This is a genomic window from Pseudomonas sp. GM30 (assembly GCF_000282275.2).
GTDB lineage: Bacteria > Pseudomonadota > Gammaproteobacteria > Pseudomonadales > Pseudomonadaceae > Aquipseudomonas.
The window spans coordinates 172520-230190 of the sequence record NZ_AKJP02000027.1; the positions used below are offsets into that span (position 1 = coordinate 172520).

The 57671-nt window shown below is 61.1% G+C and carries 47 protein-coding genes and 2 pseudogenes (2 of these 49 running past the window's edge); 18 read left to right on the forward strand and 31 right to left on the reverse strand.

Annotation, left to right across the window (positions count from 1 at the left end; all coding sequences use genetic code 11):
- The 4 genes and pseudogenes from tatC to PMI25_RS29970 all read left to right on the forward strand — a co-directional run.
- Window positions 1-646 carry the 3' portion of a twin-arginine translocase subunit TatC gene (tatC, locus tag PMI25_RS18615; RefSeq protein ID WP_007961773.1) on the forward strand. It extends 146 nt beyond the left edge of the window, so only the last 646 of its 792 coding nucleotides appear in the window; its start codon lies beyond the left edge, outside the window; its stop codon occupies window positions 644-646.
- Window positions 643-1350 carry a 16S rRNA (uracil(1498)-N(3))-methyltransferase gene (locus PMI25_RS18620; protein ID WP_007961771.1) on the forward strand — a complete coding sequence of 236 codons (708 nt, stop codon included), beginning with the start codon at window positions 643-645 and terminating at the stop codon, window positions 1348-1350. The genes tatC and PMI25_RS18620 overlap by 4 nt, the downstream gene beginning before the upstream one ends.
- 342 nt (window positions 1351-1692) lie before the next feature.
- A pseudogene (locus PMI25_RS29965) lies at window positions 1693-2637 on the forward strand (methyl-accepting chemotaxis protein); the annotation flags it as partial.
- 141 nt (window positions 2638-2778) lie between these two features.
- Window positions 2779-3492, forward strand: a complete 714-nt coding sequence (locus tag PMI25_RS29970) for a methyl-accepting chemotaxis protein (protein WP_371262571.1) — start codon at window positions 2779-2781, stop codon at window positions 3490-3492.
- A 159-nt stretch (window positions 3493-3651) separates the two neighbouring features.
- Here the strand turns inward: PMI25_RS29970 and PMI25_RS18630 are convergent, their stop codons facing one another.
- The 18 genes from PMI25_RS18630 to hutC all read right to left on the reverse strand — a co-directional run bounded on the left by PMI25_RS18630 (window position 3652) and on the right by hutC (window position 26321).
- A complete protein-coding gene (locus PMI25_RS18630) occupies window positions 3652-4386 on the reverse strand; it encodes an amino acid ABC transporter ATP-binding protein (protein WP_007961769.1) in 735 nt (244 codons plus the stop codon).
- Window positions 4379-5338, reverse strand: a complete 960-nt coding sequence (locus tag PMI25_RS18635) for an amino acid ABC transporter permease (protein WP_007961768.1) — start codon at window positions 5336-5338, stop codon at window positions 4379-4381. Before PMI25_RS18635 ends, PMI25_RS18630 begins: the two co-directional genes overlap by 8 nt.
- A gap of 154 nt (window positions 5339-5492) precedes the next feature.
- Window positions 5493-6290 (reverse strand): transporter substrate-binding domain-containing protein, encoded by a 798-nt coding sequence (locus tag PMI25_RS18640; protein WP_003220833.1) that lies wholly within the window; start codon window positions 6288-6290, stop codon window positions 5493-5495.
- 358 nt (window positions 6291-6648) lie between these two features.
- The gene (gene mdoH, locus PMI25_RS18645) at window positions 6649-9219 is read right to left on the reverse strand and encodes a glucans biosynthesis glucosyltransferase MdoH (protein WP_007961766.1); all 2571 of its coding nucleotides are present in this window, start codon (window positions 9217-9219) and stop codon (window positions 6649-6651) included.
- Entirely contained in the window at window positions 9212-10996 is a 1785-nt protein-coding gene (locus PMI25_RS18650) for a glucan biosynthesis protein G (RefSeq protein ID WP_167734086.1), read from the reverse strand. The genes mdoH and PMI25_RS18650 overlap by 8 nt, the downstream gene beginning before the upstream one ends.
- 352 nt (window positions 10997-11348) lie before the next feature.
- Entirely contained in the window at window positions 11349-11786 is a 438-nt protein-coding gene (gene dtd / locus PMI25_RS18655; protein ID WP_007961763.1) for a D-aminoacyl-tRNA deacylase, read from the reverse strand.
- Window positions 11783-12754, reverse strand: a complete 972-nt coding sequence (pip, locus tag PMI25_RS18660) for a prolyl aminopeptidase (RefSeq protein ID WP_007961762.1) — start codon at window positions 12752-12754, stop codon at window positions 11783-11785. The genes dtd and pip overlap by 4 nt, the downstream gene beginning before the upstream one ends.
- Window positions 12755-13014: 260 nt before the next feature.
- Window positions 13015-13818: an N-formylglutamate deformylase gene (gene hutG / locus PMI25_RS18665; RefSeq protein ID WP_007961761.1), complete on the reverse strand. Its 804-nt coding sequence runs from the start codon at window positions 13816-13818 to the stop codon at window positions 13015-13017.
- A gap of 10 nt (window positions 13819-13828) precedes the next feature.
- Entirely contained in the window at window positions 13829-15034 is a 1206-nt protein-coding gene (gene hutI / locus PMI25_RS18670; RefSeq protein ID WP_007961760.1) for an imidazolonepropionase, read from the reverse strand.
- 102 nt (window positions 15035-15136) lie between these two features.
- Window positions 15137-16669: a histidine ammonia-lyase gene (gene hutH, locus PMI25_RS18675; protein WP_007961759.1), complete on the reverse strand. Its 1533-nt coding sequence runs from the start codon at window positions 16667-16669 to the stop codon at window positions 15137-15139.
- A 116-nt stretch (window positions 16670-16785) separates the two neighbouring features.
- The gene (hutH, locus tag PMI25_RS18680) at window positions 16786-18309 is read right to left on the reverse strand and encodes a histidine ammonia-lyase (protein WP_007961758.1); all 1524 of its coding nucleotides are present in this window, start codon (window positions 18307-18309) and stop codon (window positions 16786-16788) included.
- A 154-nt stretch (window positions 18310-18463) separates the two neighbouring features.
- Complete coding sequence (locus PMI25_RS18685) at window positions 18464-19294, reverse strand: quaternary amine ABC transporter ATP-binding protein (protein WP_007961757.1); 831 nt, start codon at window positions 19292-19294, stop codon at window positions 18464-18466.
- Window positions 19291-20142 (reverse strand): ABC transporter permease, encoded by an 852-nt coding sequence (locus PMI25_RS18690; protein ID WP_007949591.1) that lies wholly within the window; start codon window positions 20140-20142, stop codon window positions 19291-19293. The genes PMI25_RS18685 and PMI25_RS18690 overlap by 4 nt, the downstream gene beginning before the upstream one ends.
- An 84-nt stretch (window positions 20143-20226) precedes the next feature.
- Window positions 20227-21195, reverse strand: coding sequence for an ABC transporter substrate-binding protein (locus PMI25_RS18695; protein WP_007961756.1), 969 nt, complete (start codon window positions 21193-21195; stop codon window positions 20227-20229).
- Window positions 21196-21264: 69 nt separating this feature from the next.
- Window positions 21265-22737 carry a purine-cytosine permease family protein gene (locus PMI25_RS18700; protein WP_007961755.1) on the reverse strand — a complete coding sequence of 491 codons (1473 nt, stop codon included), beginning with the start codon at window positions 22735-22737 and terminating at the stop codon, window positions 21265-21267.
- Window positions 22738-22900: 163 nt separating this feature from the next.
- On the reverse strand, window positions 22901-24586 hold the full coding sequence (hutU, locus tag PMI25_RS18705; protein ID WP_007961754.1) for a urocanate hydratase: 1686 nt from the start codon (window positions 24584-24586) through the stop codon (window positions 22901-22903).
- A 458-nt stretch (window positions 24587-25044) separates the two neighbouring features.
- Entirely contained in the window at window positions 25045-25614 is a 570-nt protein-coding gene (locus PMI25_RS18710; protein ID WP_007961753.1) for a HutD/Ves family protein, read from the reverse strand.
- The gene (hutC, locus tag PMI25_RS18715) at window positions 25611-26321 is read right to left on the reverse strand and encodes a histidine utilization repressor (protein ID WP_007961751.1); all 711 of its coding nucleotides are present in this window, start codon (window positions 26319-26321) and stop codon (window positions 25611-25613) included. The genes PMI25_RS18710 and hutC overlap by 4 nt, the downstream gene beginning before the upstream one ends.
- Window positions 26322-26466: 145 nt before the next feature.
- Here hutC and PMI25_RS18720 point away from each other — a divergent pair, with 145 nt between their 5' ends.
- Window positions 26467-27831 carry a formimidoylglutamate deiminase gene (locus PMI25_RS18720; protein WP_007961750.1) on the forward strand — a complete coding sequence of 455 codons (1365 nt, stop codon included), beginning with the start codon at window positions 26467-26469 and terminating at the stop codon, window positions 27829-27831.
- 120 nt (window positions 27832-27951) lie between these two features.
- Here the strand turns inward: PMI25_RS18720 and PMI25_RS18725 are convergent, their stop codons facing one another.
- The gene (locus tag PMI25_RS18725; RefSeq protein WP_007961749.1) at window positions 27952-28521 is read right to left on the reverse strand and encodes a lipocalin family protein; all 570 of its coding nucleotides are present in this window, start codon (window positions 28519-28521) and stop codon (window positions 27952-27954) included.
- 31 nt (window positions 28522-28552) lie between these two features.
- The gene (locus PMI25_RS18730) at window positions 28553-28807 is read right to left on the reverse strand and encodes a hypothetical protein (protein WP_007961748.1); all 255 of its coding nucleotides are present in this window, start codon (window positions 28805-28807) and stop codon (window positions 28553-28555) included.
- A 293-nt stretch (window positions 28808-29100) separates the two neighbouring features.
- Here PMI25_RS18730 and PMI25_RS29975 point away from each other — a divergent pair.
- Window positions 29101-30123 (forward strand): annotated as a pseudogene (locus PMI25_RS29975) (cache domain-containing sensor histidine kinase); the annotation flags it as partial.
- A 93-nt stretch (window positions 30124-30216) separates the two neighbouring features.
- Window positions 30217-30981, forward strand: coding sequence for a methyl-accepting chemotaxis protein (locus tag PMI25_RS29980; protein WP_371917810.1), 765 nt, complete (start codon window positions 30217-30219; stop codon window positions 30979-30981).
- A gap of 107 nt (window positions 30982-31088) precedes the next feature.
- Here PMI25_RS29980 and PMI25_RS18740 read toward each other — a convergent pair whose 3' ends face one another.
- The 5 genes from PMI25_RS18740 to PMI25_RS18760 all read right to left on the reverse strand — a co-directional run bounded on the left by PMI25_RS18740 (window position 31089) and on the right by PMI25_RS18760 (window position 40697).
- Window positions 31089-31691, reverse strand: a complete 603-nt coding sequence (locus PMI25_RS18740; RefSeq protein WP_007961746.1) for a DUF924 family protein — start codon at window positions 31689-31691, stop codon at window positions 31089-31091.
- 3 nt (window positions 31692-31694) lie between these two features.
- The gene (locus PMI25_RS18745; protein ID WP_007961744.1) at window positions 31695-32705 is read right to left on the reverse strand and encodes a class 1 fructose-bisphosphatase; all 1011 of its coding nucleotides are present in this window, start codon (window positions 32703-32705) and stop codon (window positions 31695-31697) included.
- A 340-nt stretch (window positions 32706-33045) separates the two neighbouring features.
- Window positions 33046-34410 (reverse strand): DUF3999 domain-containing protein, encoded by a 1365-nt coding sequence (locus PMI25_RS18750; protein WP_007961743.1) that lies wholly within the window; start codon window positions 34408-34410, stop codon window positions 33046-33048.
- The gene (locus PMI25_RS18755; protein ID WP_007961742.1) at window positions 34407-37994 is read right to left on the reverse strand and encodes a DUF2339 domain-containing protein; all 3588 of its coding nucleotides are present in this window, start codon (window positions 37992-37994) and stop codon (window positions 34407-34409) included. Before PMI25_RS18755 ends, PMI25_RS18750 begins: the two co-directional genes overlap by 4 nt.
- A 252-nt stretch (window positions 37995-38246) precedes the next feature.
- A complete protein-coding gene (locus PMI25_RS18760) occupies window positions 38247-40697 on the reverse strand; it encodes a glycogen/starch/alpha-glucan phosphorylase (protein ID WP_007961741.1) in 2451 nt (816 codons plus the stop codon).
- Between the two features lie 259 nt (window positions 40698-40956).
- Between PMI25_RS18760 and PMI25_RS18765 the strand changes: the two genes are divergently transcribed.
- Complete coding sequence (locus PMI25_RS18765; RefSeq protein ID WP_007961740.1) at window positions 40957-41394, forward strand: YkgJ family cysteine cluster protein; 438 nt, start codon at window positions 40957-40959, stop codon at window positions 41392-41394.
- A gap of 213 nt (window positions 41395-41607) precedes the next feature.
- On the opposite strand, the gene typA is transcribed toward PMI25_RS18765, so the two are convergent.
- The gene (typA, locus tag PMI25_RS18770) at window positions 41608-43428 is read right to left on the reverse strand and encodes a translational GTPase TypA (protein ID WP_007961739.1); all 1821 of its coding nucleotides are present in this window, start codon (window positions 43426-43428) and stop codon (window positions 41608-41610) included.
- 139 nt (window positions 43429-43567) lie between these two features.
- Complete coding sequence (gene thiI / locus PMI25_RS18775; protein WP_007961738.1) at window positions 43568-45022, reverse strand: tRNA uracil 4-sulfurtransferase ThiI; 1455 nt, start codon at window positions 45020-45022, stop codon at window positions 43568-43570.
- Between the two features lie 328 nt (window positions 45023-45350).
- Here thiI and glnA point away from each other — a divergent pair, with 328 nt between their 5' ends.
- From glnA to ntrC, 6 genes are all read left to right on the forward strand, one after another.
- Window positions 45351-46757 (forward strand): glutamate--ammonia ligase, encoded by a 1407-nt coding sequence (gene glnA, locus PMI25_RS18780; RefSeq protein ID WP_007961736.1) that lies wholly within the window; start codon window positions 45351-45353, stop codon window positions 46755-46757.
- A gap of 180 nt (window positions 46758-46937) precedes the next feature.
- Complete coding sequence (locus PMI25_RS18785; protein WP_007961734.1) at window positions 46938-47360, forward strand: cupin domain-containing protein; 423 nt, start codon at window positions 46938-46940, stop codon at window positions 47358-47360.
- Window positions 47361-47385: 25 nt separating this feature from the next.
- Window positions 47386-47895 (forward strand): DUF4124 domain-containing protein, encoded by a 510-nt coding sequence (locus PMI25_RS18790; protein ID WP_007961733.1) that lies wholly within the window; start codon window positions 47386-47388, stop codon window positions 47893-47895.
- Entirely contained in the window at window positions 47892-48509 is a 618-nt protein-coding gene (locus PMI25_RS18795; protein WP_007961731.1) for a DUF4124 domain-containing protein, read from the forward strand. The genes PMI25_RS18790 and PMI25_RS18795 overlap by 4 nt, the downstream gene beginning before the upstream one ends.
- Window positions 48510-48740: 231 nt before the next feature.
- On the forward strand, window positions 48741-49826 hold the full coding sequence (gene glnL, locus PMI25_RS18800; protein ID WP_007961730.1) for a nitrogen regulation protein NR(II): 1086 nt from the start codon (window positions 48741-48743) through the stop codon (window positions 49824-49826).
- Window positions 49823-51259: a nitrogen regulation protein NR(I) gene (ntrC, locus tag PMI25_RS18805; RefSeq protein WP_007961729.1), complete on the forward strand. Its 1437-nt coding sequence runs from the start codon at window positions 49823-49825 to the stop codon at window positions 51257-51259. Before glnL ends, ntrC begins: the two co-directional genes overlap by 4 nt.
- A 509-nt stretch (window positions 51260-51768) precedes the next feature.
- Here the strand turns inward: ntrC and PMI25_RS18810 are convergent.
- A complete protein-coding gene (locus PMI25_RS18810; protein WP_045122120.1) occupies window positions 51769-52209 on the reverse strand; it encodes a hypothetical protein in 441 nt (146 codons plus the stop codon).
- Here PMI25_RS18810 and PMI25_RS18815 point away from each other — a divergent pair.
- Window positions 52208-52663 (forward strand): tRNA (cytidine(34)-2'-O)-methyltransferase, encoded by a 456-nt coding sequence (locus PMI25_RS18815; RefSeq protein ID WP_007961727.1) that lies wholly within the window; start codon window positions 52208-52210, stop codon window positions 52661-52663. The two genes, PMI25_RS18810 and PMI25_RS18815, sit on opposite strands and share 2 nt — an antisense overlap.
- Before the next feature lie 104 nt (window positions 52664-52767).
- Here the strand turns inward: PMI25_RS18815 and secB are convergent, their stop codons facing one another.
- From secB to PMI25_RS18830, 3 genes are read right to left on the reverse strand one after another with little or no spacing between them, the layout of a single operon-like run.
- On the reverse strand, window positions 52768-53253 hold the full coding sequence (secB, locus tag PMI25_RS18820; protein WP_007961726.1) for a protein-export chaperone SecB: 486 nt from the start codon (window positions 53251-53253) through the stop codon (window positions 52768-52770).
- A gap of 57 nt (window positions 53254-53310) precedes the next feature.
- A complete protein-coding gene (gene grxC / locus PMI25_RS18825) occupies window positions 53311-53565 on the reverse strand; it encodes a glutaredoxin 3 (protein WP_003220774.1) in 255 nt (84 codons plus the stop codon).
- A 1-nt stretch (window position 53566) separates the two neighbouring features.
- Window positions 53567-53980 carry a rhodanese-like domain-containing protein gene (locus tag PMI25_RS18830; protein ID WP_007961724.1) on the reverse strand — a complete coding sequence of 138 codons (414 nt, stop codon included), beginning with the start codon at window positions 53978-53980 and terminating at the stop codon, window positions 53567-53569.
- A gap of 154 nt (window positions 53981-54134) precedes the next feature.
- Between PMI25_RS18830 and gpmI the strand changes: the two genes are divergently transcribed.
- The 3 genes from gpmI to PMI25_RS18845 all read left to right on the forward strand — a co-directional run.
- Window positions 54135-55661 (forward strand): 2,3-bisphosphoglycerate-independent phosphoglycerate mutase, encoded by a 1527-nt coding sequence (gpmI, locus tag PMI25_RS18835; RefSeq protein ID WP_007961723.1) that lies wholly within the window; start codon window positions 54135-54137, stop codon window positions 55659-55661.
- Window positions 55662-55913: 252 nt separating this feature from the next.
- Window positions 55914-57200 carry a murein hydrolase activator EnvC family protein gene (locus PMI25_RS18840; RefSeq protein WP_045122121.1) on the forward strand — a complete coding sequence of 429 codons (1287 nt, stop codon included), beginning with the start codon at window positions 55914-55916 and terminating at the stop codon, window positions 57198-57200.
- A 31-nt stretch (window positions 57201-57231) separates the two neighbouring features.
- Window positions 57232-57671 carry the start of a S41 family peptidase gene (locus PMI25_RS18845; RefSeq protein WP_007961721.1) on the forward strand. Its footprint extends 880 nt past the window's final position, so 440 of the gene's 1320 nt are visible here — the first part of the coding sequence; it begins with the start codon at window positions 57232-57234; its stop codon lies beyond the right edge, outside the window.

A 57671-nucleotide genomic window follows, 5' to 3' on the forward strand; every position in this document is an offset into this window, starting at 1 on the left:
CTCGACGCCGCTGCGCCAGTACCTGCCGGTCGGTGCGACGATGATCGCCACTGACGTGTCGTCGCCGTTCCTGACGCCGCTGAAGCTGACGATGATGGTCTCGCTGTTCCTCGCGATTCCGGTGATCCTGCATCAGATCTGGGGCTTCATCGCGCCGGGCCTGTACAAGCATGAGAAACGCGTCGCCGTGCCGCTGCTGGTGTCGAGCATCCTGCTGTTCTACACCGGCATGGCGTTCGCCTATTACTTCGTGTTCCCGCTGATCTTCAAGTTCTTCGCCGCCGCCACCCCGGCCGGCGTGGAAATGATGACCGACATCACCAGTTACCTCGACTTCGTCATGACGCTGTTCTTCGCCTTCGGCGTCGCGTTCGAAATTCCGGTGGCCGTGGTGCTGCTGGTGTGGATCGGCGTGGTAGACGTCAAATACCTGAAGAAGATCCGCCCGTACGTGATCATCGGCTGCTTCGTGGTCGGCATGATCCTCACCCCGCCGGACATCTTCTCGCAGACCCTGCTGGCGGTACCGATGTGGATGCTGTTTGAAATCGGCATTCTGTTCGGCGGCCTGATCAGCAAGCGCGAACGCCCGGACGAAACGCCAGCCGACGATCACAACGACCAGCCGCCAGCGACCCAGGCATGAACCTGCTGTTGCTCGAAGAGGCCGACTTCATCGCGGCCGACCGCGTCGTGCTGCGTGACCGGCGCCTGACCCACATGCAGGAAGTGCACCGCTCGGAAGTCGGGGACAGCCTGCGCGTCGGCCGCATCAACGGACTGATGGGTTCGGCTGAACTGCTGCGCCTTGAAGCTGGCGAAGCCGAGTTGCGTGTCACCCTCGATCAACCACCGCCGGCCAAACTGCCGCTGACCCTGGTGCTGGCCCTGCCACGGCCGAAGATGCTGCGGCGAGTGTTCCAGACCGTGGCGACCATGGGCGTGTCGAAGGTGATTCTGCTCAACAGCTACCGGGTCGAGAAGAGTTTCTGGCAGACGCCGTTTCTCGAGCCGGAAGCGATTCGCGAGAACCTGATCCTCGGCCTCGAACAGGCCCGCGATACCGTGCTGCCGGAAGTCATCATCGAGAAGCGCTTCAAACCGTTCGTCGAAGATCGTCTGCCAGCGATCAGCGAAGGCACCCTCGGTCTGGTCGGCCATCCCGGCAACTACCCGCCGTGCCCGCGTGCGTTGAGCGAACCGGTAACGCTGGCGATCGGCCCCGAAGGCGGATGGATCCCCTACGAAATCGACCTGCTGGGCAAGTCCGGCCTGAAACCGGTGCAACTGGGCGAGCGCATCCTGCGCGTCGAAACCGCCGTCACCGCCCTGCTCGCCCGCCTGTTCTAAAGTACTGTGGCGAGGGAGCTTGCTCCCGCTTGGGCGCGAAGCGGCCATTGCTCTTCCCTCAGATGAAAATGTGTTTGTCAGTTTTGCGACGGCTGCGCCGCCGGGCGGGAGCAAGCTCCATCGCCACAATGTCGCTGCGCTTCCGACAAATCGGGTTATAGATTGCCATCACCCAGCCGATACAGTCCCCATAAGTCCAATTAGTGGTCCGAGGGGAGTCGTCGCATGTACCGTTGGTTAGCCGAGAATCTTGGGAACGTCAGCGTCAAACGCAAGCTGGGCATCGGTTTCGGCCTGGTGCTGTTGCTCACCCTGCTGATTACCTTTACCGGCTGGACCGGCATGAGCGGCATCATCAGCCGTGGCGACAAGCTCGGCTTCATCTCCAGCCTCAATGAACTGACCAAGGACCTGCGCCTGGCGCGCCTGGACTATGAAGCGCGTCGTGGCGAACAAGGCCCGGGCGCGGTTAACGAGTTACTGGCCAAACTCGCCAGCGGCTTGCAAACCGCGCGCGACCTGATCGAGCAGCCCGCAGATGCGGCCATGGTCGATCAGCAACTGGCCGCTGTCGCCGAGTACAAACGCGCCTTCGCCGACATGACACAGGCCACCGTGCAGCGTGAGGACGCGCGCAGCAAGCTCGGCGCCAGCGCCGACAATGCCGTGGCCAAAGTCTCGGAAGTCGAGAAATCCATGCTGCAGGGTGACAGCGTCGCGCAGTTCAACAGCGTGATCGAACTGAGCAAACTGTTGCAGCAAGCGCGCTATCAGGTGCGCGGCTACACCTACAGCGGCAAGGCCGAGGCGGAGCAGCCCGCGCTGGACGCCATCGACAATGCGCTGAAAAACCTCGACAGCCTGCCGGCGAAACTGCCCGAACAGCACATCGCCAACCTGCAACAGGCCACCGACTCGATCAAGGCTTATCGCGCGGCGGTCGCTCAGTTCCGCGACTCGCAGGTCAACAATGCCAAGGCCGGGGCAACCATGACCGCTCAGGGCGACATCCTGCTCGACGTCAGCAAAAAGCTCACCGAATCACAAACCGTGGTGCGCGATACCGATGCCGCGCACGCCAAGAACATGCTGATCATCGCCACCCTGCTGGCCGTGGCCTTCGGTTTGCTGGCCGCGTGGGCGATCACCCGGCAGATCATCATTCCACTGAACCAGACCCTGAAGGTCGCCGAGCGCGTGGCCGCTGGCGACCTGACCCACAATCTGGTCTCGCAACGCCGCGACGAACTCGGCCAACTGCAGCGCTCGATGCAGAGCATGACCCAAGGCCTGCGCGAGCTGATCGGTGGCATCAGCGACGGCGTCACGCAGATCGCCAGCGCTGCCGAGGAACTGTCGGCGGTCACCGAGCAGACCAGTGCCGGGGTCAACAATCAGAAAGTCGAGACCGACCAGGTCGCCACCGCCATGAACGAAATGGCCGCCACCGTGCAGGAAGTCGCGCGCAACGCCGAGGAGGCTTCCGAAGCCGCCGTGGCGGCCGACCAGCAAGCCCGCGAAGGCGACAAGGTGGTCGGTGAAGCCATCGCGCAGATCGAGCGGTTGGCAGTTGAAGTCGGCCACTCCACCGAGGCCATGGGCGAGCTCAAGCGCGAGAGCGACAAGATCGGCAGCGTGCTCGACGTGATCAAGTCCGTCGCCCAGCAAACCAACCTGCTGGCGCTCAACGCGGCCATCGAAGCGGCCCGCGCCGGTGAGGCCGGACGTGGTTTTGCGGTGGTCGCCGATGAAGTGCGCAGCCTCGCCCAGCGCACGCAGAAGTCCACCGAAGAGATCGAAGAGCTCATCGTCGGCCTGCAGAACGGCACCCAGCAAGTGGCGACGATCATGGACAACAGCCGCAGCCTGACCGACAGCAGCGTCGAACTGACCCGCCGTGCCGGTGGCTCACTGGAAAGCATCACCCGTACCGTATCGGCGATTCAGGCGATGAACCAGCAGATCGCCGCAGCGGCCGAGCAGCAGAGCGCTGTGGCTGAGGAGATCAACCGTAGCGTGCTGAATGTGCGGGATGTGTCGGACCAGACGTCGGCGGCGAGTGAAGAAACGGCGGCGTCGAGTGTTGAGCTGGCGCGGCTGGGGACGCATCTGCAGATGCTGGTGGGGCGGTTCAAGGTTTGAGGTGATGCATCGACCTCGGTTCACTGTGGACCGAGGGAAAGCCATCGCGAGCAGGCTCACTCCTACAGGTTTTGCGGTGTTCACACCTTTTGTGCAACAACACAAAACCACTGTAGGAGTGAGCCTGCTCGCGATTAGCGGCCTCCAAGGCCGCTGCTTTTAAAGGACCTGACGCAGGAAGGCCTGGGCGCGCGGATCCTTCGGTGCATCGAAGAACTCCGCCGGCGAAGCATCTTCCAGCAGTTTGCCGTGATCGAAGAATAGCACCCGATCCGCCACTTCCCGGGCGAAACCCATTTCGTGGGTCACGCAGACCATGGTCATGCCTTCCACGGCCAGGTTCTTCATCACATCCAGCACTTCGCCGACCATTTCCGGGTCGAGGGCCGACGTCGGTTCGTCGAACAGCATCACTTTCGGGTCCATCGCCAGCGCCCGGGCAATTGCCACGCGCTGTTGCTGACCGCCGGACAGGCGTGACGGGTATTCCCGCGCCTTCTGCGCAATACCGACCTTTTCCAGCAACGCCAGGGCCTTGGCCTCACTTTCCTTCTGCCCACGCTTGCGCACGACTTTCTGCGCCAGGCAAAGGTTTTCCAGCACGGTCATGTGCGGGAACAGGTTGAAGTGCTGAAAAACCATGCCGACTTCGCGACGGTAGGCGTTGACGTCGGTTTTCGGGTCGGCCAGTTGCAGGCCGTCGATGCTCACCGAGCCCGAGTCGAATTCTTCCAGGCCATTGAGGCAACGCAGGAAGGTCGACTTGCCCGAGCCGGACGGCCCGATCACCACCAGCACTTCGCCCTTGGCGACAGACGTGGTGACGTTATCCACCGCCCGGACTACCTGGCCACGGGTGTCGAAGACTTTTACCAGATCGCGGACTTCAATCACTTTGCGCGAGCCTCCGCTCAAGACGGCTGGCGATTTTCGACAGCGGCAGGTTGATCAACAGGTACAGGCCGGCAACGCAGAACAGGATCTCGAACGGCGAGAACGAGGTGGTGATGACTTCACGGCCGCTTTTCAGCAGTTCGGTAATCGCGATCACCGACACCAGCGAGGTGTCCTTGACCAGACTGATGAATTGCCCGGCCAACGGTGGCAGCACGCGTTTGAACGCTTGCGGCAGCACCACATGGCGCATCGACTGGCCAGCACTCAGACCCAGCGAACGCGCCGCTTCGTTCTGCCCGCGGGCAATCGACTGCACGCCGGAACGGATGATCTCGGCCACGTAGGCGCCGGTAAACAGCGACAGCGCGGCGATCCCGGCGAACTCGCGGGACAGGTTCATCACCGTGCCGATGAAGAAGTAGAAGATAAAGATCTGCACCAGCAACGGCGTGCCGCGCACCAGCTCAACGTAGATGCTCGACAGGTCGCGCAGGGTCGGGTTGTTCGACAGGCGGCACAGCCCGGTGATCAGTCCGATCAACAGCCCGAGTACACCGGACACTACCGAAAGCCACAGCGTCGTCCAAAGGCCCCACAGTAGCGGACCTGCCGCCCAATGCCGGGTCACGCCCACGACGTCACCTTCCGCCACATCGTCGCCCTGAGCGAATTGCAGGCTGTTTTCGTCGACGGTCAGGTGCTGCTCGTCACCGGCGTCGTTGCGCAGAGTGACTTGCGCGCTGCCACCCTTGCGCACCAGCTCGGTGACGGTGGAGATATCGGTGGCACGCTGGGTTTCTTCGGCCTGATAGGCGAAGTACTGCGGCACACGGTTCCAGCGCCATTCGTAGGACATCAGCGACGTGGCGTAATACAACGCGCCCGCCAGGCCGACCAGCACCAGCACGGTCAGGACGTGCCAGGGCCATTGGGCTTTTTTCTGTTTCATTGCAGGTTCCGGAATTTGTGTTGCCTGGGAGGCACTCTTCGCGAGCAAGCTCGCTCCCACAAGCTCAGTGCCGGACACAAAATTTGTGTTCACCTAAAACACTGTGGGAGCGAGCTTGCTCGCGAAGGAGACGACGCGGTCTGGCTGACCGGCGTTATTCCATGTCCTTGAGCCACTCGGTGCTCTTGAACCACTTGTCATGGATGCGATCGTAGGTGCCGTCTTCGTGGATCTGGTGCAGGAAGTTGTTGATGAAGTTGATGCTGTCGTAGTCACCTTTCTTCAGACCGAAGGCCAGTGGCTCGTAGGTGAACGGCTTGTCGAGGAACACCAGTTTGCCGGCGCCGACCTTGTTCACCGCGACCACGTTGTACGGCGCGTCGTAGATGAACGCGTCGGCCTTGCCATTGACCACGTCGAGCACGGCTTCCTGCTCGTTGTCGTAGCCGTGGTACTTGGCTTTGGCGATCAGCTTCTTGGCAACCATTTCACCGGTGGTGCCGAGTTTGGAGGTGATGCGGTAGTCGGCGGTGTTCAGATCTTTGTAGGACTTGATGGTGCCTTCCAGCTCCTTACGGATCAGCAGGGTCTGGCCGACCACTATGAACGGTTCGCTGAAGTTCAGGCGCAGGTTGCGTTCCTGAGTCAGGGTCATGCCGCTGCCGATCATGTCGAACTTGTCGGTCATCAGGGCCGGGATGATCCCGTCGTAACCGGTGGAGACCAGCTCGAGCTTGACGCCCATGGCCTTGGACATGGCTTTGAGGATGTCGACTTCGAAGCCGATGATCTCGCCACGCTTGTTGGTCATTTCGAACGGCATGTAGGTCGGATCCATACCGACTTTCAACGTGCCGCGCTTGACCGCGTCATCGATTGCACCGGCGTGCGCCGCATTGACTGCAACCAGTGCCGTGACGCCGACCAGCAGCATCGACAGATACTTCTTCATCTTCAAGTCCCCAAAACCATTGCATGTGCGGCGCGAAAACCGACAAAAATGGACAAGATTGTCCGGGTGCGCCAATTCGGGGACGGATGCTAACGCACTCGATTTTTTGCACAAGGTTTAATGGACGATTTGTTTAACATTCAAAGGCCACCCCTCACCCCAGCCCTCTCCCCAGAGGGGAGAGGGGGAAAGGGAGCCGATCGGGGAAATATTCGAAAGCTAAGTTCGACTCGATTTCTCAGGTCGATGCAACTCGAATATCCAATCCGGTCAGTCCCCTCTCCCTCCGGGAGAGGGTTAGGGTGAGGGGGCTTTTCAGCGCCATAAAAAAACCCCGCTAGTTAGCGGGGTTTCTTCATCAGGCCGGTTGCGCCTGCAAGCTCACAGGCTTGAGTGGCAGCAGCGGCGCATGCGGATCGGCTTTCACCGAAGCACGCCAGGCATCCAGCCATTCCTTGTGATCTTCGGACCAGACCAACTCGTGCAGACGCGCCAGCGCTACTGGATCGCTCAGCAGTTGCAAGCGATCATGGTTGCTCAGGGCTGCCGGCCCCGCCTTCAGGGCGTGACGCACACGCTCCTGACGCAGCCACTCGATCGGCTCGGCCTGACCGTGACGGGCCGTCGCCAGCGAGCACGCCAGGGCGTTCTGCTGCGGATCGACCACGGCGCGGATGAAGCCGTCGTTCAGTGCATGCCAGCGGTTCTCGTGGGTGTACTGATCGGTCGCCAGCAGCGCCTGTGGCGGATTGTATTCCTCTGGGATGAGGAACAGGCTCTCGTCACGGGACTTCAGGCCCAGACCGACACGGCTGGAAATCACCGACACCGGGATCGACAGCATCAGCGAACCGACGATCGGCACCAGCCACCACAGGAAGCTCGGGTTCAGCCAGATCACCAGCAGCGCCCAGCAGAAGCCCAACAGGGTCTGCGGACCGTGGCGCTTGACCGCCTCGCTCCAAGGCGTGGAGTCGTCGTCACGCTGCGGCGAGTTCCAGGTCGCGGCCCAGCCGAGGAACGCGGCGAGGACGAAACGGGTGTGGAAAATCATCCGTACCGGCGCCAGCAGCATGGAGAACAGCATCTCCAGCAGCATCGACAGGGTCACCTTGAACTTGCCACCGAACTCTTTCGCGCCCTTGGCCCAGATCAGGATGATGCTCAGCAGTTTCGGCAGGAACAGCAGCACGATGGTGGTCGAGAACAGCGCGATCGCTTTGTCCGGGTGCCATTGCGGCCACAGCGGATAGAGCTGACGCGGTTCAAGGAAGTATTGCGGCTCCATCAGCGTGTTCACCGCCAGCAGCGCGGTGGACAGCACGAGGAAGAAGAACCACAACGGCGCCGACAGGTAGGACATCACGCCCGTCAGGAACACCGCGCGGTGCACCGGGTGCATGCCTTTGACCAGGAACAGGCGGAAGTTCATCAGGTTGCCGTGGCACCAGCGACGGTCACGCTTGAGCTCGTCGAGCAGGTTCGGCGGCAACTCTTCGTAACTGCCCGGCAGGTCGTAGGCAATCCACACGCCCCAACCGGCACGGCGCATCAGCGCGGCTTCAACGAAGTCGTGAGACAGGATTGCCCCGGAGAACGCACCTTTGCCCGGCAACGGCGCCAGGGCGCAGTGGTCGATGAACGGCTTCATCCGAATGATTGCGTTGTGACCCCAATAGTGGGATTCACCCAACTGCCAGAAGTGCAGACCGGCGGTGAACAGCGGGCCGTACACGCGGGTGGCGAACTGCTGCATGCGTGCATACAGGGTGTCCATGCCCGACGCACGCGGCGCGGTCTGGATGATCCCGGCGTCCGGCGTGGCTTCCATCAGGCGCACCAGACTGGTCAGGCACTCGCCGCTCATCACCGAGTCGGCGTCGAGCACGACCATGTATTTGTAGTCACCACCCCAGCGACGGCAGAAGTCGTCGAGGTTGCCGCTCTTGCGTTTGACGCGACGACGGCGGCGGCGATAGAAGATCTTGCCGAAGCCTTTGGCTTCGCGGCAGACATCCAGCCAGGCCTGTTGCTCGGCGACGCAGATATCGGTGTCGTTACTGTCGCTGAGGACGAAGAAGTCGAAGCGATCCAGATCACCGGTAGCGGCGACCGACTCGAAGGTGGCGCGCAGACCGGCGAATACCCGAGGCACGTCTTCGTTGCAGATCGGCATTACCAGCGCAGTACGGGCGTCTTTCGGAATCGGCTCGTTGCCCGCACTTTTGCCGGAGATACGGTATTTATCGTGACCGGTGAGCAACTCGAGGAAGCCCATCAGTGCCGTCCAGAAACCGGCCGAGACCCAGCAGAACAGAATCCCGAAGAGGATCAGGATGCTAGTCTGCAGCGCATACGGCAGCACTTGCGTGGCGGTTTGCAGCAGCGGCTGGTGCAGCACTTCGTCCAGATCGACGAACGACCAGCCCTGGTACGGCATGATGCCTTTCATGTACCAGCCGGCAACGATGGTCTGGCCGAGCATCAGCAGCAACAGAATGTAGCGACGGATCGAACCGACGGTACGCCAGCGCGCCGCCGGCAACACGTTTTCGTCCTTCGGCGGCTGTGGCGGATTGGTGCGCCCGGTCAGGCGGCGCCAGCCACGCACCAGAATATTGGTGCGCCATGGCTCCGGCACGACTTTGGTCCGACGGATCGGCGGTGTCGCCTTCATACTGACCCGACCGCTGGCGTCGAGCACCAGCATTTCCGCCTCTTCCAGCTCCTCGGCGGTGCTCAGGGTCAGGCGCTTGCCCACCGAAGCCTGGGCGGCTTCGGCAGGCGCGTCGAACGTTGACGACGACAGGCGCTGGTGCAATTCGCTGAAGGACTGGCAGCCCGCGAGTTCCGCGCGCTGCTCGTCGGTCATCGGCAGATGCGCCAGATACTCGGACAGAGTCTCTGGCTGTACTTGAGAGTTACTCATCGGCAGGCAACTGATAGCTCCAGGTCTCGGTCAGGACTTCTTCAGTCGGTGCCGATTCCGGTGTGGCTGGGGCCGCATTCGCAGCCGCTGGCTGCTTGGCGTCTTTGTTGGCCTTGTCCTTGGCATCTGCGGCTGGCTTGGCGTCGGCCTGTTTGGCCTCGGCTGCCTTGGCTTCCTTCTCGTCCTTCTCTTGTTGCTTGGCCGCAACCTTGTCCGCCTTGGCCACCGACGAATTCGACGCCGGTACCGAAGACTTGGCCAGATCAGCGGTGACCACTGGCTGTACCAGCGCGGCACGCATCTCGGTGGACTTGCTCGCGTCCTTGATTTTCATCCGCAGGGTCAGGCGCCAGCCCTTGGTTTCCGGGTTGTAACGCACGCTGTTCTCGACCAGCTCGGCGTTGTCGCCAACGCTGACCTGACTGCGTACGTCGGCATCCGGGGCCAGAGCCGCCAGCGATGGACCTTCGAAGTCGACCAGGTAGGCAACGCTGCCATCCGGTTGACGGATCAGGTTCGACTGCTTGACGTCACCGGTCGAACGCAGGGTCTGCTTGACCCAGGCGCTGTCCGGGGCGTGAATCGCCGCTTCGTCCATGGTCCAGTGCAGACGGTAGGCGAAGTCCAGCGGCTTGCCTGGCTCCGGCATGGTTTCCGGGCTCCAGAACGCAACGATGTTGTCGTTGGTTTCGTCGGCAGTCGGAATCTCTACCAGATCAACAGTGCCCTTGCCCCACTCGCCCTTCGGCTCGATCCAGGCGCTTGGACGCTTGTCGTAACGGTCGTCGAGGTCTTCGTAGTGGCTGAAGTCGCGACCACGCTGCAGCAGACCGAAACCACGCGGGTTCTCGACGCTGAAGTTGCTCACGGCCAGGTGTTTCGGGTTGTTCAGCGGACGCCAGATCCACTCGCCGTTGCCGGCATGGATCGACAGACCGCTGGAGTCGTGCAGTTCACGACGGTAGTTGAGGACTTTCGACGGCTGGTTGGCGCCGAACAGGAACATGCTGGTCAACGGTGCGATGCCCAGTTTGCCGACCTTGTCACGCAGGAACATCTGCGCCTTGACGTCGACAATGGTGTCGCTGCCCGGACGCAGGATCAGGCGGTAGGCACCGGTGGCGCGCGGCGAATCCAGCAGAGCGAAAATCACCAGATGCTTGTCGCCCGGCTTCGGCTGTTGAATCCAGAACTCGCGGAAACGCGGAAACTCTTCGCCCGACGGCAGCGCGGTATCGATGGCCAGACCACGGGCCGACAGACCGTAGGTGTGACCCTTGCCAACGACGCGGAAGTAGCTCGCGCCAAGCATGGTCATGATTTCGTCTTGCTTGTCGGCCTTGTTGATCGGGTACAGCACACGGAAACCGGCGTAGCCCAGTTGCTCAGTGGCTTTCGGATCGAACTTGAGGTCGCCGAAATCGAAGCGGGTCGGATCGTACTTGATCTCTTCGACGGTGTTCGCCGTGATTTCGTTGATTTTCACCGGCGTATCGAAGTGCATGCCCTGGTGATAGAAGGACAGCTTGAACGGGGTCTTCTGATCGGCCCACTCAGCCTTTTCGGTGAGGAAGCGGATTTTCTGATAGTCCGCGAACTTCATGTCGCGGAATTCGTTCGGCAGGTTGCTGCGCGGGGCTTCGAATTTCTGCCCGGCGAGCTCTTTAGCCTTGGCTGATACATCGTCAAGATTGAACGCCCAAAGCTGGCCGGCGCTGAGCAGGCACAGGAGCGCCGAACCCGCTACCAGGGCACTTCGCATGCGTTTGGCAGACATTTTTGCTGCATTACAGGGACTAACAATCACGAGCAACCCTCGCCGAAAACAGATCAAAAAACCAACGGCCAGATTAAGTGCCTGTGGGGTTTTCGACTTTGAAAAGCCGACCTCCCAGCGCACCCTTGCCAAGTTGGCGAGCATTGTTCCGACTCCGCTGGGGCAAAATGATTCCCCAATCGGATCCAGACAAGCCTCTACCTAAGTCAAAAATGGAACAGCGAACGCTGATCCCCATAGCGCGCGATTATCTAGTAGCCCGCGTGACAACGCATCAGGGGTAACAAAGTATTTATCGCGAAAAACGCCTGTTTTCAGTCGAAAAGCCCTTGAAAAGATGTTTCAAGCGCTTTCATGTCTGTAACAGGAAGGTTACCGGGCCATCGTTGACCAGGTGCACCTGCATATCCGCGCCGAATCTACCTGATGCCACAGTGCCATGCATCTGTTTCGCTTTGCCCAATAGATAGTCGAACAATTCCTCGCCCAATGCCGGAGGGGCCGCGGTCGAGAAACTCGGACGCAACCCACTCTTGGTGTCGGCAGCCAGGGTGAACTGAGAGACCAGCAGCAACCCGCCGCCCACATCCGCCAGGGACAGATTCATCTTGCCCTCGGCGTCACTGAATACCCGATAGTTAAGCAGCTTATGCAGAAGTTTGTCGGCGCTGGTACGGGTATCGTCGGGTTCGACCGCCACCAGTACCAGCAATCCTTGATCCACCGCGCCGACGATCTCGCCCGCCACTTCGACCCGTGCACCGCACACGCGCTGTAACAGGCCCTTCATGCTTCTTCGGGCGGCAGGTCAAGCAGGCGGCGAGCCATTTTGCTCGCGGCGCGTACCAGCGCATCGGTGATGCCCGGCTCGGAGGCGGCGTGACCGGCGTCGCGAATCACCTGCAGCTCGCTGTTCGGCCAGGCCTGATGCAGTTCCCAGGCGTTGTCCAGCGGGCAGATCACGTCGTAGCGACCGTGAATGATCACCCCCGGCAGGTGGGCGATCTTGCCCATGTCGCGAATCAGCTGATTCGGCTCAAGGAACGCGTTGTTGGTGAAGTAGTGGCACTCGATCCGCGCGATCGACAGGGCGCGCTGCGGCTCGGAGAAACGGTCGACCACCAGCGGGTTCGGGCGCAGGGTCGCAGTGCGCCCTTCCCAGGTCGACCAGGCCTTGGCCGCGTGCATCTGGGCAATCTGGTCGTTGCCGACGAGGCGCTTGTGGAAAGCGCTGAGCAGATCGCCGCGCTCTTCCAGCGGGATCGGCGCGATGTAATCCTGCCAGTAATCGGGGAACAGACGGCTGGCACCGGCCTGATAGAACCACTCGATTTCCTGCGGACGGCAGAGAAAGATCCCACGCAGGATCAGACCGTGTACGCGCTCCGGGTGGGTTTGCGCGTAGGCCAGCGCCAGGGTCGAACCCCAGGAACCGCCGAACAGCACCCATTTGTCGATGCCCAGGTGCTTGCGGATACGCTCAAGGTCGGCGACCAGATCCCAGGTGGTGTTGTTTTCCAGGCTGGCGTGCGGGGTGGAGCGTCCGCAGCCGCGCTGGTCGAAGGTGACAATGCGATACAGGTTCGGATCGAAATAGCGACGGCTCTGCGCGTCGCAACCGGCACCCGGGCCGCCGTGGATGAACACCACCGGCAAGCCTTCCGGCGAACCGCTTTCGTCGACGTACAGCGTATGGGTGTCATCGACAGCCAGATCGTGCCGGGCGTGGGGTTTGATCTGCGGAAACAATGTCTGCATTGCGCGCTCCGTAAGGGGTCGAGGTCATCCCTGGGGGGACTTCTATTATTCTGCCGTTCGGCATCATAAACCCGATTTACGTCAATGAGCATGCCTGAGGACATGAATCAAAATCTGTGGCGAGGGAGCTTGCTCCCGCTGGGCTGCGGAGCAGCCCCAAAACAGTCAGCCGAGTGTTCCGGTTGAATCCGGATTGCCGGTTTACGACGGCTGCGCCGTCGAGCGGGAGCAAGCTCCCTCGCCACAATTTTCTCTGCGAGTCAGGTGGTATGGCGGGATTTGCCCCAGTTCAAGAAGCCCTGCAGCAACTCCTTGAGCACCACCCGCGTCGGCTCGGCCAGATCGGCGCGGTAGCGGAACGGTTCGAATTCTTCCATGTAGGTGCACTGGCCCAATTCCAGTTGCACGGCGTGGATGTTCTCGGCCGGGTTGCCGTAGTGGCGGGTAATGTGGCCGCCCTTGAAGCGTCCGTTGAGCACGTGACTGTAATTGCCATGCCGCGCGCAGATTGCTTCGAGCTGCGTCGCCAGCTGTGGATCGCAACTGGCGCCGTTGAAGGTGCCGAGGTTGAAGTCCGGCAGTTTGCCGTCGAACAGGTGCGGGATGATCGAACGGATCGAATGCGCGTCGAACAGCAGCGCGTAACCGAATTCAGCCTTCAGCCGTGCCAGCTCTTGCTGCAGGGTGCGGTGATACGGTGCCCAGATATGTTCCAGATAAGTTGCGCGTTCTGCTTTGGTGGGCTCCAGCCCTTCGCGGAACAACGGAATGCCATCGAACAGCGTCGCCGGGTACAGCCCGGTGGTGGCGCCGGCATACAACGGCTTGTCATCGGACGGACGGTTGAGGTCGATGACAAACCGCGAGTACTCGGCCGCCAGGGTGCTGGCACCCAGCTCTTCGGCAAAATCGTAGAGCTGCGGAATGTGCCAGTCGGTGTCCGGCAGGCTTTTCGCATCCGCTATCAGCCCGGCCTCGACCGCAGGCGTCAGGCGCACACCGGCATGCGGCATGCTGATCAGCAGGGGCACGCGACCTTGTTTGAAACTCAGAACCTTATCCACAACCGCTCTCCTACAGACTTGATTCGACGCCGTGACGCACGACGCGTTTGTCCAGATCACCACCGAGCCAATAGGCCAGGTCCGCCGGACGATCGATTTGCCAGGCGACGAAATCCGCGACCTTGCCGACCTCCAGTGAGCCATGGGTGTCAGCCATACCCAGCGCTTGTGCGGCATGGATAGTCGCACCGGCCAGGGCTTCTTCCGGGGTCATGCGGAAACAGGTGCAGGCCATGTTCAACATCAAGCGCAACGACAGCGCCGGTGAGGTGCCGGGGTTGAGGTCGCTGGCGATGGCGATCTTGACCTTGTGCTTGCGCAACGCGTCCATCGGCGGCAGTTGGGTTTCGCGCAGGAAGTAGAACGCTCCCGGCAACAACACCGCGACGGTGTCGGCTTTGGCCATGGCGATGGCGTCGTCTTCATCCATGAATTCCAGATGATCGGCGGACAACGCGTGATACCGCGCCGCCAGACTGGAACCATGCAGCGACGACAGTTGTTCGGCGTGCAGCTTTACCGGCAGACCAAGTTTTTGTGCGGTGATGAACACCCGCTCGACTTGCTCCGGCGAGAACGCCAGGTACTCGCAGAACGCATCCACCGCATCGACCAGCCCTTCGGCGGCAAGCGCCGGAAGCATCTCGGCGCAGATGTGCTCGATGTAGTCGTCAGCGCGATCCTTGTACTCCGGCGGCAGCGCGTGGGCGGCCAGACAGGTGCTGCGCACGCTGATCGGCAGCTCTTTTTCCAGGCGACGAATGACCCGCAGAATCTTGCGTTCGCTGGCCAGATCGAGACCGTAGCCAGACTTCATCTCGACCGTGGTCACGCCGTCGCGCATCAGGCTTTTCAGGCGCTTGGCGGCGCTGGCGAACAGCTCGTCTTCAGTCGCTTCACGGGTGGCGCGCACGGTGCTGGCGATGCCGCCGCCCTGCGCCGCGATCTCGGCATAGCTGACACCTTGCAGACGCTTTTCGAATTCGCCGCTGCGGTTGCCGCCGAACACCGTGTGGGTGTGGCAGTCGATCAGGCCCGGGGTCACCCACGCGCCTTGCAGATCATTGACCGCCGGGTATTCGCCGGACGGCAGCAGATTGCGCGGACCGATCCACTCGATGTGCGCACCGGACGTCACGATGGCCGCATCCTCGATGATCGAGTAGACGCCCTGCGCCATGGTTGCGACGTGGCAGTGTTGCCAGAGGGTTTTCATCCCTTAGTCTCCACAGTATTCAGAATCGATTTCGCGAGCAGGCTCGCTCCCACAGTTGAAATGCATTCCCCTGTGGGAGCGAGCCTGCTCGCGAAGAGGCCATTACAGGCTAGGCAGCAATTTCGCCGGAACCAATTCGCTCAAGCACCGCGACGCCAACAGTTCAGTCGCCGCATTGATGTCCGGCGCAAAGAAGCGGTCCTTCTCATAGAACGGCACTTCGCGCCGCAGAATCGCCCGCGCCTGTTCCAGCTTGGCCGAGGTCTTCAGACCGTTGCGAAGATCCAGCCCCTGCACCGCCGCCAGCCATTCCACCGCAAGAATCCCGCGAGTGTTTTCAGCCATTTCCCACAGACGCTTGCCGGCGGCCGGAGCCATCGACACGTGGTCTTCCTGGTTGGCCGAAGTCGGCAGACTGTCGACCGAATGCGGATGCGCCAGCGCCTTGTTCTCGCTGGCCAATGCAGCGGCGGTCACCTGAGCGATCATGAAACCGGAGTTCACACCGCCATTGGCCACCAGGAACGGCGGCAGTTGCGACATGTGCTTGTCCATCATCAGCGAGATACGGCGTTCGCTCAGCGAGCCGATTTCAGCGATGGCCAGGGCCATGTTGTCGGCGGCCATGGCCACCGGTTCGGCGTGGAAGTTACCGCCGGAAATCACATCGCCTTCAGCGGCGAATACCAACGGGTTGTCGGAGACGGCGTTGGCTTCGACCACCAACACTTCAGCGGCCTGGCGGAACTGGGTCAGGCAGGCGCCCATGACTTGTGGCTGGCAGCGCAAGGAGTACGGGTCCTGAACCTTTTCGCAGTTCTGGTGCGAATCGGACACTTCGCTGCGCTCGCCGAGCAGATCGCGATATGCGGCTGCAGCATCGATCTGACCTTTCTGGCCTCGAGCGGCGTGAATACGTGCATCGAACGGCGAGCGCGAACCGAGCACCGCTTCCACCGTCAGCCCGCCAACGGTCAGCGCACCGGCAAACAGGTCTTCACCTTCGAACAGACCGCGCAGGGCAAATGCGGTGGATACCTGAGTGCCGTTGAGCAGCGCCAAACCTTCTTTCGCCGCCAGGGTCAGCGGGGTCAGACCGGCGACTTTCAGCGCCTCGGTGGCTTCCATCCACTCGCCCTTGTAACGCGCCTTGCCTTCACCCAGCAGCACCAGCGACATGTGCGCCAGCGGTGCCAGATCGCCAGAAGCGCCCACCGAACCTTTGAGCGGAATGTGCGGATACACCTCGGCGTTGATCAGCGCGATCAGCGCGTCGATCACCACGCGGCGGATGCCGGAGAAACCACGGCTGAGGCTGTTGACCTTGAGCACCATGATCAGGCGCACCAGCTCATCGCTGATCGGCTGGCCGACGCCGGCGGCGTGGGACAGCACCAGCGAACGCTGGAGGTTTTCCAGGTCTTCGCTGGCAATGCGGGTCGAAGCCAGCAGGCCGAACCCGGTGTTGATGCCGTAGGCGGTGCGATTCTCGGCGAGGATCTGCTCGACGCAGGCGACGCTGGCCTCGATCTGCGCCGCAGCGCTGTGGTCGAGGGTCAGCTTGACCGGTTGCTGATAAACGTCACGCAGTTGGGCCAGGCTCAGTTGGCCCGGAATCAGGTTCAGCGCAGTCATTAAAATGCTCCTTTTGAACATTGTTATTAACTACCAGTCGCTCCGGAGCATTCCGTTATCCGTCGTTTCTCGTCTTGTGGACGATCCGCGCCTTGGCACGCTGGTATGGGTAGTTGTCAGTGCAGATTCGTTAATACGTTGTGCAGCGCATTCGGGTTTTTCAGCACGCTGGCGGCGGCGGCGATATCCGGCGCCAGCCAGCGATCCTGATCGTAGGCCGGGACGGTTTCACGCAGCAGGCGCCACGCCCGGTCAGTGCCCGCGCCAAAGCGCTGCTCCTTGAGGAATTCAAAGGCCTGTGCCGCCAGCAGGTACTCGATGGCGAGAATCTGCGTGCAGTTTTCCAGGGCGCGGTGCAGCTTCAGCGCGGCGCTGGTGCCCATGCTCAGGTGGTCTTCCTGCAGGCCCGAGGTGACGTAGTTGTCGAGCACTGCCGGTTGCGCCAATTGGCGGTTCTCGGCACACAGCGAAGCGGCGACGTATTGCACGATCATCATCCCGGAGTTCACCCCCGGGTTGGCCACCAGAAACGCCGGCAGACCGCTGACGTGCGGGTTGACCAGACGATCGAGGCGGCGCTCGGCAATCGAGCCTATTTCAGCCATGGCAATCGCCAGCAGATCCGCCGCCATCGCCACCGACTGGCCGTGCGGGTTGGCTTGCGACATCACCCGGAAATTCTCCGGCGTGCCCAACAGCAACGGGTTATCGGTGCAGCCGTTGAGCTCGGCTTCCACCTGTTTAATCGCGTGGTCCAGTTGATCGCGCGCCGCGCCGTGCACCTGCGGGATCGAACGGATACTCAGCGCATCCTGAGTGCGAATGCCTTTGCTCGCCGCGATCACTTCACTGCCATCGAGCAAGGCCCGCAGATTGCTCCCGACCTGCTGCATGCCCGGGTGCGGCTTGAGCGCGATGATCTCGGCGTCGAACGCGGCAATCTGCCCGCGCTGCGCTTCGAAGCTCATGGCGCCGATCACATCGGCCCACTGCACCAGGCGTGTCGCGTCGGCAATCGCCAGGCAACTGAGGCCGGTCATGCACGGCGTGCCGTTGACCAGGCACAAGCCGTCTTTCGCACCGAGCTGCACCGGTTGCAGGCCTTCTTCGGCCAGCGCCTGTTGCGCCGAGGTGATCTGCCCGCGATAGCTGACATTACCGACGCCCAGCAGGGCGATGCCGATGTGTGCCATGTGCGTCAGGTAACCGACCGAACCTTGCGATGGAACCTGTGGGGTGATGCCGCGATTGAGCAGCGCCAGCAGCCCTTCGACCACGCGGCGATGAATGCCGGATTTGCCGTGGCTATAGTTGTGAATCGCCGCGCAGATGATCGCGCGGGTCTGCTCATCGGGCAGCACCGGGCCGACGCCACAGGCGTGGCTGAGCAAGGTGTTGCGCGACAGCTGGCTGAGTTGCTCGTCCTTCAGCGAGACGTTGGACAGACCGCCCAGACCGGTGTTGACGCCATAGGCACGCTCGCCGCTTTCGACGATACGCTGAACGATGCCCTGAGCGTTTTCGATGCGCGCCCAGGTCTCGCTCGACAGCTCCAGTTGTGCGCCGTGACGGGCGACGGCGACCACGTCCTGCCAACGCAGGGGGTTGCCGGTGATGATGATTTTTTCAGCCTGGGACATCTAAAACCTCATGCCAATTCTGTTGATACACCAACCTGTGGCGAGGGAGCTTGCTCCCGCTGGACTGCGAAGCAGGCCCAAAATTTTTGCGACCGCTGCGCGCTCGAGCGGGAGCAAGCTCCCTCGCCACAAAAGCAGTCTCGCCCTTAGTCCACTAAACCACCGCCGCACGCCGCTGCACGAACCGGTCAACATACTCATCCGCCGGCGAATGCAGGATCTCTCTCGGGGTGCCGACCTGAATCAGCTTGCCGTCCTTGAGGATCGCAATGCGATTGCCGATGCGCACGGCCTCGTCGAGGTCGTGGGTGATGAAGACGATGGTCTTGTGCAGGGTCTTTTGCAGCTCCAGCAACTGGTCCTGCATCTCGGCGCGGATCAGCGGGTCGAGCGCACTGAACGCTTCGTCCATCAGGATGATGTCAGTATCCGCCGCCAGCGCACGGGCCAGGCCCACGCGCTGACGCATGCCGCCGGAGAGCTGGTGCGGGTATTTGTTTTCGTAACCTTTGAGGCCGACGGTGTTGATCCAGTGCAACGCGCGTTCGGCGCACAGTTGCTTGCTCTCGCCGCGCACTTTCAAGCCGTAGGCGACGTTCTCGATCACGGTCTTGTGCGGCAGCAGGCCGAAGCTCTGGAACACCATGCTGATCTTGTGCCGGCGAAATTCGCGCAGCGCTTCCATGTCGTATTGCAGGATGTCCACGCCGTCGACCAGGATCGCGCCGCTGGTGGGGTCGATCAAACGATTGAAGTGGCGCACCAGGGTCGATTTGCCGGATCCGGACAAGCCCATGATCACGAAGATCTCACCGGTGCCGATGCTCAGCGACAGGTCGTTGACCCCGACCACGCAACCGGTTTCGTTCAGCACCTGATCCTTGGTCTTGCCCTGGCCGACCATCGCCAGTGCGTCCTTGGCGCGGTTGCCGAAAATCTTGAAGACGTTTTTGACTTCGATCTTGCTCACGGTTGCGTTGTTCATTTGCTCACCTCATGCCGTGGCCGACCGTACGCCTGAGTAATGCGGTCGATGACCACTGCGAGAATCACGATCGCCAGACCGGCTTCGAGGCCACGTCCGACGTTGAGGGTCTGAATCCCCACCAGCACGTCTTCACCCAGGCCACGGGCGCCGATCATCGAGGCGATCACCACCATCGACAGGGCCATCATGGTGGTCTGGTTGATCCCGGCCATGATGCTTGGCAGGGCCAGCGGCAGTTGCACACCGAACAGTTGCTGCCAGCGATTGGCACCGAAGGCGTTGATGGCTTCCATCACTTCGCCGTCAACCTGGCGAATGCCCAGATCAGTCAGGCGGATCAGCGGCGGCGCGGCGTAGATCACCGTGGCGAAAATCGCCGGGACCTTGCCCAGACCGAACAGCATCAGTACCGGGATCAGGTACACGAAACTTGGCATCGTTTGCATGATGTCGAGCAACGGCATCAGCACCGAACGCAGGCGATTGCTGCGCGCCGAGAGGATCCCCAGCGGAATGCCGATCAGCACCGAAATGATCGTCGCGACCATCATCAGCGCCAGGGTCTGCATGAGTTTGTCCCACAGGCCGACAGCGCCCACGAGGAACAGCAGACCGACGATGACCGCAGTGGTCACCACTTTACGCGTGGCGTGCCAAGCGACGACGCCGACGATCGCCAGCATCAGCCACCACGGCGCCGCACGCAGCAGACCTTCGAGGTTGACGATGGCCCACAGCAGGGTGTCCGAGATGTGGCGGAACACATCACCGTAGTTGGTGACCAGCGAATCGACCCAACCGTTGACCCAGTCGGCGATGGAAAAGGTAAAGCTTTCGGGAAACATAAGCGGCTCTCAATCAGAAATCTCAATCAAGCGATTTACGGCATATCTCCCGGCCAGCCTCACGGTTGACCGGGAGGTATCGACCTACAGCGCCGCGTCGATTTTCTTGGCTGCGTCGTCACTGACCCACGCGTGCCAGACCTCAGGATGTTCCTTGAGGAAGATTTTCGCCAGTTTTGGCGACTCGATACGTTCCTTAGCCATGCGTCCCAGGTTCTGGTTCAGCAGGTCGATCGGCAGGTTGACCTTTTCCAGCACGGCCACCAGTTCCGGCGCCTGCTCATGGAAGGTTTTCGACAAGCCGACCTTGATGCTCACGCTCTTGTCGACGCCCGGTTTTTCTTCAAGCTTGACCGCGTCGATCTGGCCCATCAGCGGGGTTGGCGACCAGTAATAGAACAGGATCGGCTCGCCACGCTTGTAGCTCGACAGCACCGCCGCATCCAGGGCCGGGCCGGTGCCCGGGCGGAAGTTGGTGTAGGTGTTTTCCAGGCCGTAGCTCTTGAGCATTTCGCTGTTGTCCAGCTCGCAGGTCCAGCCCGCCGGGCAATTGTAGAAACGGCCCTTGGACGGCTCTTCGGCGTCTTTGAAAACAGCCGCGTATTTGCCCAGATCGGCGATGTTTTTCAGGTCCGGGGCTTTTGCCTCGATCTTGCGTTTGGCGTCGCCTTCGATCACATAGCGCGGCACGTACCAGCCTTCGATTGCGCCGACGATCGGGGCGCCGACACCGACGACTTTGCCGGCCTTCTCGGCCTTGTTCCAGACCTCGCTGCGGCCGACCCATTCTTCGGCGAACACTTGAATGTCGTTGCTGCTCAGGGCGTTTTCCATGGTGATGGAGTTGCCCGGCAGGCTGTCGGTCTTGCAGTCGTAACCTTTCTCCAGCACCACTTGCAGCACGTCGGTCAGCAGCATGCCGCTTTCCCAGTTCAGGCCGGCGAATTTCACCGGTTTACCGGACTCGCACCAACCGGCTGCCTGAGTGGCACCGGCACTGGCCAGCAGGCCCATGGACAACAGTGTGGTGAGCAGGGTCTTGTTCGATTTCATTGTTGCGACGCTCCTAATCATGAATTGGCTTACGGCAGTCAAGAGGCATCCAGCCCTGTCCACGTCCAATCAGGCCTGCGCCGCAGCGCGCCCGGCCCCACTTTTTTCAGGTGGTACAACGCTGTTCTGCTCGACCGGCAGAATCAGTTGATCAGGCACCGAGCCGTGCCATTTTTTTGCGCACACGTAATAGAGGGCAGCAGGCAGCACCAGACCGATGATCCAGGAGATATCCACATCACCGAGGGCAGCCACCAGCGGGCCGGTGTAGAACTTGGTGGAGATGAACGGCAGTTGCACCAGCACGCCGAACACATAGACGCTGATCCCGAGCAGGTTCCAGCGCCCGTAGCGACCGTTCGGATCAGCCAGCGCCGGCACGTCGTAGCGCTCGCGGGTGATGCAGTAGTAATCGACCAGGTTGATCGCGCTCCAGGGCGTGAAGAACGCCAGCAGGAACAGGATGAACGACTTGAATGCACCGAGGAACGAGTGCTGACCGAGCAGCGCGATCAGGGTGGCCGCGCCGACGATCACCAGCACGAACACCAGACGCTGCAGGCGCGAGACCGTCAGATGCCCACGGAAGCCACTGATGATGGTGGCAATGCACATGAAGCTGCCGTAGGAGTTCAGCGTCGAGATGGTGACCTTGCCGAAGGCGATGCTGAAGTACAGCAGCGCGGCGGTGGCGCCGGTGCCGCCCAGTCCGACGATGTAGGCCACTTCATGGCCGGCGAACTGGCCGTTGGCCGAAGCTGCTGCGAACACGCCCAGCACCATTGCCACCTGCGCGCCGATGACCGAACCTGCGCCAGCGGCAAAGAAGGTTTTCACCGAGGAAACCTTGCTCGGCAGGTAACGCGAATAATCCGCCACATAAGGGCCGAAAGCGATCTGCCAGGACGCCGCGAGTGACACCGCCAGCAGGAAGCTGCTCCAGCTGAAGTGGCGGAGCTGCAACAGCGCGCCCACATCCACCTGGCTCAGCAGACGGCTGAACAGGTAAACGAAGGCAATCACGCCGATGACACTGGCGACCCGGCCGATCCAGTGGATCACCCGATAACCGAGCACGGTGACCACCACGATGACACTGGCGAACAGCAGGATGCCGACGGTGTCGCTGACGCCAAACAACTGGCCCAGCGCCTGGCCGGACAGCACCGTACCGGTGGCGGTGAAGCCCAGGTACATCAGGCACACCAGCACGATCGGGATCGCCGCGCCGTAGACGCCGAATTGCACGCGGCTGGAAATCATCTGCGGCAAGCCAAGTTTCGGCCCTTGCGCCGCGTGCAACGCCATCACCCCGCCGCCCAGCAGTTGACCGATCAACAGACCGATCAACGACCAGAACACATCCCCGCCCAGCACCACGGCCAGAGCCCCGGTGACAATCGCGGTGATTTGCAGATTCGCACCCATCCACAGGGTGAACTGGCTCAACAGACGACCGTGTCTTTCCGCTTCCGGGATGTAGTCGATCGAACGCCTTTCAATCAACGGTTTGTTGCCTGCACGATCGGGGGTTACAGCCATGATTCAACCTCTGTGGATTGTTTTAATTGTTCACTGAGCTTCGGTAGGGCTGCTTTTCTGTGGGAGCGAGCTTGCTCGCGAATTGGCCAGCACATTCAACATCTGTGCTGGCTGACAGATTGCTTTCGCGAGCAAGCTCGCTCCCACATAAAGCCAAAGCGTGTTACTTGCCGCCGGTAATCATCGGCAGGTTCAGACCCTGCTCCTTCGCACAATCGATAGCGATCTGGTAACCGGCATCGGCGTGGCGCATGACACCGGTCGCCGGGTCGTTGTGCAGCACGCGCGCAATACGCTCGGCCGCTTCGTCAGTACCGTCGCAGACAATCACCATGCCCGAGTGCTGCGAGAAGCCCATGCCCACGCCACCGCCGTGGTGCAGCGAGACCCAGGTCGCACCGCTCGCGGTGTTCAGCAGAGCGTTGAGCAGTGGCCAGTCGGACACGGCGTCGGAACCGTCCTGCATCGATTCGGTTTCGCGGTTCGGGCTGGCGACCGAACCGGAGTCGAGGTGGTCGCGACCGATCACGATCGGTGCCGACAGCTCGCCGCTGCGCACCATTTCGTTGAACGCCAGACCGAGCTTGGCGCGCAGGCCCAGGCCGACCCAGCAGATACGTGCCGGCAGACCCTGGAAGCTGATGCGCTCGCGGGCCATGTCCAGCCAGTTGTGCAGGTGCGCGTCGTCGGGGATCAGCTCTTTGACTTTGGCGTCGGTCTTGTAGATGTCCTGCGGGTCACCGGACAGCGCCGCCCAGCGGAACGGGCCGATGCCACGGCAGAACAGTGGGCGGATGTAGGCTGGTACGAAGCCTGGGAAGTCGAACGCGTTTTCCACGCCTTCTTCTTGCGCCATCTGACGGATGTTGTTGCCGTAGTCGAAGGTCGGAATGCCTTGTTTCTGGAACGCCAGCATCGCTTTGACGTGGACGGCCATCGACTGCTTGGCGGCCTTGATCACGGCAGCCGGCTCGGTCTTGGCGCGGGCGCGGTACTCGTCCCAGGTCCAGCCCGCCGGCAGGTAGCCGTTGAGTGGGTCATGGGCGCTGGTCTGGTCGGTGACCATATCCGGGCGCACGCCGCGCTTGACCAGCTCCGGCAGGATTTCTGCCGCGTTGCCCAGCAGGGCGATGGAGATCGCTTTGCCTTCGGCGGTGTATTTGGCGATGCGCGCCAGGGCGTCGTCGAGGTCTTTGGCCTGCTCGTCGACATAACGGCTTTTCAGGCGGAAATCGATGCTCACCTGCTGGCATTCGATGTTCAACGAGCAGGCACCGGCCAGGGTAGCGGCCAGTGGCTGAGCACCGCCCATGCCACCCAGACCTGCGGTGAGCACCCATTTGCCTTTGAGGTTGTCGTTGTAGTGCTGGCGACCGGCTTCGACGAAAGTTTCGTAGGTGCCCTGAACGATGCCCTGGCTGCCGATGTAGATCCAGCTGCCGGCGGTCATCTGGCCGTACATGGCCAGGCCCTTGGCGTCGAGTTCGTTGAAGTGTTCCCAGCTCGCCCAGTGCGGCACCAGGTTGGAGTTGGCGATCAGGACGCGCGGGGCGTTGCTGTGAGTCTTGAACACGCCGACCGGTTTGCCGGACTGCACCAGCAGGGTCTCGTCGTCGTTCAGTTTGGTCAGGCTCTCGACGATCTTGTCGTAGCAATCCCAGTTACGCGCAGCGCGACCGATACCACCGTAGACCACCAGCTCTTTCGGGTTCTCGGCCACTTCCGGATCGAGGTTGTTCATCAGCATGCGCAGCGGCGCTTCGGTCAGCCAGCTCTTGGCGGTCAGCTTGTTGCCGCGTGCAGCGCGGATCTCGACGTCACGGTATTTAGTAGGTTTTGTGTCAGTCACGAAAAAGACTCCTCAGCGATCAATTCAAACCAACCCTGGCAGTGGGCAAGCAGCCTGTGCGCCTCAATGCGCGACAAGCGAATCAGTGGACGCTGCGGACTTATACGCATACGTCTTTACTTGTACATACAAGCATATGCAATCAAGCGGCCAACTTGTTGGAGGCGCGTTCAGGAAAAATGGCGGACAGGGCTGCAGAGCGCCTGAGACAAGGGTTGCGGCGTGGATGAAAATTTTTGCGGGGAGGAATTGAGGATTCGGCGGATCGCTACGAACCCGTGGTTTTGCGCCACGCTGGGGCGTTCGGTAACAAGTTGGTGCGCCGAGGGAAACAGGAACTGGAATGCAATTGTGGTGAGGGGATTTATCCCCGATGGAGCGCGTAGCGGTCCCAAAAGGTCTGCTGCGCCGCCATCGGGGATAAATCCCCTCACCACAGGAGTGTTACCAGAGTTGGATCAGCGCGCGGTCAGCTCGATCACGCAGCACGCTGCATTCACCGCCACTTCAACCAGCCCGGTGTTACCGTCCAGTTGCAGGCAATCATGGCGGCCGAGCTGCGCAGAACTGTCAGCAACCTGTACTTGCAGCAGCTCACTGACACTGAACACCAGCACCGTCGATGCCGAGCTGAAAAACCGCTGCTCGCCATCCAGCCACTGCAACCGCGCGCTGTAACGCTGTGGCGCGTAGATCAGGTTGAAGTCGCGGATCGCGCCGCCGAGCAAGGTGCAGGACACCTGGCTTTCGCCGCTGAAGGCAAACGGGTCCAGCGGTAACAGCGGCCGGGTGTCGTCGCCGTCGACGCACAGGGTCATGCCGTCACCCTGCAATACCGTGATCACTCGCTGGTAACCGGCAAAGGTCGAAAAGCCACCGGACTCGGCAATGTCGGCAATCGACAGGCGCCAGCCGAAACCATCCAGACCTGCACCGGAATCACGGGTGATTTCTTCGGTGCTGCCGCCTCCGTTTTTCCACGGCATGCGCGGGTAGCCTTCAGCGCGTAAAACCTTTACCTGACTCATTTATGAAAGCGTCCTTCCAGACGATGACGGGAACCTGGGTGAATCAAACGTGCGGCGGTCACCGGCTGACGCCCCGACCAGGTGCGGCGACGGATCAGCAGGCACGGCTCGCCTTTTTCGATCTGCAGCAACTTGCACTCGGACGATTCGGCGAGGATCGCCTCGACCACGTGTTCGCCTTCGGTCAGCGGCGCGACCTGGTTGAGATAGGCGTAAGGCGTTTGCAGGGTGAAGTCCTGCTTGAGGTATTCCGGGGCGACCAGCGCGTTGACGAAACGGTCTTCGATTTGCACCGGAATATCGTTTTCGTAATGCACGATCAGCGAGTGGAACACCTTCTGCCCTTCGCGCATGTCCAGCGCCAGCGCGCGCTCGGAGCCGGCGGCCTCTTCTTCGAGGGTGATCACCTGGCAGGTGTGGCGATGGCCACGGGAGGCGATCTCGTCGGCGATGTTGTGCACTTCGAACAACGCGGACTGGCTCTTCGGTTCGGCGACGAACGTGCCGACGCCTTGCATGCGCACCAGCAAGCCGTCGGCAGTCATCTCGCGCAGGGCACGGTTGATGGTCATGCGGCTGAAACCGAGCTGGCTGACCAGTTCGCTTTCCGACGGCACGCGGTAGTGCGGCGGCCAGTTACCGCTGTCGATCTGCTGGGTGATCATCTGCTTGACGCGGGCGTACAAGGGCGCCGGACTGTCGCCCATGTTCGCGGCCAACGGGGAGACTGGAGGCGGAGTCGGCACGGTTGATCCCTGTTCATTGATGAAGGTTGCTAGCTTGCCGGAGTTTACCGGGCAGGCAAACGTCTGTATATGTATATACAAATAACACACGATGGGGTGCTGAACCATGTCCGCTTTCTTTGCCGAACGCGCGCTGCTGCCTAACGGATGGGCCAACAATGTACGTCTTGAGGTCAGCGCCGATGGCGTGCTGACCCGGATTCAGGCCGATTCCACTGCAGACGGCGCCGAACGGCTGAGCGGTCCGCTGCTGCCGGGCATGCCCAATCTGCACTCCCACGCCTTCCAGCGTGCGATGGCCGGGCTGGCCGAAGTGGCCGGCAATCCGAATGACAGTTTCTGGACCTGGCGCGACCTGATGTATCGGCTCGTCGGAAAAATCAGCCCCGAGCAACTCGGCGTTATCGCCCGCCAGCTGTACATCGAGATGCTCAAGGCCGGTTACACCTCGGTCGCTGAATTCCACTATGTGCACCACGACAGCAGCGGCCAGCCTTATGCCGATCCGGCCGAGCTGGCGCTGCGCATCAGTCAGGCCGCCAGCGAAAGCGGCATCGGTCTGACCCTGCTGCCGGTGCTCTACAGCCACTCGGGTTTCGGCGGCCAGACGCCGAACGACGGTCAGCGCCGCTTCATCAACAGCACCGAAAATTACCTGAACCTGCAATCGCGCTTGCAGCCATTATTGGCTCAGCAAAAAGCGCAATCGCTGGGTCTGTGCTTCCACTCGTTGCGCGCGGTCACTCCACAGCAAATCAGCGAAGTACTGGCCGCCAGCGACAAGCAATGCCCGGTGCATATCCACATCGCCGAACAGCAGAAGGAAGTCGATGACTGCCTGAGCTGGAGCGGTCGCCGTCCGCTGCAATGGCTCTACGAAAATACCGAAGTCGATCAGCGCTGGTGCCTGGTTCACGCGACCCACGCCAATCCCGAAGAAGTCACGCTGATGGCCAAGAGTCGCGCCATCGCCGGTCTGTGCCTGACCACTGAAGCGAATTTGGGCGACGGGATTTTCCCGGCAGTGGATTTCCTCGCCCAGGGTGGGCGCATGGGCATCGGTTCCGACAGCCATGTGTCGCTCAGCGTGGTCGAGGAATTGCGTTGGCTGGAATACGGCCAGCGTCTGCGCGATCAGCGGCGTAACCGTTTGTATGGCGCGGATCAGCCGATGGTCGGGCGCACGCTGTATGACGCGGCGCTGGAGGGCGGCGCCCAGGCTTTGGGACAGCCGATTGGTGCGCTGGAAGTCGGCAAGCGGGCGGACTGGATTGTGCTCGATGGCAATGACCCGTATCTGGCCACCGCCAGTGGCGACGGGATTCTGAATCGCTGGTTGTTCGCCGGTGGCGATCGTCAGGTGCGCGATGTGCTGGTCAACGGCCAGTGGGTGGTGCGCGATGGCCGGCATGCGGGCGAAGAGCAAAGCGCTCGGGCGTTCACCCAGGTTCTGCGTGACCTTTTAGGCTGACACAAAACAAAAATGTGGGAGCGAGCTTGCTCGCGAAAGCGGTGTATCAGTCAATATTTCAATCAACTGACACGCCCTCTTCGCGAGCAAGCTCGCTCCCACATTTGATTTGTGATGGCTTTAGTTCGAAGTCTTCGCCATCTGCCGATCCGACGCCCGCCAGATCAGTCGCGTAGTGTCGTAACCCTGCTGACGCGCCTTGCTCAGCAACTCTTCACGCACCACACCGTTGACGGTCGGCGTGCGCGACAGCAACCACATGTACTTGCGGCTCGGGTCGCCGACGATGGCGGTCTTGTAGTCGTCGCTGACGTACAACACCCAGTATTCGCCTTTCGCCACACCCGGAATCAAGCGCGAGAACCAGGTATCGAATTCGACCCACAACTTGTCGGTCTTGCCCGGCACCTGTGGATAAGCCGTGCCCTTGACCTCCTCCCATTGCCAGTCCGCAGTCAGGCAGCGATTGAGCACATCGACGTTACCATCGGGCTTGAGCGAGTAATGCGCTTCGGATTGCGCGCAGTCGCGCTGGAAGTACATCGGCAGGCGCGCCAGTTCATACCAGGTGCCCTGATACCGCTTGAGGTTGACGCTGTGAACTGTCTTGGGCGCCAGCGGATCTTCACCATGCGTGGCGCAGCCGGCCAGTACCAGGCCGGCAAAAAGAACAAACAATAACCGCTTCATTATTTTTCTCCCGTGGGCGCTTGGCCCCGGTTTACTTCAGGCCTTGGCCGGAAAACATCAACACTTTGTCACCGGCGTACTGCACGCTGATAAAGCTTTTCTGGTCGCCCCAGGTGCAACTGGACATGCCGAGCGCGCCCGAGCAGTCGGTGGGTTTGCCGAGCAGCGTCTCCACTTCGGCCTTGGCCATGCCGGCCGAAAGCTTGGAATAGTTTTCCTGATTGACCTTGCTGCACGCGGCCAGCAGCACGCAAAAAGTCAGAAGGGCGATAGATCGCAGCGACATGAAGTAACTCCTGGAACGAGGGGGGATGGCATGGTGCCAACCAGAAGCTTAGAAGAGAAAACCCTCATCTGGTTCCGTGCAACGAGGGCTATTTATTTGCCCGCTCGTCTGGCTTTTACCTTTAAATCAGACACTTTGTAGGGCCATTGAGCATTTCGTCGCATTTCCCTAAAGACGCCTAATCTTTGGCGCACGGCGGTCGAAATAAGAGCAGCGCAAAGCCCCCGAGTGTGGCAAATTGCCGCCCTTTCTCGACCAGCCCCTTCGCGGTAGTTCATTCGATGACCAGAAACATGAAATTCAGCCACAAGATCTTGTTGGCTGCCGCCCTCGTGGTGGCCGTTGCGTTCGCCTGTTTCATTTTGTTCAACGACTATCGACAGCGCGAAGCCCTGAGCAGCAGCACCGAAGCGTCGATGCAGGAGCTGGGCAGCCTGACCACCAGCAACATCCAGACCTGGCTGGAAAGCCGTATCCAGTTGCTGCAATCGTTGTCGCAACAGGTCGCCGCCGACGGCAGCGCCCCGGCCAGCCTGAAACGCATCATTGACCTGCCCGCCTACACCGGTAATTTCCAGCTCAGCTACTTCGGAGGCGCTGACGGTGTGATGTTCTCGGTGCCCGCCGGCAACCGTGCGCCGGACTACGACCCGCGCGCCCGTGGCTGGTACAAGGCCGCCAACAGCGCCCAGCAGACCATCGTCACCGAACCCTACATCGCCGCGTCGTCGGGCAAACTGGTGATCACCGTCGCCACCCCGGTACAGCGTCAGGGCCAGATGATCGGTGTGGCCGGTGCCGACATCGATCTGACCAGCGTCAGCGCGATCATCAACTCGCTCAACTTTGGCGGCCACGGCCATGCGTTCATTGTCAGCGCCGACGGCAAGATCCTGATTCACCCGGACAGCAAACTGGTGCTCAAAACCCTCGCCGAGGCCTACCCGAACGGCGCGCCGAAAGTCAGCCCGGGCCTGAAAGAAGTCGAATTCGACGGCAAGACCCAACTGATCTCGTTCACTCGCGTCAACGGCGTGCCATCGGCCGACTGGTACGTGGCGCTGGTGCTGGACAAGGACACCGCGTTCTCGATGCTCAGCGAATTCCGCACCTCGGCGCTGATCGCCATGGTGATTGCCGTGGTGATCATCATCGCCCTGCTCGGTATGCTCATCCGTGTCCTGATGCAACCGTTGCTGACCATGGGCCGCGCCATGCATGACATCGCTGAAGGTGAAGGCGACCTGACCAAACGCCTGGTGATCCACGGCCACGATGAGTTCGGCGCACTGGGCCTGTCGTTCAACCGCTTCGTCGAGCGTATTCACACCTCGATCCGTGAAGTGTCCTCGGCCACCGGCCAGGTCAACGAAGTCGCCCTGCGCGTGGTCGCGGCGTCGAACTCGTCGATGTACAACTCCGACCAGCAAGCGACCCGCACCAACAGCGTGGCCGCGGCGATCAACCAGCTCGGCGCCGCCGCCCAGGAAATCGCCCAGAACGCCGCCCTCGCCTCGCAGCACTCCAGCGATGCGCGCAGCCTGGCGGTCGACGGTCAGCAGGTTGTGGATAAAACCATCCACGCCATGCAGCAGCTGTCGGCAAAAATCAGCGACTCCTGCGGCAACATCGAAACCCTCAACAGCAACACGGTGAACATCGGGCAGATTCTGGAAGTGATCACCAGCATCTCGCAGCAGACCAACCTGCTGGCACTCAACGCTGCGATCGAAGCGGCCCGCGCCGGTGAGGCTGGCCGTGGTTTCGCCGTGGTCGCTGACGAAGTGCGCAACCTCGCCCACCGCACCCAGGACTCGGCGCAGCAAGTGCAGAAGATGATCGAAGAACTGCAAGTCGGCGCACGTCAGGCCGTGAGCATCATGACCGAGAGCCAGCGCGAGAGCGAAAGCAGCGTCGGCATCGCCAACCAGGCCGGCGAACGTCTAGGCAGCGTGACCCAGCGCATCGGCGAGATCGACGGGATGAACCAGTCAGTGGCTACCGCGACCGAGGAGCAGACGGCGGTGGTCGAGTCGATCAACGTCGACATCAACGAAATCAACACGCTGAACCAGGAAGGTGTGGAGAACCTGCAGGCGACCTTGCGCGCTTGTTCGGATCTGGAGCAGCAGGCGGCGCGGTTGAAGCAGTTGGTCGGCAGCTTCCGCATTTAAAGCGATGCCACTGGTCCCTTCGCGAGCAGGCTCGCTCCCACATTGGAATGCATTTCAACTGTGGGAGCGAGCCCGCTCGCGAAGAGGGATTCAGCCGCAGTGAAGATTTAGAACCTGGAACCTGGCTCAGAAAGAAACGCCAGCTCCTCAGCCGTCGACTCCCGCCCCAACACCGCATTGCGATGCGGAAACCTTCCAAACCGTGCAATGACGTTCCGATGCCGCTCGGCATAGTCCAGATTGTCGGCAAACACCGCCCGCTCGGCTTCCGGCTGTTCAGCCAGCAGTTCGATAAAGCGCGAAACGGCTTCGTTCTGCACCGCGAGGTTTTCGCAGTGTTCGAACACCAGATAAATGAATACCCGCTGAATCGGCTTCAGTTGCCGATCGAAGTCCGCGGCAATGCCCTGCGCGACAAGTTTCTGCGCACGAAGATCGCCAGAGAATGCTTTGGGTGTATCGCGAAAGATCATGCGCGGCAATTGATCGAGCAGCAGCACCACCGCCAGCCAACCTTCGGGACGTTGCGTCCACTCGGTCAATTCGCCAGCGAGGGCCTGATCGACAAAGACCCCGAAACGCTCACGCGCTTCGAGGTCCTGGCTGTCTTTCTTGCCGAACCACAACTTGCCCTTGTCAGCCGATATCTCGTGCGGTGATTCGGCGTGTCCGAACCACCAATCGAGCAACGGCTGCCAGGGCGCAGTCATGGTTTATTCCTTGTGGTAAGCCGTGGCGCGGGCGACTTCTTCTTTCGAACCGAGGAACACCGCTACGCGCTGGTGCAGGCCTTCCGGCTGAATGTCGAGGATGCGCTGGTGACCGTCGGTGGACGCGCCGCCGGCCTGTTCCACCAGGAACGACATCGGGTTGGCTTCGTACATCAGACGCAGTTTGCCCGGCTTGGATGGCTCGCGGCTGTCGCGTGGGTACATGAACAGGCCGCCACGGGTCAGGATGCGGTGCACGTCGGCCACCATCGCCGCGACCCAGCGCATGTTGTAGTTCTTCTTCAGCGGGCCTTCTTCGCCGGCCAGCAGTTCGCTGACGTAGCGTTGTACCGGGGCTTCCCAGTGGCGCTGGTTGGACATGTTGATCGCGAATTCCTGGGTGGTTTCAGGAATGGTGATGTCTTCGTGGGTCAGCACGAAGCTGCCCATTTCGCGGTCCAGAGTGAAGCCTTTGACGCCGTCGCCCAGGGTCAGTACCAGCATGGTCTGCGGGCCGTAGATGGCGTAACCGGCAGCCACCTGCTGGGTGCCTGGCTGCAGGAAGGCTTTTTCGTTCAGCGGCTCGTTCTGGCTCAGGTATTCGTTCGGGCAACGCAGTACCGAGAAGATGGTGCCAACCGGAGCGTTGATGTCGATGTTCGACGAGCCGTCCAGTGGGTCGAACACCAACAGATAGGCGCCTTTCGGGTATTTACCCGGGATCTGGTAGGCATTGTCCATTTCTTCGGACGCCATGCCGGCCAGGTGACCGCCCCATTCGTTGGCTTCGAGAAGGATCTCGTTGGACAGCACGTCGAGTTTCTTCTGCACTTCGCCTTGGACGTTTTCAGTGCCCATGCTGCCCAGAACACCGCCCAGGGCGCCTTTGGACACGGCGTGGCTGATCTCTTTGCAGGCACGCGCCACCACTTCGATCAGGAAGCGCAGATCGGCAGGAGTGTTATTGCTGCGGGTCTGCTCAATCAAATAGCGACTCAGGGTAACGCGGGACATGGACGGCTCCGGTGGAATGGGGGGCTAAAAACCCGCGCAGTTTACAGGGAGTCTGAAAACGTAGCGAGCGATGACGCCCGGTAACGTGCGTTGGGGCGCAATTGCCTCTATCAGACGTGATCGGGTCGAGAGAGTTCAGGCACCGCAATCAGCGTAGTCCGGTTCGGGACGGGTGGTGGTTGAGTTGATAGCGGCAGTTTGCGGATTTTTGTTGATTGATCGACCGACATCGCTGGCAAGCCAGCTCCCACAAGGACTTCGGTCGCTCACCTGTTTTGTGTACACCAAATAACCTGTGGGAGCTGGCTTGCCAGCGATTGGCGCGCAGCGCCAGCCATTCTCAGGAATTGGCTGGCGGTTTGCGCAGCAGACTCGCGGCCATCGCCCCGAGGAACACCACACTCACCAGCAACACCGCCCACAGACCGATCTTCTTCCAGTTGGTCTCGGCCACTGCCGCCGTAGTCGTCGGCGCAGCCTGCGTGGCAACCACTTCACCCTGCACCGAGGCCTTGCCCAGCGCCGCGAGTTTTTCCGCTTTGAAATCCGGAATCAGCGTGCTCAGCGGCAGGTTCGCGGTTTTCACCGTCGGATTGCCCAGCGCCAGACTGTACGGCCCGTCACCACGCGCCAGGAAAATCACCTGCGTCGCCCGCACCGCGTATTTCAGACTCGGTGCCTGCTCGCCCAGACCGCCGCCACGCTCATCCACGCTCAGTTTCAGCTGCTGCACAGTCTGCTCGTACAACTGCAATTCGTTCTGCACCACGTCCTGACCGTTCTGGGTCAGGCGATACAGCAAACCGTTGCTCAGGGTCTGCCACGGCAGGCTGCTTTCTCGGCGACCGGCGAGAGTGACCGGCGCCAGACTGTTCGGTTGTTTCAGTTCGACCTGCACCCGCTCGACATTCAGCCCCATCGGCAATTGCCAGGTGTACTCGCCGGACTTGGTGCTGCTGCCGGCCAGCGCTTGCGACCAGACCAACGGCAGCGGCACGTTGCGTGGATCGCTGCTTTTCAGTTGCGCCGACGTGAGGATTGGCGCCGAGGTTGGCGCATCCCACAGCAGGCGCAGATAACGCGCCGATTGCCCCGGCAGCGTCACCTCATGCTGCTCGATGCGCTCGTCGGAAAAGGTAAGCCGCGCCACCTGCCCCTCGCCCCACGTCTGCCAATGCTGCAAGTCATCACTGGCCTCGATGCTGAAGCGCTGGAAGCCGTCGCGTTCGCTGGTCCAGTCGAGGATCAGTTGCTGCAGCGGCGCCTTGATCGCACTGGCATCGAGCAGCCAGCCACGCAGCACCTCTTCACCAGCCTCCAGTTGAGTCGACGGCTGCACTTCCACCAACGTGCCGGTGGTGGTCGATTGCACGCGCACGTTCGGCGCGCGCTCGCTGGCGTCGGCGGCGTTGTACAGCGGGAACCACTTCACTTCATGCAACTGACCGTCGTCGCGGGTCTGCGCCGATTCCCGGGCCAGGGCGTAAGCCTGCGGCTCGCCGGCAGCGTTGAACACGCGCAGGTCACTGAGATCGGTCTGGCGTGCCTGCAATTGCGCGCTCAGCGGCAGGTCGAGGCGATACCACGGGCCATTGCCGCTCACCGTCAGCGGCACCTGCGTGGCGAAGTCCGCCGGTTTTTCCTGGGCGCCGGCAGCCATCACCACGCCCAGCAGCAACCACCCCAGATTCAGCATGCGACTCAAGATGAAACTCCTTCGGTATCCGGCACGGGTTTGTCCGCCACCGGTTCGGCTTCGACGCGTTTCGGTGGCAGCGGCGCAAAGTAGCCCACCACCAGCAGCAACACGCCGACCCCGATAAACGAGACGATCCGGGCGAGACCGCCACGGTTGCTCAATTCGACAAAAACCAGTTTGGCCACCACCAGCGCAATCAGCGCCGCACCGATCAGCCACACTTCGCGACGGTGACGCAGATGGCCGCCGATCATCAGCCCCAACGCCATCAGGGTCCAGACGATGGACAACCCGGCCTGCACCAGCATCGATTCGAGCAGCAGCTCCAGCTCGAACGGAATCCCCGCCCAATGGTGTGCGGCGCGGGTCACCAAAGCGGTGCAGAAAGCGAACAGCGAAACCCCGGCGACCAGTTGCGTGGCGTACTCGGCGTAATCCTTGCGCAGGGCGAACTGCGTCACCGCATGACGCGACCACACGTACACCCCGAACAGGGCGAACAGCAGGCCCAATTCCAGCGGGTTGATCAGCGGCACGTACGGCAGCGGTTCGGCATTGCCGTCGCTGAAGCCGTTGGCCAGCCAGAACCACGCCAGCATCAGCACTGCCAGCGGCGCAGCGGCATACAAACGATATTCGCGGGGGAACGCTGCCACCGGCCATGGCCAGTTGCGCGGAGCCGCGGCCAGCAACAGATACAGGCTCGGCAGGATTGCCCAGCCCAGCCAGCGCCAGGCGTTGTATTGCTCGGACAACAGCAGCAGGCCGTAGCGCAACTCCAGCGCCAGCACGCCGATCAACAGCCAGCAACCCAGCACGTGCGCCGTGCTCAAGGCGCGTGCCGGCAGCATCGGTGCCAGACGCCGCAGGCTGAAGAAGTGCACGACGAACACCAGTGGCCACACCAGCCAGCCAACATTCGACGCCGGGTGATAACGCGCCTGCCACGCCGCCAGCAGCACCAGCCCCGCCGCCGGAATCAGCAACGTGCAGAGCAGGCCCAGCGCCGGCCATTTCAGACGCAGCGACAGCAATGTCCACAGCGCTACACTCAGCGCAGCGACCAGCAGCAACAGCGTCGCCTGCAGATTCAACGGCGCAAAACGCAGCACTTCGCTGACCCACGCCAACGCCCACCAACCGGCGCCCCACACCAGCAGCACTTCAGACAGACGCTGCAAACTCAGCGCATCGAAGGCCGAGGCGTGATTGCCCAGTTGCAGGCGCCAGGCACCGATCATCGCGGCCAGCCCCAATACCAGCGGCGTCCAGAAGCCGCCGTGGGCCAACGGTCGCAGACCTTCGCTGGACAGCGGCCCGAGCAACTCGGGGCCGGCGAGCAAAAACGCTGCGCCGCCGATCAACTGCAACAACAGCCCGAAGACAAAACTCACGCGCTGCTTGAGGTACAGGCTCAACCAGATGATCAGCAATCCGCTGGCCGCCCACACCGCACTCGCGGTTTGCCACGGCAGCACGAACAGCACCGCCAGATTGATCAGCACCAACCCCGCCAGCAACACCACCGACAAGCCGCGCAGCAGCCGCACATCGCCGCGCACCATCTCGTCGCGCGCCGCCAGCAACATGCCGGCGATCAACGCCAGACCGATCAGCGATGCGCTGAGCAAACCGCTCCAGCCGGCGCTGAACACCGCCGCCGAATCCTCGCCTGCACCTTGCAGGCGCAACAGGAACAACGCACCACCGAGCAACTGCACGGCGAACGCGGTGAACAGGAACGTGCGCGATTGCAGGCGCAGGCCGACAAACAAGGTCACCAGTCCGGCCAGGGCCCAACTGATCGCTGTTGCCTGAACCAGGAAAAACAGCGGCGCCAACAGGTACAGGAAGGTCAGACCCAGTGCCGCCAGCACCGGCAAACCCTGGCGCTCCCACGGCGAAGCCTGTTCCGCCGAGGCTTTGCGCAATTGATAGAAACTGAACAGCAGCGCGATGCCGAGCATCAACGCCCCCAGCGGTGCGCCGTCGAGCAGGCTGCTTTCGCCAACCCGCAACTGACTGAGGAACGCCAGCGCCGACCCCAGTTGCAGCAGCAAGGCAAACGCTCGGGCGAACGGTCGTTGCTGACGCAGGCCGAGCCAGAAAATCCCCGCGCCCTCCACTGCCCACGCCGCCGACGTCCAGCGTGCATCGAGGCCCAGCGGGATCGCCAGACTGGCGAAAATCACCCCCAGCGCCAGACAGGTTTCGCCCAGCAACAAAGCGCGACCGCCCATCAACACCCGGGCCAGGCCCATGTAGATCACGCCCAGTGCGAGTGCGCTGAACGCAGCGGCGAACTCCAGGTGCTGCACCAACGCAAACTGCAGACCGAAGCCGACGATCGGCGGGCCGAACAGCATCGTACCGTCGACGTAGTCGCCCTTGCGCGCCGACCAGTGCAGCAGCGCCTCGCGGTCACCGTCCGCTGGCGCATCGGGCATGTCGAGCAACTTGCGCCGGGCAAACAACAGGCCAATGCCCAGGTACATCAGGAAGAACAGAATCAGAAACGGCTCGGTGCTCCACAGCAGCTCAGGCGCATAGGAACGCAAGCCCCAGGCGAAACCGATGCCGAACGTGCCAACGAAACCGATCAGATTGAGCAGGCGCCAGGCCTTGAACCAGGCAATGGCGAGAATGCCGGCATTGAGCAGCGCGAAATAGCTGAACAGCGCGACATGATTGCCGGCGCCGGTCGAGGTCAGGATTGGCGCGGCGAAGCCGCCGAGCGCAGCGGCGGCCGCCAGCCCCAGCGCATCCTGAGTGATGGCGAGAATCGCCGAAAACACCGTCACTGCGACCAGCAAACCCAGCGCGGCAGACGGATCGAGCAACGGATGCAGACGCATCGCCGCAAACACCGTCAGGTACAGCACCGCGATCCCGGTGCCCTGCAGGATCAGCGCATAACTGCTGTTGCGCGTACGCAGCCACCAGCCCAGCGCCAGCAGGGCCAAGGCCGCCGCCGCGACGCCGGCGTAACGCAATTCGATCGGCACCACCATGCCTTCGGTGGCATAGCGCAACAGGAACGCCAGCCCGAAGAACAACAGCACCACGCCGACCCGCAGCACCGTGTTGCCACCGAACAGCCAGTTGCGCGCAGCGCTGATGCCGCGCTCGATCAGATTCGGGCCACGGGGCTCGGCGGGTGGTGCAGGTTTTGCTGGCTCGTCTGTAACGGCGTCCAGATGCCAGACATCGGCCGGCAGCGGCTGGCTGGTTTCGCTCGCAGCGACGGTGACCGGTTCGAGTTCGGGTGGCAGTTCCCAGACCAGATCCGGTGTGACGGCGGGTGCCGGTTCGGCGACGATGACGGGTTCGACGACCGGTTCCGCGCCTGCTGCTGGCACCGCGTGAGAGGGGGAGCCTTCCAGCAGATACAGGCGCTGAGCGACGCCTTGCAAAGCCGCTTTTGTCTGTTCAAGTTGGCGCTGTTGCTCTGCAGCCTGCGAGCCAAGCCGGGCGATGCGCAGCGTCTGCCCAATCACAAGCCCGAGCAGTGCACCCAGCAACGCGGCGCTGAACGACTCGTCGAGCAGCCAGCCGAGCAGCAGCCCGATCAACATGAACATCCATTGCATGGTCGATATCCCTAAGCAGCCCGAGGCGGGGCGAGTCCGGCGATTGCTTCAGTCTAGGCACAAACCCTGTGGGAGCGAGCCTGCTCGCGAAAGCGGTTTGTCAGCCAACATTTCTGTTTAACATGACAATCGCTTCGCGAGCAGGCTCGCTCCCACATTGATTGGTGGTGACTGGCGCTGCCGGTAACCGGCGCTCAGTATATCGATCCGGCCCAACAAACGTTGGGCTTTGCGCACATTTGTTGCCGAAAGTTACTCCAGTGCCTTCCAGATATCCGTGGCGTACTCACGAATCGTCCGGTCTGACGAGAACCAGCCCATCCGCGCCGTGTTGAGCACTGCCGAACGCCACCAGTTGTTGGCATCGTGCCAGTGCGCATCGACGCGTTTTTGCGCTTCCCAGTAGGAATCGAAGTCAGCGCAGACCAGGAAGCGGTCGTAGTCCACCAGCGAATCGATCAGCCCGGTGTAGCGCGACGTGTCATCCGGCGAGAACACACCACTGCGAATCGCTTGCAGCACGTCGCTCAAACGATGCGACGCGGCAATGTCCGGTGCAGCGCTGAACTCGTGGTTCTGCTTGCGGGCTTCAACCTGCTGCGCGCTGAGGCCGAAGATGAACATGTGCTCGGCGCCAATACGCTCGCACATCTCCACGTTGGCACCATCGAGGGTGCCGATGGTCAGCGCACCGTTGAGGCCGAACTTCATGTTGCTGGTGCCCGAAGCTTCGAAACCGGCCGTGGAAATCTGCTCGGACAAGTCCGCCGCCGGAATGATGCTTTCCGCCAGGCTGACGTTGTAGTTGGGCAAAAACACCACCTTCAGCAACCCCCGCACGGTCGGGTCGTTGTTCACCACCCGGGCGATGTCGTTGGTCAGTTTGATGATCAGTTTGGCCTGGTGATAACTGGCCGCCGCTTTACCGGCGAAGATTTTCACCCGAGGTACCCAGTCGACTTCAGGCTCGGCGCGAATCGCCTGATACAGCGCCACGGTGTGCATCAGGTTGAGCAACTGGCGCTTGTATTCGTGGATCCGTTTGACCTGAACGTCGAACATCGCCGCCGGATTGACCGCGATCCCCAGCCGCTCATGAATCAAGTAGGCCAAGGCCTTTTTGCTGTGCAGTCGCTGTTCGGCGAAGGCTTTGCGAAACGCAGGCTTCTCCGCGAACGGTTCCAGATCGAGCAGGCGCTCTTCCGGGTTATCCAGCACGTCCGGGCCGAGGGAATCGACCAGCATCGAGGTCAATTCGGAGTTGGCCTGGAAGAGCCAGCGGCGGAAGGTGATGCCGTTGGTTTTGTTGTTGATCCGCTCCGGGTAGAGCTTGTGCAGTTCGGCGAACACGGTCTTGCGCATCAACTGCGTGTGCAGCCCGGACACGCCGTTGACACTGTGCGAACCGAGGAACGCGAGGTTGCCCATGCGCACCCGGCGCCCGTTGTCCTCTTCGATCAGCGACACCGCGCGCAGCACGTCGAAATCGTGGATGCCCTTGGCGCGCAGCGAGTCGATGTGCTGCGCGTTGATCAGATAAATGATCTGCATGTGCCGCGGCAGCATGCGTTCCATCAGACCGACCGGCCAGGTTTCCAGCGCCTCGGGCAGCAGCGTGTGGTTGGTGTACGACAAGGTATCGACGGTGACTTGCCACGCCGCATCCCAGGCCACGTCGTAGACGTCGACCAGTTGCCGCATCAGTTCGGCAACGGCGATCGAAGGGTGGGTGTCGTTGAGCTGGATCGCCGCGTGATCGCCCAGGGTCAGCACCGAGGTGTGCATGTTGCGATGACGGCGCAACAAATCCTGCAGGGAGGCCGCCACGAAAAAGTATTCCTGACGCAGGCGCAGCTCCTGCCCGGCTTCGGTGCTGTCGGCCGGATAGAGAACCCGGGAAATGCTTTCGGCGCGGGCCACTTCAGCCACGGCGCCCAGGTGGTCACCGGCGTTGAAGCGCTCAAGGTGCAAGTCTTCCATGGCGCGCGCGCGCCACAGGCGCAGGGTGTTGACGCTCGCCCCGCGCCAGCCGACCACTGGCGTGTCATAGGCAATCGCCCGGACAGTTTCCGCTGGCGACCAGACCTGCTTGGATTTGCCGCTGGCATCGGTGACAGTTTCGACGCTGCCACCGAAGCCGATGGTGTACACCACTTCCGGACGCTCGAATTCCCACGGGTTGCCGAAATCCAGCCAGTGCTCGGTCTGTTCCTGCTGCCAGCCATCGACGATGGCCTGACGGAACAGACCATGTTCGTAGCGAATGCCGTAGCCGTGCCCGGCGATGCCGAGGGTCGACATGCTCTCCATGAAGCACGCCGCCAGACGTCCGAGGCCGCCATTTCCGAGTGCCGCGTCGGGTTCCAGCAGGCGAATGCGTTCCAGATCGACACCCAGTTCGGTCAGCGCCTCACGGGCGACGTCGAGCAGGCCGAGATTGCTCAGGCTGTCGTAGAGCAAACGACCGATGAGAAATTCCAGCGAGAGGTAATACACCCGCTTCTGGCCTTTGCGGTAGATCTGCCGGGTGTGGTCCATCCAGTGTTCGACCATGTGGTCGCGCGCCGCCAGGGCAATGGCTTCGAACCAGTCATGGTCGAAGGCGTGATCCGGGTCTTTACCCACTGCATAGGTGAGCTTGGTCAGGACGGCGTCGCGAAATGCGGCCACCTCTGCTTCGCGAACTAGTGGTTCTTGAGTCATCGATAGGACCTCGAGCGAGCGGGGAATTGTCTGAGCCTAGACGGTCTGACCGACGGTAGAGGCGCAGGTTCGGCAGTTTTTCCGAAGACGATGAGATAGCCCGGCATTAGCTTGGCGAGTGGGCTAATGAATGCAGGGGCCGTGCCGGACTGAATGGCACAAGCGCTGCATTTGCAAAAATCTGGCGAAAGGTTGTTCAAAAATCCACCAGTCCCGGTATGATCGCGCGCCCTGATGCACACACGCCTGGTAACCCCCGATGATGAAGCCCAACCTGATTGCCGCCGCCGAGATCGACCGTCTCGATACGTGGGCCAAATATTCGGCCCCGATGTGCGGTTCTTGTGTCTCCAGCTGCTGCACCCTGCCGGTCGAGGTCAAGATCAAGGACCTGGTGCGCATCGGCGTGGTCGACGAGTTCGAGCTGGGCGATCCGCCGAAAAACATCGCCAAGCGTCTGCAAAAGGAAGGGCTGGTCGAGCGCTTCAACCAGAAGTCGGGGATCTTCACCCTGCAGCGCATGAGCAACAACGATTGCTACTACCTCGATCGTAAGAGCCGCCTGTGCACCATTTATGACAAGCGCCCGGACACCTGCCGCAACCACCCGAAAATCGGCCCGCGGCCGGGGTATTGCGCGTACAAGCCGAAAGAAGTCGAGCGGGTGCAGAATTCGCGGTCGATCGAGAAGTTCTGACCTTTCCTGAAATGTTCGGCGCCTGTCAGGCCGCCTTCGCTGGCAAGCCAGCTCCCACATTGATTGATGTCGTACACAAGATTCATGTGCGACGCAAAACCCTGTGGGAGCTGGCTTGCCAGCGATGAGGCCAGCACAAACAACGCGTAAACCCCAGACAAACAAAAACGCCCCGGTCTCGCGACCGGGGCGTTTTTTCAAGCTCGGGCTAAATTACGCCTTGGCTTTCTTGGCAGCGCGGGTACGCTCGCTTTCGTCCAGGATCTTCTTGCGAAGACGGATGGACTTAGGAGTGACTTCGCACAGCTCGTCTTCCTGGATGTATTCCAGAGCCTGTTCCAGAGTGAAGCGAACAGGTGGCACCAGAGCGATGGTTTCGTCTTTACCCGAAGCACGCATGTTGTCGAGCTTCTTGCCTTTGGTAGGGTTCACACCCAGGTCGTTGTCGCGGCTGTTCTGACCAACGATCTGACCGTTGTAGATCTCCTGGCCGTGTTCTACGAACAGCTTGCCACGAGCCTGCAGGGTTTCCAGCGAGTAGGTCAGTGCCTTGCCGGTTTCAACCGAAACCAGAACGCCGTTCTGACGGCCGGACATGTGGCCCGACTTCACTGGAGCGTAACGGTCGAAGATCGAGGTCAGGATGCCAGCACCGTTGGTCAGGGTCAGGAACTGGTTACGGAAACCGATCAGACCGCGAGCAGGGATGTTGTATTCCAGACGAACACGGCCCTTGCCATCCGGCACCATGTTGCTCAGGTCGCCCTTACGCAGACCCATCTCTTCCATGACCTTGCCCTGCGATTCTTCAGGGATGTCGATGGTGACGTTTTCGAACGGTTCCTGCTTCACGCCGTCAACTTCACGGATGATCACTTCAGGACGGCCCAGGGCCAGCTCGAAGCCTTCGCGACGCATGGTTTCGATCAGTACCGAGAGGTGCAGCTCACCACGGCCGGAAACCTTGAACTTGTCAGCCGAGTCGCCTTCTTCAACGCGCAGTGCAACGTTGTACAGCAGCTCTTTGTCCAGACGATCCTTGATGTTACGGGAGGTCACGAACTTGCCTTCTTTACCGCAGAATGGCGAGTCGTTTACCTGGAAGGTCATGGAAACGGTTGGCTCGTCAACGGTCAGCGGCTTCATCGCCTCGACGGTGTTGATATCGCACAGGGTGTCGGAGATGAACAGCTCGTCGAAGCCGCTGATGCAGACGATGTCGCCGGCAGCTGCTTCTTCAACGTCGATGCGGTGCAGACCGTGGTGACCCATCAGCTTCAGGATACGACCGTTGCGGCGCTTGCCGTCGGCGCTGATCGCGACAACCGGGGTGTTCGGCTTGACGCGACCACGAGCGATACGGCCAACACCGATAACACCCAGGAAGCTGTTGTAGTCCAGAGCGGAGATCTGCATCTGGAACGGACCGTCACGGTCAACGGCCGGAGGCGGAACGTGGTCGACCACTGCCTGGTACAGCGCAGTCATGTCTTCGCCCATGGCGGTGTGATCCAGACCGGCGATGCCGTTCAGGGCCGAAGCGTAAACAACCTGGAAGTCCAGTTGTTCTTCGGTAGCACCGAGGTTGTCGAACAGGTCGAAGATCTGGTCCAGAACCCAGTCCGGACGCGCGCCTGGACGGTCAACCTTGTTGATGACCACGATTGGACGCAGGCCGGCTTCGAACGCCTTCTTGGTCACGAAACGGGTTTGCGGCATAGGGCCGTCTTGAGCGTCAACCAGCAGCAGAACGGAGTCAACCATCGACATTACGCGTTCTACTTCGCCGCCGAAGTCGGCGTGGCCCGGGGTGTCCACGATGTTGATGTGGTAGCCGTTCCAGTTGATGGCGGTGTTTTTCGCCAGAATGGTAATACCGCGCTCTTTTTCCTGGTCGTTGGAGTCCATCACGCGCTCGTCGTTGAGCTCGTTGCGCTCCAGGGTGCCGGATTGACGCAGGAGTTTGTCTACCAGGGTGGTCTTACCATGGTCAACGTGGGCAATGATGGCGATGTTACGTAGATTTTCGATCACTTGTGTATCTCGATCAGAGGATTCGGTTTGCTGACAAGTCTTGGCAGCGATTAACAGTAGTGTCCGGCATGGCCGTTACAGCTTGACGGCGGTGTCGGGGGGCCGGTGACGCAGGCCACAGGCAAACAGCCCCGGGCACTTAGCTCGGTCGATAAACGCGCACATTGGCATGCCCCTCACTGAGCAAATGGTGAGCATGCAGGCGACTCATCACGCCTTTGTCGCAATACAGCAGGTACTGGCGAGTCGGATCCAGCTCCTTGAAACGAGCGTTCACTGCGTAGAACGGCATCGTCTGTACTTCTATGCCGGCGAGTTCCAGCGGGTCATCCTCGGCCGCATCCGGGTGACGGATGTCGATGACGATCTGACCGGCCAGCGCTTCGCCGACTTCTTCGATCTGCAAGTCCTGGCCCAATTCGTCGATCACTCGATCGATCGGCACCAGTTTGGCGTTTTCGAGCGCACGCTCGAGGACCGCCATGTCGAATTCTTTCTCTTCGTGCTCAACACGGTGGCGCTTGGCGGCGGTCTTCGGATTGACCGAGATGACCCCGCAGTACTCCGGCATGTGCCGGGCGAAATCGGCGGTGCCGATCTCGTTGGCCGTGTCGATGATGTCCTGCTTGTGTGCCACGATCAGTGGGCGCAGGACCAGTTTGTCGGTCACGCAGTCGATCACCGACAGGTTCGGCAGCGTCTGGCTCGATACCTGGGAGATCGCTTCGCCGGTGACCAGCGCGTCGATGTGCAGGCGGTCGGCGATGGCCGAGGATGCGCGCAACATCATACGCTTCAATACGACGCCCATATGACTGTTATCGACTTTGCCGAGAATTTCGCCCAAAACCTCTTCGAAGGGAACACTGACAAATAGCACGCGTTGCGAGCTGCCGTACTTCTTCCAGATGAAATGCGCGACTTCCATCACGCCCAATTCGTGGGCACGCCCACCCAGATTGAAGAAGCAGAAATGTGCCATCAGGCCGCGGCGCATGATCTGATACGCGGCAACCGTCGAGTCAAAGCCGCCGGACATCAATACCAGCGTCTGCTCCAGAGCGCCGAGCGGGTAGCCGCCGATGCCATTGTGCTGGCTGTGGATCACAAACAACCGTTGGTCGCGAACTTCGATGCGAACTTCGATTTGCGGGTCTTTGAGGTCGATTCCGGCCGCACCGCACTCACGACGCAGCTTGCTGCCGACGTATTTTTCGACGTCCATCGAGCTGAACGGATGCTTGCCGGCACGCTTGCAGCGCACCGAGAAAATCTTCCCGGCCAGCTCATTGCCGTAGTGCTGCTTGCACTTCTCGGTGATGTCGTCGAAGTCGCCCAGCGGGTACTCGTCGATCTGCAGAAAGTGCGCGACACCGGGGGTGCAGACCAGGCGCTCGCCCATCTCTTTCAAGGCTTTGGGGTCGGTAACGCGGGTTTCCAGCTCGAGATTGTCCCACACACCGTTCACCACCACGGCCGGGTCCAGATCGCGGAGCACGGCGCGGATGTTCTTGGCCAGCTGGCGGATGAAACGCATCCGGACAGGGCGGCTTTTGATGGTGATCTCGGGGAAGACTTTTACGATTAGTTTCATGAAAACAGCGCGCGCAGGGCCAGCCGAAAAAGGGGGGCGCGGATTATAGCGGAAATTGCTCAAGGTTTAACCAGTTAATATGCAGAAGGTTTCACTTGCACCAAAACGGGTCATTTTTGATTTGAGGCGCTACATTAAGGGGCGAGATTTTCGCCTTTATGACGCTTTGCAGTGCTGCAAGCGTGAATTTGGGGCAAAAAACCCATGCTGGGGCACTGGCATGCAATTTGCTCCCTTGTGAGGCAGGTTGCCTTGGCAGAGTATCTGCGCCGGCATCACCCCTATTAAGGGCATCCACTACCAAGCCCTAAGCCACCCGGAGGACACTATGTCGAAGTCGGTTCAACTCATCAAAGATCATGACGTCAAGTGGATTGATCTGCGCTTCACGGACACCAAAGGCACTCAGCACCACGTGACCATGCCGGCTCGCGATGCGCTGGAAGACGACTTCTTCGAAGTCGGCAAGATGTTCGACGGTTCCTCCATCGCTGGCTGGAAAGGCATCGAAGCCTCCGACATGATCCTGCTGCCGGACGACGATACTGCCGTTCTCGACCCGTTCACCGAAGACGCGACCCTGATCCTGGTCTGCGACATCATCGAACCTTCGACCATGCAAGGTTACGATCGCGACCCGCGTGCCATCGCGCACCGCGCCGAGGAATACCTGAAGACCACCGGTATCGGTGACACCGTCTTCGCCGGTCCAGAGCCAGAATTTTTCATCTTCGACGAAGTGAAGTTCAAGTCCGACATCTCCGGCTCGATGTTCAAGATCTACTCCGAACAAGGCTCGTGGATGTCCGACCAGGACATCGAAGGCGGCAACAAAGGCCACCGTCCAGGCGTCAAAGGTGGCTACTTCCCGGTTCCGCCGTTCGACCACGACCACGAAATCCGTACTGCCATGTGCAACGCACTGGAAGAGATGGGCCAGACCGTTGAAGTTCACCACCACGAAGTGGCGACTGCCGGTCAGAACGAAATCGGTGTCAAGTTCAACACCCTGGTGAAGAAAGCTGACGAAGTTCAGACTCTGAAATACGTTGTCCACAACGTTGCCGACGCTTACGGCCGAACCGCGACCTTCATGCCGAAGCCACTGTACGGCGACAACGGCTCGGGCATGCACGTGCACATGTCCATCGCCAAAGACGGCAAGAACACCTTCGCTGGTGAAGGCTATGCCGGCCTGTCCGAAACTGCTCTGTACTTCATCGGCGGTATCATCAAGCACGGTAAGGCCCTGAACGGCTTCACCAACCCGGCCACCAACTCCTACAAGCGTCTGGTGCCAGGTTTCGAAGCTCCGGTGATGCTGGCCTACTCGGCGCGCAACCGTTCCGCATCGATCCGTATTCCTTACGTCAACAGCCCGCGCGGCCGTCGTATCGAAGCACGCTTCCCGGATCCGGCTGCCAACCCGTACCTGGCTTTCGCAGCACTGCTGATGGCCGGTCTGGACGGTATCCAGAACAAGATCCACCCAGGCGATGCTGCTGACAAAAACCTGTACGACCTGCCGCCTGAAGAGGCGAAAGAGATCCCACAAGTTTGCGGCAGCCTGAAAGAAGCCCTGGAAGAGCTGGACAAGGGCCGTGCGTTCCTGACCAAGGGCGGCGTGTTCTCCGACGACTTCATCGACGCTTACATCGCGCTGAAATCCGAAGAAGAAATCAAGGTCCGCACCTTCGTACACCCACTGGAATATGAGCTGTACTACAGCTGCTGATCCGGTAGCGCCGCGCTACGCGGCGTGACAGAAAGAGGCCTCCTTCGGGAGGCCTTTTTTTGAGGAAAATTCCGACAGCCTCAATCCACAAATTCGCGAACAACTTGCGTATCGTCCGGCATCAATCTTGGTGAACCGCCCGTAGCCTTTTCCTCCTAAGACCATTCGAGGAATAACGCGATGAACAACTACCCCTTCAAAACGCTGCTGGCGACTCTGGCCGCTCTCACCCTGCTGGGTTGCACCTCTCCCGACAAACCCGGGCAGATAGAGCGCAAGCTCTTGCTTGAAAGCAGCACGTCTTGGGATGGAACGCCCTACGTACGCTATCCCAACGCCGCCCCCGAACTGTCGGTGCTCAAACTCAGGATCCCCGCCAATACCCAGCTCCAATGGCACACCCACCCGACACCCAACGCCGCTTATATTCTCTCCGGCGAACTGACGATCGAAAGCCGGGACGATGGCCGCAGCCAGCGTTTCAAGCAGGGCGAGGCCGTTGCCGAGATGGTCGACCGCAGTCATCGCGGCGTCACCGGGGATGAACCCGTAGAGCTGGTTGTGTTCTATGCTGGCGGCGAGGGTATTCCATTGTCGGAGTGATATCCGCTGCTCACAGGACGTCCGAATGCGGTCATTGCTGTTAATTCTGTTGCTGGCTTGCACGTGTACCGCATCAGCACAGATCTACAAGTACACCGACGCCAGCGGTAACACGGTGTACAGCGATCATGCGCCGGACGGCGTACAAGCGCAGCCGGTGGATTTGCCGCCGCTCAACCGCGTTCAGCCTCAGACACCGAGTGCGCCTCCTTCAGACACCGCCAGCCGTGCGCCAGCGCGCAATGCCTATCAAGTGCTGGAGCTGACCGGCCTGCCCACCGAAGAGGCCCTGCGCGCCAACAATGGCACCTTCACCGTCAGCGTGCTGATCAAGCCGCGCCTGCAGGCGCCGCACCAGTTAAGGCTGGTCCTGGACGACGCACCTTACGGCCAGCCGAGCAATGTGCCGATCCTGCAACTGGTGAACGTCGATCGCGGCGAGCATCGTCTCGCGGTGCAAGTGATCGACGGCGAAGCGATCATCCAGCAGAGCCCGGCGGTAGTGTTCACCTTGCAGCGGGTGCACAAGCCATGAGGATTTTCTGGCTGATCCTGTGCCTGTGCGCCCAGTCCGTGCACGCCGAGGTCTTTACCTACATCGATGCACAGGGCAATCGCGTCTACACCGACCAGCCACGCGGCAATGCCAAGCGCGTACCTGTCGCGACCAGTAATCGCATGTCGGCCAACCCCACGGCTGCAGTTCCGATCAGCACTGCGAAAAAGGTCGCGGAACAACCATTGTTCCACTACGACATGCTGCGCATCCTGATTCCCGAGCCGGACGCGACCCTTCGCAGCAGCGCCGGCGAGGTGATCGTCAGCGTCACCAGCGAACCGGGCCTGCAGCAGGGCCATCGCTATCGCCTGCTACTGGACGGCCAGGCCACCGGCGAGCCGGGCCTGAGTCCGGTGTTCCCGCTGAGCAACATTGATCGCGGCAGCCACAACCTGTCGGTGGAAATCCTCGATGAGCAGGGTCGCACCGTCGAGCGCACCGCCAACCAGCCGTTCCACATGCTGCGCATCTCCCTGGCGCAGAAGCGCCAGGTCAAACCCTGCGTCACCGAAGACTACGGCGTACGCCCGGAATGCCCGCTGAAAGACAAACCGGTCGAAGAAAAAAACCCCTTCCTGCGTTTCTTCTAACGCCGTTCAGCTTTGCGCACTATATTGGTGCACGAGACTGCACCGTACCCATATTCCAACCCATTTTGGTTCGAAACTTCCCGCTCGCGTGCATTGAGCGCCACGCAAACGAGCGTCAAACGCCTGTTTCAGGGGTTGAACGCTTCTTTTCGGAGCCTTGGTTTGGTTTTTGCATTTTCCGTTTAACGACGCCTGCTTCTTGCGCACGCTCCGCCCCCAAAAGAGGCTCCGATGACTATTAGCGACGCAATCCACCGTTTGCTGCTCGACAACTTGACCACTGCCACCATTCTGCTCGATGCCGAACTACGCCTTGAGTACATGAACCCGGCAGCTGAAATGCTGCTGGCCATCAGCGGCCAGCGCAGCCATGGGCAGTTCATCAGCGAGCTGTTCACCGAGTCCACCGAGGCGCTCAACTCACTGCGTCAGGCGGTGGAACAGGCGCACCCGTTCACCAAACGCGAAGCGATGCTCACCGCCCTCACCGGCCAGACCCTGACCGTGGACTATGCGGTGACACCGATCCTCAGCAACGGCGCGACCATGCTTCTGCTTGAGGTGCACCCGCGTGATCGCCTGCTGCGGATCACCAAGGAAGAGGCGCAACTGTCCAAGCAGGAAACCAGCAAGATGCTGGTGCGCGGCCTCGCCCACGAGATCAAGAACCCGCTGGGCGGCATCCGTGGCGCCGCGCAATTGCTGGCCCGCGAACTGCCGGAAGACAGCCTGCGCGACTACACCAACGTGATCATTGAAGAGGCCGACCGTCTGCGCAATCTGGTCGACCGCATGCTCGGCTCGAACAAACTGCCGTCGCTGGCACTGTGCAACGTCCACGAAGTGCTCGAACGCGTCTGCCAACTGGTCGAAGCGGAAAGCCAGGGTTGCATCACCTTGGTGCGCGACTACGACCCGAGCATTCCCGACGTATTGATCGACCGTGAGCAAATGATTCAGGCCGTACTGAATATCGTGCGCAACGCGATGCAGGCGATCAGCAGCCAGAACGAGCTGCGTCTGGGCCGCATCAGCCTGCGCACCCGGACCATGCGCCAGTTCACCATCGGCCACGTCCGCCATCGCCTGGTGACCAAGATCGAGATCATCGACAACGGCCCGGGGATCCCTGCAGAACTTCAGGAAACCATCTTCTTTCCCATGGTCAGCGGCCGCCCGGATGGTACCGGGCTGGGCCTGGCCATCACCCAGAACATCATCAGCCAGCACCAGGGCCTGATCGAGTGTGACAGCCACCCCGGCCACACCACGTTCTCGATCTTTCTGCCACTGGAACAAGGAGCCACATCGACATGAGCCGTAGTGAAACCGTGTGGATCGTCGATGACGACCGTTCTATCCGTTGGGTTCTGGAAAAAGCCTTGCAGCAGGAAGGCATGACCACGCAGAGCTTCGACAGCGCCGATGGCGTGATGAGTCGTCTGGCCCGTCAGCAGCCTGATGTGATCATTTCCGACATCCGCATGCCGGGCGCCAGTGGCCTCGACCTGCTGGCGCGTATCCGCGAGCAACACCCACGGTTGCCGGTGATCATCATGACCGCGCACTCCGACCTCGACAGCGCAGTGGCCTCGTATCAGGGCGGCGCTTTCGAATACCTGCCCAAGCCCTTCGACGTGGACGAGGCGGTATCGCTGGTCAAGCGCGCCAATCAGCATGCGCAAGAGCAGCAAGGCCTGGAGGTGGTGCCGGCGCTGACCCGCACCCCGGAAATCATCGGCGAAGCGCCGGCGATGCAGGAGGTGTTTCGCGCCATCGGCCGCTTGAGCCACTCCAACATCACCGTGCTGATCAACGGCGAATCCGGTACCGGTAAAGAACTGGTGGCCCACGCCCTGCACCGCCACAGCCCGCGCGCGGCCTCGCCGTTCATCGCGCTGAACATGGCGGCGATCCCCAAGGACCTGATGGAATCCGAGCTGTTCGGCCACGAAAAAGGCGCATTCACCGGCGCGGCCAACCTGCGTCGCGGGCGCTTTGAACAGGCGGACGGCGGCACGCTGTTCCTCGACGAAATCGGCGACATGCCGGCCGATACCCAGACCCGTTTGCTGCGGGTGCTGGCCGACGGCGAGTTCTATCGCGTTGGCGGGCATGTGCCGGTCAAGGTCGATGTGCGGATCATTGCCGCGACTCACCAGAATCTGGAAACCTTGGTGCATGCCGGGAAATTCCGTGAGGACTTGTTCCACCGCCTCAACGTGATCCGCATCCACATCCCGCGTCTGTCGGACCGTCGCGAAGACATCCCGACCCTGGCCAAGCACTTCCTCAGCCGCGCCGCACAAGAACTGGCGGTAGAGCCGAAGCTGCTCAAGAGCGAGACCGAGGAATACCTGAAGAACCTGCCATGGCCGGGCAACGTACGGCAGTTGGAGAACACCTGCCGCTGGATCACGGTGATGGCCTCCGGGCGCGAAGTGCACATCAGTGATCTGCCGCCGGAACTGCTGAGCCTGCCGCAGGATTCGGCGCCGGTGACCAACTGGGAGCAGGCGCTGCGCCAGTGGGCCGATCAGGCATTGGCCCGCGGCCAGTCGAGCCTGCTCGACAGCGCGGTGCCGGCGTTCGAGCGGATCATGATCGAGACTGCACTGAAGCACACGGCCGGTCGCCGTCGTGATGCGGCGGTATTGCTCGGCTGGGGGCGTAATACCCTGACGCGCAAGATCAAGGAATTGGGGATGAAAGTGGATGGTGGGGATGATGATGAGGGGGATGAGGGTTAACTCGGCACTCTAGTCGTCCGCGAAAAGATCGCAGCCTTCGGCAGCTCCTACAGAGAACGCATATCCCTGTAGGAGCTGCCGAAGGCTGCGATCTTTTTTTGTGTGCACCGCCACAAGGCACGGCGAACCGCAATTGGGCATGACTCACTGATCAAAAAAACACCAACAAGATCAAAGCTTCAACCAAGCAGAGGCATCAAATCCCCGATTCACGGGGCTTTCGCGGCTCTTAGGCTTTTTTCTGTTTCGAAATACTAAAACTGGCACGCCACCTGCAGTAACGCTTACAGGTGATTCGATTCACCAACCCTTTCGGGGACCTTGGTACAGGCAGGCCGGGGATTCCCCTCTTTACACCGGGTTCAAAACCGCAACGCGGCGAACTCACCCTTTTGGGATCCTTGGTACAGGCAGGCCGGGGGTTCCCTCTTTACACCGGACCGACGCTCTCAGCGAAGTCCACCCCCGTTTTGGGAACCCTGGTACAGGCAGGCCGGGGATTCCCGCTTTTATTGCTCACGGAGATGGATCTGCAGCCGCCAGCGGTCCTCGACTTTGCTGCCGGCCCACTCCCCGTGCAGCGGCCGCGCCGCCAGCACCGTCAGCAACAGCCCACCGTCACTCACCCGCGTTCGCCAGTTCACGTCCTTGCCGTTGAGTTTCAACTGGCCTTTCTGCGCGCGGCCTTCAGCCTGGAACAACAGGGCCACGGTGCCGTCGATGATCTCGCCGTGCAGTTGCGGTTCGTTGTTGAACCACACCACCAGGCCGTCATCGCTCACCTCGACCTGCTGCAACACAGTCGGATCCGGCGTGGTCAGGCGACCGATCATCAAACCGATCATCAGCCCGAAAATTGCCAGCGAACCGATTACCCGCGGGAATAGTTTCGAACGCGGGTCGGCTTGCGGCGTAGAATGCGCGTCATCTTTACCTTCGGAGCCGTGCATGTTTCACGTCATCCTTTTTCAACCAGAAATTCCGCCGAACACCGGCAACGTTATCAGGCTGTGCGCCAACAGCGGCTGCCACCTGCATTTGATCGAACCGCTGGGTTTCGAGATGGACGACAAACGCTTGCGCCGGGCCGGCCTCGACTACCACGAATATGCCACGTTGCAGCGCCATGCCGACCTCGCCAGTTGCCTGGAAAGCCTCGGCTACCCACGCTTGTTCGCGTTCACCACCAAAGGCTCGCGGCCGTTTCACGATGCCGCGTTCGTCCCGGGTGATGCGTTCATCTTCGGCCCGGAAAGCCGTGGCCTGCCGCCGGAAGTGCTCGACGCCCTGCCCGCCGAACAACGCCTGCGCCTGCCGATGCGTGAAGGCTGCCGCAGCCTCAACCTGTCCAATACCGTGGCGGTGGCCGTGTACGAAGCGTGGCGGCAGAACGACTTTAAATAACCACCCGAGCCTTCGGCAGCTCCTACATGAAGTCATGAAGTCTGTATTCCAACCCAAGAAAAAAGCGCCTGTTACGGCGCTTTTTTCGTTGTCGCTCAAACCGCTTATTGAACGGTCGGGGTCTCGCCCGCAGCCTGCATGCGCTGCAGCTCTTGCGCGTACAGGCCGTCGAAGTTCACCGGCGCCAGCATCAGGGCCGGGAACGAACCACGGGTCACCAGGCTGTCCAGGGTTTCGCGAGCGTACGGGAACAGGATGTTCGGGCAGAACGCACCCAGGGTGTGGCTCATCGAAGCCGCGTCGAGGTTCTTGATCAGGAAGATACCGGCCTGTTGCACTTCAGCGATGAAGGCCACTTCGTCGCCGTTTTTCACGGTCACGGACAGGGTCAGCACGACTTCGTAGAAATCACCTTCCAGCTCTTTCTGGCGAGTGTTCAGATCCAGACCGACGGTCGGGTCCCACTGCTGGCGGAAGATCGCCGGGCTTTTCGGGGCTTCGAAGGACAGATCGCGTACGTAGATGCGCTGCAAGGAGAATTGCGGTGCGGTTTCTTCTTCGCTGGCTGCAGTGTTCTGTTGGTCAGTCATCTCAGATCCTTTCTGATCTTGGGTCTTTTAGGGATTGCTGTACGTGGGTGCAGCCGTTCAGGCCTTGAGCAGCGCGTCGAGCTTGCCGGCGCGCTCCAGGGCATACAAATCATCACAACCGCCGATGTGCTTTTCGCCGATCCAGATCTGCGGCACGGACGTGCGTCCGGCCTTCTGGCTCATGGCAGCACGAATCTGCGGCTTGCCATCGACCTTGATCTCTTCGAAGGCCACACCTTTGTTCGCGAGCAATTGCTTGGCTCGCATGCAGTAAGGGCAGTAGTCGCTGGAGTAGACGATGACTTCGCTCATATCACTTCACCAGCGGCAGGTTGTCGCCTTTCCAGCTGGAGATCCCGCCGGACAGCTTGGCGGCGGTGAAGCCGGATTTCATCAGCTCGCGGGCGTGGGTGCCGGCGGTCTGGCCCAAAGCATCGACCAGAATGATGGTCTTGGCCTTGTGCTTTTCCAGCTCGCCGGTACGCGCAGCCAGCTTGTCTTGAGGAATGTTGATCGCGCCAACGATATGGCCGGCGGCGTAATCTTTCGCCGGACGGATGTCCACCACCACGCCTGCGTCCTTGTTGACCAGTGCGGTCAGTTCGCCGGTGCTCAGGCTTTTACCGCCGCCCTGCATCGTGTGCGCCAGCAGCAAAGCCAGCAATACGACGAAGATACCGACAAGAATGTAGTGGTTAGTGGCAAATTCAATCAGGTGAGCAACCATCGAAGGAGGTTCCAGGGCGTTAAAATGTCGGCCAGTATACACAGCCCCCAAGGTGGGCCAAACCCCGTCCGGCGGTGACGTGGTCGGAACTAAGCATTAAACTCGCCACTCCCTTTTCCATCGCCCTCTTCTTTATTAGCCACGAGTGGATTCCATGACTACCACGCCTAAACCTTTGGTCCTGATGATTCTCGACGGCTTCGGTCACAGTGACAGCCACGAATCCAATGCCGTGTATGCGGCGAAGAAACCTGTGCTCGATCGTCTGTGGGCCACGGTGCCGAACGGCCTGATCTCGGGCAGCGGCATGGACGTCGGTCTGCCGGACGGCCAGATGGGCAACTCCGAAGTCGGCCACATGAACCTCGGCGCCGGGCGTGTGGTGTATCAGGACTTCACCCGCGTGACCAAAGCGATCCGCGACGGCGAGTTTTTCGAAAACCCGACCATCTGCGCCGCCGTGGATAAAGCCGTGGCCGCCGGCAAAGCCGTGCACTTCATGGGCCTGCTGTCCGATGGCGGCGTACACAGCCACCAGGATCACCTGATCGCCATGGCCGAACTGGCCTTCAAGCGCGGCGCCGAAAAGATCTACCTGCACGCCTTCCTCGATGGCCGCGACACCCCGCCGAAAAGCGCCGCGTCGTCGATCGAACTGCTCGACGCGACCTTCCAGGCACTCGGCAAGGGCCGCATCGCCAGCCTCATCGGTCGCTACTTCGCGATGGACCGTGACAACCGTTGGGACCGCGTCTCCCAGGCCTACAACCTGATCGTCGACGGCAACGCCGAATTCAACGCTGCCACCGCCCAGGAAGGCCTCGACGCCGCCTACGCCCGTGGCGAGAGCGACGAGTTCGTCAAGGCCACCACCATCGGCGAGCCGGTCAAGGTCGAAGACGGCGATGCCGTGGTGTTCATGAATTTCCGCGCCGACCGTGCCCGCGAGCTGAGCCGCGTATTTGTCGAAGACGATTTCAAGGAATTCGAGCGCGCGCGCCAGCCAAAAGTGCAGTACGTGGGCTTGACCCAATACGCCGCCAGCATCCCGGCCCCTGCAGCCTTCGCTCCAGGCAGTCTGGAAAACGTGCTCGGCGATTATCTGGCGAAAAACGGCAAGACTCAGCTGCGCATCGCCGAAACCGAAAAATATGCACACGTGACCTTCTTCTTCTCCGGCGGCCGCGAAGAGCCGTTCCCGGGTGAAGAGCGCATTCTGATCCCGTCGCCGAAAGTCGCCACCTACGACCTGCAACCGGAAATGAGCGCGCCGGAAGTCACCGACCGCATCGTCGATGCCATCGAACACCAGCGTTACGACGTGATCGTGGTCAACTACGCCAACGGCGACATGGTCGGCCACAGCGGCGTGTTCGACGCGGCGGTGAAGGCCGTGGAATGCCTCGACACCTGCGTTGGTCGCATCGTCGAAGCGCTGGAAAAGGTGGGCGGCGAAGCGCTGATCACCGCTGACCATGGCAACGTCGAAAAAATGGCCGATGAGGAAACCCACCAGGCGCACACCGCGCACACCACCGAGCCGGTGCCGTTCATTTATGTCGGCAAGCGCGACCTCAAAGTGCGCGAAGGCGGCGTACTGGCGGACGTGGCACCGACCATGCTGATGCTGTTGGGTCTGGAAAAACCGGCGGAAATGACTGGCACCTCGATTCTGGTTTAATTCGCCAGATCAAACACCGCCAAACCCTGTGGGAGCTGGCTTGCCAGCGATAGCAATCTGACAGCCAACAGCTATGTTGAATGTGCAGACGCCATCGCTGGCAAGCCAGCTCCCACAGTGGTTTATGGGGTTTTCGAAATGGAAATGAGCCTCTGCGCCGCTCCAGTTATCACACAAGCCCAATTGGGCGTTTTTTTTGCCGCCCCGGGCGGGCATACTAGGCCGTCCATTACCCTGGTGCCGCCCGCCTCTATGCTCCGCGTCCTGATCGCCCTCGCTCTGACTTGCCTGCTCCAACCGGCCTTCGCTGACGAGCGCGCGCAAACCCAACAGCAGTTGGATGCCACGCGTCAGGACATTGCCGAGCTGAAAAAGCTGCTGGGCAAGCTGCAGGAAGAAAAATCCGGTGTGCAGAAAGAGCTCAAGGGCACCGAGACCGAGATGGGCAAGCTCGAGAAGCAGGTCGATGCCCTGCAGAAAGAGCTGAAGAAAAGCGAATCCGAGCTGCAGCGACTCGATGCGGAGAAAAAAAAACTCCAGAGCGCGCGCACTGAACAACAGCGACTGATCGCCATCCAGGCCCGCGCGGCCTACCAGAACGGCCGTCAGGAATACCTCAAGCTGCTGCTCAATCAGCAGAATCCCGAGAAATTCGCCCGCACTCTCACCTATTACGATTACCTGAGCCAGGCCCGCCTGGAGCAGTTGAAGAACTTCAACGAAACCCTGCGCCAACTGGCCAATGTCGAAAAAGACATCGCCATGCAGCAGGCGCAATTGCTGGTGCAGAAAAGCAGCCTCGACACCCAGCGCGACGAGCTGGAAAAAGTCCGCAAGGAACGTCAGCAAGTCCTCGCCAAACTCAACGATGACGTGAAAGCCCGCGACCAGAAACTGGCCGCCCGCGAGCAGGATCAGGCAGACCTGTCTAAAGTCCTTAAAACCATTGAAGAAACCCTGGCCCGCCAGGCCCGTGAGGCAGAAGAAGCGCGACAGAAAGCGCTGATTGCCCAGCAGGAAGCGGAAAAAAAGCGTTTGCGTGAGGCGCAGGCTGATAACAGCGACGCCCCACGAAAACCAGCCAGATCAACCCCCGGCGCGCTGGTGTCCAGCAGCGGCGAGACCTTCGGTGGCCCTTTTGCTGCAACCCGGGGAAAACTTCCATGGCCGGTTGATGGTCGATTGCTGGCACGCTTCGGCGAAAGCCGTGGCGACGATGCCCGGACCAAGTGGGATGGCGTGATGATCAGCGCCGCTGCCGGCAGCCAGGTGCATGCCGTGCACGGCGGACGCGTGGTGTTCGCCGACTGGCTGCGTGGCGCCGGGCTGCTGGTGATCCTCGATCACGGCAATGGTTTTCTGAGTCTTTACGGTCACAACCAGACGCTGCTCAAGTCGGCCGGTGACGTGGTAAAAGCCGGTGAGTCGATTTCCACTGTGGGTAACAGTGGCGGTCAGGACACGCCAGCGCTGTATTTCGCAATTCGTCAGCAGGGTCACCCGAGTGATCCGGCGCAATGGTGTCACGCGCAAGGATAAGCGCGTCGCCTAATTCAGGAGTTCGTTCGACATGCTGCATTTGTCCCGCCTTACCTCGCTGGCCCTGACGATCGCCCTGGTGATCGGCGCGCCTCTGGCGTTCGCCGCTCAACCGGCCCCGGCCGTCGCTCCGGCAGGCACTGCCGCGACCGCCAAGGCACCGTTGCCGCTGGAACAGTTGCGCACCTTTGCCGAGGTCATGGACCGGATCAAGGCAGCGTATGTCGAACCGGTGGACGACAAAACCCTGCTGGAAAACGCGATCAAGGGCATGCTCAGCAACCTCGATCCGCACTCCGCCTATCTCGGCCCTGAAGACTTCACCGAGCTGCAGGAAAGCACCAGCGGCGAATTCGGCGGCCTGGGCATCGAAGTCGGCTCCGAAGACGGCTTCATCAAGGTCGTCTCGCCGATCGACGACACCCCGGCGTCGAAGGCCGGCATCCAGGCCGGTGACTTCATCGTCAAGAT

Bases quoted from the DNA above. Each gene is read 5' to 3' on its own strand.
- PMI25_RS18620 (WP_007961771.1), top strand. From the start codon at position 643: ATGAACCTGCTGTTGCTCGAAGAGGCCGACTTCATCGCGGCCGACCGC.
- PMI25_RS29970 (WP_371262571.1), top strand. From the start codon at position 2,779: ATGAACGAAATGGCCGCCACCGTGCAGGAAGTCGCGCGCAACGCCGAG.
- PMI25_RS18635 (WP_007961768.1), bottom strand. From the start codon at position 5,338: ATGAAACAGAAAAAAGCCCAATGGCCCTGGCACGTCCTGACCGTGCTG.
- PMI25_RS18640 (WP_003220833.1), bottom strand. From the start codon at position 6,290: ATGAAGAAGTATCTGTCGATGCTGCTGGTCGGCGTCACGGCACTGGTT.
- mdoH (WP_007961766.1), bottom strand. From the start codon at position 9,219: ATGAGTAACTCTCAAGTACAGCCAGAGACTCTGTCCGAGTATCTGGCG.
- PMI25_RS18650 (WP_167734086.1), bottom strand. From the start codon at position 10,996: ATGTCTGCCAAACGCATGCGAAGTGCCCTGGTAGCGGGTTCGGCGCTC.
- dtd (WP_007961763.1), bottom strand. From the start codon at position 11,786: ATGAAGGGCCTGTTACAGCGCGTGTGCGGTGCACGGGTCGAAGTGGCG.
- pip (WP_007961762.1), bottom strand. From the start codon at position 12,754: ATGCAGACATTGTTTCCGCAGATCAAACCCCACGCCCGGCACGATCTG.
- hutI (WP_007961760.1), bottom strand. From the start codon at position 15,034: ATGAAAACCCTCTGGCAACACTGCCACGTCGCAACCATGGCGCAGGGC.
- hutH (WP_007961759.1), bottom strand. From the start codon at position 16,669: ATGACTGCGCTGAACCTGATTCCGGGCCAACTGAGCCTGGCCCAACTG.
- hutH (WP_007961758.1), bottom strand. From the start codon at position 18,309: ATGTCCCAGGCTGAAAAAATCATCATCACCGGCAACCCCCTGCGTTGG.
- PMI25_RS18685 (WP_007961757.1), bottom strand. From the start codon at position 19,294: ATGAACAACGCAACCGTGAGCAAGATCGAAGTCAAAAACGTCTTCAAG.
- PMI25_RS18690 (WP_007949591.1), bottom strand. From the start codon at position 20,142: ATGTTTCCCGAAAGCTTTACCTTTTCCATCGCCGACTGGGTCAACGGT.
- PMI25_RS18695 (WP_007961756.1), bottom strand. From the start codon at position 21,195: ATGAAATCGAACAAGACCCTGCTCACCACACTGTTGTCCATGGGCCTG.
- PMI25_RS18700 (WP_007961755.1), bottom strand. From the start codon at position 22,737: ATGGCTGTAACCCCCGATCGTGCAGGCAACAAACCGTTGATTGAAAGG.
- PMI25_RS18710 (WP_007961753.1), bottom strand. From the start codon at position 25,614: ATGAGTCAGGTAAAGGTTTTACGCGCTGAAGGCTACCCGCGCATGCCG.
- hutC (WP_007961751.1), bottom strand. From the start codon at position 26,321: ATGGGCGACAGTCCGGCGCCCTTGTACGCCCGCGTCAAGCAGATGATC.
- PMI25_RS18720 (WP_007961750.1), top strand. From the start codon at position 26,467: ATGTCCGCTTTCTTTGCCGAACGCGCGCTGCTGCCTAACGGATGGGCC.
- PMI25_RS18725 (WP_007961749.1), bottom strand. From the start codon at position 28,521: ATGAAGCGGTTATTGTTTGTTCTTTTTGCCGGCCTGGTACTGGCCGGC.
- PMI25_RS18730 (WP_007961748.1), bottom strand. From the start codon at position 28,807: ATGTCGCTGCGATCTATCGCCCTTCTGACTTTTTGCGTGCTGCTGGCC.
- PMI25_RS29980 (WP_371917810.1), top strand. From the start codon at position 30,217: ATGTACAACTCCGACCAGCAAGCGACCCGCACCAACAGCGTGGCCGCG.
- PMI25_RS18740 (WP_007961746.1), bottom strand. From the start codon at position 31,691: ATGACTGCGCCCTGGCAGCCGTTGCTCGATTGGTGGTTCGGACACGCC.
- PMI25_RS18745 (WP_007961744.1), bottom strand. From the start codon at position 32,705: ATGTCCCGCGTTACCCTGAGTCGCTATTTGATTGAGCAGACCCGCAGC.
- PMI25_RS18755 (WP_007961742.1), bottom strand. From the start codon at position 37,994: ATGCAATGGATGTTCATGTTGATCGGGCTGCTGCTCGGCTGGCTGCTC.
- PMI25_RS18760 (WP_007961741.1), bottom strand. From the start codon at position 40,697: ATGACTCAAGAACCACTAGTTCGCGAAGCAGAGGTGGCCGCATTTCGC.
- PMI25_RS18765 (WP_007961740.1), top strand. From the start codon at position 40,957: ATGATGAAGCCCAACCTGATTGCCGCCGCCGAGATCGACCGTCTCGAT.
- thiI (WP_007961738.1), bottom strand. From the start codon at position 45,022: ATGAAACTAATCGTAAAAGTCTTCCCCGAGATCACCATCAAAAGCCGC.
- glnA (WP_007961736.1), top strand. From the start codon at position 45,351: ATGTCGAAGTCGGTTCAACTCATCAAAGATCATGACGTCAAGTGGATT.
- PMI25_RS18785 (WP_007961734.1), top strand. From the start codon at position 46,938: ATGAACAACTACCCCTTCAAAACGCTGCTGGCGACTCTGGCCGCTCTC.
- PMI25_RS18790 (WP_007961733.1), top strand. From the start codon at position 47,386: ATGCGGTCATTGCTGTTAATTCTGTTGCTGGCTTGCACGTGTACCGCA.
- PMI25_RS18795 (WP_007961731.1), top strand. From the start codon at position 47,892: ATGAGGATTTTCTGGCTGATCCTGTGCCTGTGCGCCCAGTCCGTGCAC.
- glnL (WP_007961730.1), top strand. From the start codon at position 48,741: ATGACTATTAGCGACGCAATCCACCGTTTGCTGCTCGACAACTTGACC.
- ntrC (WP_007961729.1), top strand. From the start codon at position 49,823: ATGAGCCGTAGTGAAACCGTGTGGATCGTCGATGACGACCGTTCTATC.
- PMI25_RS18815 (WP_007961727.1), top strand. From the start codon at position 52,208: ATGTTTCACGTCATCCTTTTTCAACCAGAAATTCCGCCGAACACCGGC.
- PMI25_RS18810 (WP_045122120.1), bottom strand. From the start codon at position 52,209: ATGCACGGCTCCGAAGGTAAAGATGACGCGCATTCTACGCCGCAAGCC.
- secB (WP_007961726.1), bottom strand. From the start codon at position 53,253: ATGACTGACCAACAGAACACTGCAGCCAGCGAAGAAGAAACCGCACCG.
- grxC (WP_003220774.1), bottom strand. From the start codon at position 53,565: ATGAGCGAAGTCATCGTCTACTCCAGCGACTACTGCCCTTACTGCATG.
- PMI25_RS18830 (WP_007961724.1), bottom strand. From the start codon at position 53,980: ATGGTTGCTCACCTGATTGAATTTGCCACTAACCACTACATTCTTGTC.
- gpmI (WP_007961723.1), top strand. From the start codon at position 54,135: ATGACTACCACGCCTAAACCTTTGGTCCTGATGATTCTCGACGGCTTC.
- PMI25_RS18840 (WP_045122121.1), top strand. From the start codon at position 55,914: ATGCTCCGCGTCCTGATCGCCCTCGCTCTGACTTGCCTGCTCCAACCG.